This is a genomic window from Kitasatospora sp. NPDC023176 (genome assembly GCF_055560495.1).
This window is the reverse complement of record NZ_JBVHIP010000008.1, coordinates 1-54302: the sequence shown is the minus strand read 5'-3', so window position 1 is coordinate 54302 and position 54302 is coordinate 1. Positions and strand designations below refer to the sequence as shown.

The 54302-nt window shown below is 73.6% G+C and carries 58 protein-coding genes (1 of these 58 running past the window's edge); 31 read left to right on the top strand and 27 right to left on the bottom strand.

Annotated elements, in window-relative coordinates; all coding sequences use genetic code 11:
* On the top strand, window positions 1–244 hold the 3' portion of the coding sequence (locus ACZ3YL_RS14365) for a YchJ family protein (RefSeq protein WP_188304937.1). 188 nt of this gene lie to the left of the window's left edge; 244 of the gene's 432 nt are visible here — the last part of the coding sequence; its start codon lies off the left edge, out of view; it ends in the stop codon at window positions 242–244.
* A 22-nt stretch (window positions 245–266) separates the two neighbouring features.
* Here ACZ3YL_RS14365 and ACZ3YL_RS14360 read toward each other — a convergent pair whose 3' ends face one another.
* On the bottom strand, window positions 267–1151 hold the full coding sequence (locus ACZ3YL_RS14360; protein WP_465657400.1) for a polysaccharide deacetylase family protein: 885 nt from the start codon (window positions 1149–1151) through the stop codon (window positions 267–269).
* A 259-nt stretch (window positions 1152–1410) separates the two neighbouring features.
* Between ACZ3YL_RS14360 and ACZ3YL_RS14355 the strand changes: the two genes are divergently transcribed.
* Window positions 1411–1932 carry a GNAT family N-acetyltransferase gene (locus ACZ3YL_RS14355; protein WP_188304940.1) on the top strand — a complete coding sequence of 174 codons (522 nt, stop codon included), beginning with the start codon at window positions 1411–1413 and terminating at the stop codon, window positions 1930–1932.
* A gap of 21 nt (window positions 1933–1953) precedes the next feature.
* Here the strand turns inward: ACZ3YL_RS14355 and ACZ3YL_RS14350 are convergent, their stop codons facing one another.
* Window positions 1954–2835, bottom strand: a complete 882-nt coding sequence (locus ACZ3YL_RS14350; RefSeq protein ID WP_317621065.1) for a carbohydrate kinase family protein — start codon at window positions 2833–2835, stop codon at window positions 1954–1956.
* 350 nt (window positions 2836–3185) lie between these two features.
* Here ACZ3YL_RS14350 and ACZ3YL_RS14345 point away from each other — a divergent pair, with 350 nt between their 5' ends.
* From ACZ3YL_RS14345 to ACZ3YL_RS14335, 3 genes are all read left to right on the top strand, one after another.
* Window positions 3186–4739 carry a M1 family metallopeptidase gene (locus ACZ3YL_RS14345; RefSeq protein WP_465657397.1) on the top strand — a complete coding sequence of 518 codons (1554 nt, stop codon included), beginning with the start codon at window positions 3186–3188 and terminating at the stop codon, window positions 4737–4739.
* A 120-nt stretch (window positions 4740–4859) separates the two neighbouring features.
* Window positions 4860–5102, top strand: a complete 243-nt coding sequence (locus ACZ3YL_RS14340) for a hypothetical protein (RefSeq protein ID WP_465657395.1) — start codon at window positions 4860–4862, stop codon at window positions 5100–5102.
* Between the two features lie 60 nt (window positions 5103–5162).
* The gene (locus ACZ3YL_RS14335) at window positions 5163–5399 is read left to right on the top strand and encodes a hypothetical protein (protein WP_188304943.1); all 237 of its coding nucleotides are present in this window, start codon (window positions 5163–5165) and stop codon (window positions 5397–5399) included.
* Window positions 5400–5519: 120 nt separating this feature from the next.
* Here ACZ3YL_RS14335 and ACZ3YL_RS14330 read toward each other — a convergent pair whose 3' ends face one another.
* The 4 genes from ACZ3YL_RS14330 to ACZ3YL_RS14315 form a co-directional block, all read right to left on the bottom strand.
* On the bottom strand, window positions 5520–6227 hold the full coding sequence (locus ACZ3YL_RS14330; protein ID WP_465657393.1) for a hypothetical protein: 708 nt from the start codon (window positions 6225–6227) through the stop codon (window positions 5520–5522).
* A gap of 199 nt (window positions 6228–6426) precedes the next feature.
* Window positions 6427–8052 (bottom strand): sigma-70 family RNA polymerase sigma factor, encoded by a 1626-nt coding sequence (locus ACZ3YL_RS14325; RefSeq protein ID WP_465657391.1) that lies wholly within the window; start codon window positions 8050–8052, stop codon window positions 6427–6429.
* A 223-nt stretch (window positions 8053–8275) separates the two neighbouring features.
* Window positions 8276–9244 carry a CAP domain-containing protein gene (locus tag ACZ3YL_RS14320; RefSeq protein WP_465657389.1) on the bottom strand — a complete coding sequence of 323 codons (969 nt, stop codon included), beginning with the start codon at window positions 9242–9244 and terminating at the stop codon, window positions 8276–8278.
* A 149-nt stretch (window positions 9245–9393) separates the two neighbouring features.
* Window positions 9394–9873, bottom strand: coding sequence for a GNAT family N-acetyltransferase (locus ACZ3YL_RS14315; RefSeq protein ID WP_465657388.1), 480 nt, complete (start codon window positions 9871–9873; stop codon window positions 9394–9396).
* Window positions 9874–10089: 216 nt separating this feature from the next.
* Here ACZ3YL_RS14315 and ACZ3YL_RS14310 point away from each other — a divergent pair, with 216 nt between their 5' ends.
* A complete protein-coding gene (locus tag ACZ3YL_RS14310) occupies window positions 10090–10872 on the top strand; it encodes an SMI1/KNR4 family protein (protein ID WP_188306306.1) in 783 nt (260 codons plus the stop codon).
* A gap of 117 nt (window positions 10873–10989) precedes the next feature.
* Here ACZ3YL_RS14310 and ACZ3YL_RS14305 read toward each other — a convergent pair whose 3' ends face one another.
* The 3 genes from ACZ3YL_RS14305 to ACZ3YL_RS14295 all read right to left on the bottom strand — a co-directional run bounded on the left by ACZ3YL_RS14305 (window position 10990) and on the right by ACZ3YL_RS14295 (window position 13645).
* Entirely contained in the window at window positions 10990–12381 is a 1392-nt protein-coding gene (locus ACZ3YL_RS14305) for an MFS transporter (RefSeq protein WP_188306305.1), read from the bottom strand.
* A gap of 7 nt (window positions 12382–12388) precedes the next feature.
* Window positions 12389–13183 (bottom strand): glycerophosphodiester phosphodiesterase, encoded by a 795-nt coding sequence (locus ACZ3YL_RS14300; protein WP_465657386.1) that lies wholly within the window; start codon window positions 13181–13183, stop codon window positions 12389–12391.
* A 150-nt stretch (window positions 13184–13333) separates the two neighbouring features.
* Window positions 13334–13645 carry a hypothetical protein gene (locus ACZ3YL_RS14295; RefSeq protein WP_188306303.1) on the bottom strand — a complete coding sequence of 104 codons (312 nt, stop codon included), beginning with the start codon at window positions 13643–13645 and terminating at the stop codon, window positions 13334–13336.
* A gap of 247 nt (window positions 13646–13892) precedes the next feature.
* Between ACZ3YL_RS14295 and ACZ3YL_RS14290 the strand changes: the two genes are divergently transcribed.
* The 5 genes from ACZ3YL_RS14290 to ACZ3YL_RS14270 all read left to right on the top strand — a co-directional run bounded on the left by ACZ3YL_RS14290 (window position 13893) and on the right by ACZ3YL_RS14270 (window position 17956).
* On the top strand, window positions 13893–15434 hold the full coding sequence (locus tag ACZ3YL_RS14290) for an ATP-dependent DNA ligase (protein ID WP_465657385.1): 1542 nt from the start codon (window positions 13893–13895) through the stop codon (window positions 15432–15434).
* Window positions 15435–15651: 217 nt separating this feature from the next.
* Window positions 15652–15870 carry a ferredoxin gene (locus tag ACZ3YL_RS14285; RefSeq protein WP_188306301.1) on the top strand — a complete coding sequence of 73 codons (219 nt, stop codon included), beginning with the start codon at window positions 15652–15654 and terminating at the stop codon, window positions 15868–15870.
* 92 nt (window positions 15871–15962) lie between these two features.
* The gene (locus tag ACZ3YL_RS14280; protein WP_188306300.1) at window positions 15963–17180 is read left to right on the top strand and encodes a cytochrome P450; all 1218 of its coding nucleotides are present in this window, start codon (window positions 15963–15965) and stop codon (window positions 17178–17180) included.
* Between the two features lie 166 nt (window positions 17181–17346).
* Window positions 17347–17511, top strand: coding sequence for a hypothetical protein (locus ACZ3YL_RS14275; RefSeq protein WP_188306299.1), 165 nt, complete (start codon window positions 17347–17349; stop codon window positions 17509–17511).
* 103 nt (window positions 17512–17614) lie between these two features.
* Window positions 17615–17956, top strand: a complete 342-nt coding sequence (locus ACZ3YL_RS14270) for a hypothetical protein (protein WP_188306298.1) — start codon at window positions 17615–17617, stop codon at window positions 17954–17956.
* Between the two features lie 119 nt (window positions 17957–18075).
* Here the strand turns inward: ACZ3YL_RS14270 and ACZ3YL_RS14265 are convergent, their stop codons facing one another.
* From ACZ3YL_RS14265 to ACZ3YL_RS14255, 3 genes are all read right to left on the bottom strand, one after another.
* Entirely contained in the window at window positions 18076–18360 is a 285-nt protein-coding gene (locus ACZ3YL_RS14265) for a DUF427 domain-containing protein (RefSeq protein ID WP_188304539.1), read from the bottom strand.
* A gap of 69 nt (window positions 18361–18429) precedes the next feature.
* Window positions 18430–18666 (bottom strand): DUF6296 family protein, encoded by a 237-nt coding sequence (locus ACZ3YL_RS14260; protein ID WP_188304540.1) that lies wholly within the window; start codon window positions 18664–18666, stop codon window positions 18430–18432.
* 250 nt (window positions 18667–18916) lie between these two features.
* Window positions 18917–19153, bottom strand: a complete 237-nt coding sequence (locus tag ACZ3YL_RS14255; protein ID WP_188304541.1) for a DUF2277 domain-containing protein — start codon at window positions 19151–19153, stop codon at window positions 18917–18919.
* Window positions 19154–19324: 171 nt separating this feature from the next.
* Between ACZ3YL_RS14255 and ACZ3YL_RS14250 the strand changes: the two genes are divergently transcribed.
* Entirely contained in the window at window positions 19325–20569 is a 1245-nt protein-coding gene (locus ACZ3YL_RS14250) for an MFS transporter (protein ID WP_465657381.1), read from the top strand.
* 61 nt (window positions 20570–20630) lie between these two features.
* On the opposite strand, the gene ACZ3YL_RS14245 is transcribed toward ACZ3YL_RS14250, so the two are convergent.
* Window positions 20631–21197, bottom strand: a complete 567-nt coding sequence (locus ACZ3YL_RS14245) for a DJ-1/PfpI family protein (protein WP_188304543.1) — start codon at window positions 21195–21197, stop codon at window positions 20631–20633.
* A gap of 376 nt (window positions 21198–21573) precedes the next feature.
* Here ACZ3YL_RS14245 and ACZ3YL_RS14240 point away from each other — a divergent pair, with 376 nt between their 5' ends.
* Complete coding sequence (locus tag ACZ3YL_RS14240) at window positions 21574–22116, top strand: RBBP9/YdeN family alpha/beta hydrolase (protein ID WP_188304544.1); 543 nt, start codon at window positions 21574–21576, stop codon at window positions 22114–22116.
* Window positions 22117–22135: 19 nt separating this feature from the next.
* Window positions 22136–22744: a hypothetical protein gene (locus tag ACZ3YL_RS14235; protein ID WP_465657378.1), complete on the top strand. Its 609-nt coding sequence runs from the start codon at window positions 22136–22138 to the stop codon at window positions 22742–22744.
* Between the two features lie 131 nt (window positions 22745–22875).
* Here ACZ3YL_RS14235 and ACZ3YL_RS14230 read toward each other — a convergent pair whose 3' ends face one another.
* Together ACZ3YL_RS14230 and ACZ3YL_RS14225 are read right to left on the bottom strand one after the other, a co-directional pair.
* Window positions 22876–25191, bottom strand: coding sequence for a transglycosylase domain-containing protein (locus ACZ3YL_RS14230; RefSeq protein ID WP_465657376.1), 2316 nt, complete (start codon window positions 25189–25191; stop codon window positions 22876–22878).
* 168 nt (window positions 25192–25359) lie between these two features.
* Complete coding sequence (locus tag ACZ3YL_RS14225; RefSeq protein ID WP_465657374.1) at window positions 25360–26862, bottom strand: alpha/beta hydrolase; 1503 nt, start codon at window positions 26860–26862, stop codon at window positions 25360–25362.
* A 258-nt stretch (window positions 26863–27120) separates the two neighbouring features.
* Between ACZ3YL_RS14225 and ACZ3YL_RS14220 the strand changes: the two genes are divergently transcribed.
* Complete coding sequence (locus tag ACZ3YL_RS14220) at window positions 27121–28377, top strand: YibE/F family protein (protein ID WP_317621026.1); 1257 nt, start codon at window positions 27121–27123, stop codon at window positions 28375–28377.
* 8 nt (window positions 28378–28385) lie between these two features.
* Here the strand turns inward: ACZ3YL_RS14220 and ACZ3YL_RS14215 are convergent, their stop codons facing one another.
* Entirely contained in the window at window positions 28386–28811 is a 426-nt protein-coding gene (locus tag ACZ3YL_RS14215; protein WP_465657371.1) for an acyl-CoA thioesterase, read from the bottom strand.
* 46 nt (window positions 28812–28857) lie between these two features.
* The gene (map, locus tag ACZ3YL_RS14210; RefSeq protein WP_188304550.1) at window positions 28858–29625 is read right to left on the bottom strand and encodes a type I methionyl aminopeptidase; all 768 of its coding nucleotides are present in this window, start codon (window positions 29623–29625) and stop codon (window positions 28858–28860) included.
* Between the two features lie 209 nt (window positions 29626–29834).
* Here map and ACZ3YL_RS14205 point away from each other — a divergent pair, with 209 nt between their 5' ends.
* Both ACZ3YL_RS14205 and ACZ3YL_RS14200 read left to right on the top strand, forming a co-directional pair.
* Window positions 29835–30317, top strand: a complete 483-nt coding sequence (locus ACZ3YL_RS14205) for an LppU/SCO3897 family protein (RefSeq protein WP_465657369.1) — start codon at window positions 29835–29837, stop codon at window positions 30315–30317.
* Between the two features lie 36 nt (window positions 30318–30353).
* Complete coding sequence (locus ACZ3YL_RS14200; RefSeq protein ID WP_188304552.1) at window positions 30354–30623, top strand: helix-turn-helix domain-containing protein; 270 nt, start codon at window positions 30354–30356, stop codon at window positions 30621–30623.
* A 64-nt stretch (window positions 30624–30687) separates the two neighbouring features.
* Here the strand turns inward: ACZ3YL_RS14200 and ACZ3YL_RS14195 are convergent, their stop codons facing one another.
* The 3 genes from ACZ3YL_RS14195 to ACZ3YL_RS14185 all read right to left on the bottom strand — a co-directional run bounded on the left by ACZ3YL_RS14195 (window position 30688) and on the right by ACZ3YL_RS14185 (window position 33974).
* Entirely contained in the window at window positions 30688–32082 is a 1395-nt protein-coding gene (locus ACZ3YL_RS14195) for an ABC transporter substrate-binding protein (protein ID WP_188304553.1), read from the bottom strand.
* 66 nt (window positions 32083–32148) lie between these two features.
* Window positions 32149–33057, bottom strand: a complete 909-nt coding sequence (locus tag ACZ3YL_RS14190; protein WP_188304554.1) for a carbohydrate ABC transporter permease — start codon at window positions 33055–33057, stop codon at window positions 32149–32151.
* Entirely contained in the window at window positions 33054–33974 is a 921-nt protein-coding gene (locus ACZ3YL_RS14185; RefSeq protein WP_465657365.1) for a carbohydrate ABC transporter permease, read from the bottom strand. Before ACZ3YL_RS14185 ends, ACZ3YL_RS14190 begins: the two co-directional genes overlap by 4 nt.
* Before the next feature lie 214 nt (window positions 33975–34188).
* Here ACZ3YL_RS14185 and ACZ3YL_RS14180 point away from each other — a divergent pair, with 214 nt between their 5' ends.
* Entirely contained in the window at window positions 34189–34875 is a 687-nt protein-coding gene (locus ACZ3YL_RS14180; protein WP_317621027.1) for an SMI1/KNR4 family protein, read from the top strand.
* A gap of 10 nt (window positions 34876–34885) precedes the next feature.
* Here ACZ3YL_RS14180 and ACZ3YL_RS14175 read toward each other — a convergent pair whose 3' ends face one another.
* The 3 genes from ACZ3YL_RS14175 to ACZ3YL_RS14165 all read right to left on the bottom strand — a co-directional run bounded on the left by ACZ3YL_RS14175 (window position 34886) and on the right by ACZ3YL_RS14165 (window position 37769).
* Complete coding sequence (locus ACZ3YL_RS14175; RefSeq protein WP_188304556.1) at window positions 34886–35647, bottom strand: SDR family NAD(P)-dependent oxidoreductase; 762 nt, start codon at window positions 35645–35647, stop codon at window positions 34886–34888.
* Window positions 35644–37107, bottom strand: a complete 1464-nt coding sequence (locus ACZ3YL_RS14170) for an MFS transporter (protein WP_465657361.1) — start codon at window positions 37105–37107, stop codon at window positions 35644–35646. The genes ACZ3YL_RS14175 and ACZ3YL_RS14170 overlap by 4 nt, the downstream gene beginning before the upstream one ends.
* Window positions 37108–37190: 83 nt before the next feature.
* On the bottom strand, window positions 37191–37769 hold the full coding sequence (locus tag ACZ3YL_RS14165; protein ID WP_188307367.1) for a TetR/AcrR family transcriptional regulator: 579 nt from the start codon (window positions 37767–37769) through the stop codon (window positions 37191–37193).
* Between the two features lie 148 nt (window positions 37770–37917).
* Between ACZ3YL_RS14165 and ACZ3YL_RS14160 the strand changes: the two genes are divergently transcribed.
* Window positions 37918–38385 carry a DoxX family protein gene (locus ACZ3YL_RS14160; protein ID WP_188307366.1) on the top strand — a complete coding sequence of 156 codons (468 nt, stop codon included), beginning with the start codon at window positions 37918–37920 and terminating at the stop codon, window positions 38383–38385.
* Between the two features lie 44 nt (window positions 38386–38429).
* On the opposite strand, the gene ACZ3YL_RS14155 is transcribed toward ACZ3YL_RS14160, so the two are convergent.
* Together ACZ3YL_RS14155 and ACZ3YL_RS14150 are read right to left on the bottom strand one after the other, a co-directional pair.
* Window positions 38430–38726, bottom strand: coding sequence for an MTH1187 family thiamine-binding protein (locus ACZ3YL_RS14155; protein ID WP_188307365.1), 297 nt, complete (start codon window positions 38724–38726; stop codon window positions 38430–38432).
* 66 nt (window positions 38727–38792) lie between these two features.
* On the bottom strand, window positions 38793–38969 hold the full coding sequence (locus ACZ3YL_RS14150) for a hypothetical protein (RefSeq protein ID WP_465657357.1): 177 nt from the start codon (window positions 38967–38969) through the stop codon (window positions 38793–38795).
* Between the two features lie 412 nt (window positions 38970–39381).
* Between ACZ3YL_RS14150 and gcl the strand changes: the two genes are divergently transcribed.
* Both gcl and ACZ3YL_RS14140 read left to right on the top strand, forming a co-directional pair.
* A complete protein-coding gene (gcl, locus tag ACZ3YL_RS14145; protein ID WP_465657355.1) occupies window positions 39382–41163 on the top strand; it encodes a glyoxylate carboligase in 1782 nt (593 codons plus the stop codon).
* Window positions 41164–41310: 147 nt separating this feature from the next.
* Complete coding sequence (locus ACZ3YL_RS14140; RefSeq protein WP_465657353.1) at window positions 41311–41799, top strand: glutathione peroxidase; 489 nt, start codon at window positions 41311–41313, stop codon at window positions 41797–41799.
* Between the two features lie 37 nt (window positions 41800–41836).
* On the opposite strand, the gene ACZ3YL_RS14135 is transcribed toward ACZ3YL_RS14140, so the two are convergent.
* Window positions 41837–42757: a LysR family transcriptional regulator gene (locus ACZ3YL_RS14135; RefSeq protein WP_465657350.1), complete on the bottom strand. Its 921-nt coding sequence runs from the start codon at window positions 42755–42757 to the stop codon at window positions 41837–41839.
* A gap of 96 nt (window positions 42758–42853) precedes the next feature.
* Between ACZ3YL_RS14135 and ACZ3YL_RS14130 the strand changes: the two genes are divergently transcribed.
* The 6 genes from ACZ3YL_RS14130 to ACZ3YL_RS14105 all read left to right on the top strand — a co-directional run bounded on the left by ACZ3YL_RS14130 (window position 42854) and on the right by ACZ3YL_RS14105 (window position 48172).
* The gene (locus ACZ3YL_RS14130) at window positions 42854–43558 is read left to right on the top strand and encodes a succinate dehydrogenase cytochrome b subunit (RefSeq protein ID WP_188307462.1); all 705 of its coding nucleotides are present in this window, start codon (window positions 42854–42856) and stop codon (window positions 43556–43558) included.
* A gap of 86 nt (window positions 43559–43644) precedes the next feature.
* Window positions 43645–45588 carry a fumarate reductase/succinate dehydrogenase flavoprotein subunit gene (locus tag ACZ3YL_RS14125; RefSeq protein ID WP_465657591.1) on the top strand — a complete coding sequence of 648 codons (1944 nt, stop codon included), beginning with the start codon at window positions 43645–43647 and terminating at the stop codon, window positions 45586–45588.
* Window positions 45585–46322: a succinate dehydrogenase/fumarate reductase iron-sulfur subunit gene (locus ACZ3YL_RS14120; protein WP_188307463.1), complete on the top strand. Its 738-nt coding sequence runs from the start codon at window positions 45585–45587 to the stop codon at window positions 46320–46322. Before ACZ3YL_RS14125 ends, ACZ3YL_RS14120 begins: the two co-directional genes overlap by 4 nt.
* Window positions 46323–46676: 354 nt before the next feature.
* The gene (locus ACZ3YL_RS14115; protein ID WP_465657346.1) at window positions 46677–46988 is read left to right on the top strand and encodes a hypothetical protein; all 312 of its coding nucleotides are present in this window, start codon (window positions 46677–46679) and stop codon (window positions 46986–46988) included.
* Between the two features lie 249 nt (window positions 46989–47237).
* Window positions 47238–47810: a DUF6232 family protein gene (locus tag ACZ3YL_RS14110; RefSeq protein ID WP_188307541.1), complete on the top strand. Its 573-nt coding sequence runs from the start codon at window positions 47238–47240 to the stop codon at window positions 47808–47810.
* Window positions 47807–48172, top strand: a complete 366-nt coding sequence (locus ACZ3YL_RS14105) for a hypothetical protein (protein WP_465657344.1) — start codon at window positions 47807–47809, stop codon at window positions 48170–48172. The genes ACZ3YL_RS14110 and ACZ3YL_RS14105 overlap by 4 nt, the downstream gene beginning before the upstream one ends.
* 113 nt (window positions 48173–48285) lie before the next feature.
* On the opposite strand, the gene ACZ3YL_RS14100 is transcribed toward ACZ3YL_RS14105, so the two are convergent.
* Window positions 48286–49224: a DUF2797 domain-containing protein gene (locus tag ACZ3YL_RS14100; RefSeq protein ID WP_465657341.1), complete on the bottom strand. Its 939-nt coding sequence runs from the start codon at window positions 49222–49224 to the stop codon at window positions 48286–48288.
* Window positions 49225–49406: 182 nt separating this feature from the next.
* Between ACZ3YL_RS14100 and ACZ3YL_RS14095 the strand changes: the two genes are divergently transcribed.
* From ACZ3YL_RS14095 to ACZ3YL_RS14080, 4 genes are all read left to right on the top strand, one after another.
* The gene (locus ACZ3YL_RS14095; protein ID WP_188307538.1) at window positions 49407–50636 is read left to right on the top strand and encodes an epoxide hydrolase family protein; all 1230 of its coding nucleotides are present in this window, start codon (window positions 49407–49409) and stop codon (window positions 50634–50636) included.
* A gap of 21 nt (window positions 50637–50657) precedes the next feature.
* Entirely contained in the window at window positions 50658–51335 is a 678-nt protein-coding gene (locus ACZ3YL_RS14090; protein WP_465657340.1) for a maleylpyruvate isomerase N-terminal domain-containing protein, read from the top strand.
* A gap of 310 nt (window positions 51336–51645) precedes the next feature.
* Window positions 51646–53811, top strand: coding sequence for a restriction endonuclease (locus ACZ3YL_RS14085; protein ID WP_465657338.1), 2166 nt, complete (start codon window positions 51646–51648; stop codon window positions 53809–53811).
* Between the two features lie 287 nt (window positions 53812–54098).
* Window positions 54099–54302: ATP-binding cassette domain-containing protein (locus ACZ3YL_RS14080; protein ID WP_465657337.1), on the top strand; the 204-nt coding region annotated here is incomplete at its 3' end.

The window sequence follows — 54302 nt, the reverse complement described above, 5'->3', positions numbered from 1 at the left end:
CTACCTGCTGCGCACCTGGCACCCGGACACCCGGCCCGCCGAGGTGGACTTCGACCCGGCGCTGCGCTGGACCCGGCTGGAGGTGGTCTCCACCAGCGAGGGCGGCGCCTTCCACGCCGAGGGCACGGTCGCCTTCCGGGCGCACTGGACCGAGGGCGGCGAGCAGGGCGTGCTCAGCGAGCACAGCCGGTTCGTGCGGCACGAGGGCGCCTGGGTGTACCTGGACGCCCTCTCGCTCGGCTGAGGCTCCGCCGGACGGGTGCCGGCTACAGGTAGTCGTCCAGGCGGCCCAGCGAGAAGCCGGCCGCGGTGACGTCGTTGAGCACCTTGCGCAGCAGGTCCGGCATGGTGGCCTTCCAGTCGGAGAGGCCCCGGAAGTGGGTGAGGATGATGTCGCCCGGGTGCAGCTTCCGGTCGTCGTAGCGCCACTCCATGTGGTCCGGGAAGGCCTCCTCGTTCCACAGCGGCACCGCCTGGACACCGCAGGAGGCGGCCGCCCGCAGGGTGTCGTCGTTGTACTCGCCGTACGGGGGCCGGAAGAGCCGGGGGCGGACCCCGATCTGCTGTTCCAGCTGGTCCTGCTGGTTGCAGATCTCCTGGCGCTGGGTCTCGTAGTCGAGGACCTTGAGGTTGCGGTGGTTGATGGTGTGGTTGTTGATCTCCACGCCCTGCTTGTGCAGGTCCCGGAAGTAGCCGTAGTTGTCGCGGACGAGGTAGTCGGAGAGGAAGGCGCTGAACGGGATGCCCAGTTCCTCGGCCATCCGGGAGAACTCCGGGTCCTTCTCGAAGCCGTCGTCGATGGTCAGGAAGACCACCTTGTCCTCGGTCGGCACCCGGAACACCACGGGCGGGCGGCCGTCCTTCAGCTTGACGCCCTGGACCGGGGTGAGCGCGACCCTGGCCGCCGGGCGGGGCGGGGCCTTCAGCGGCGGGTGGTCCAGGCCCCAGCGCTGGGCGGTCTCCAGGGCGGCACGGGCCACGCTCTCCTGGCGGGCCGCGGCCTCGCCGCTGGTCTCCTCCTCCCGCCGGGCCAGCCCGGGGAGCAGCGCCGGTGCGGGCTGGGCGGCCTCCTGCGGTGCGGCGGCCCCGGCGGCTCCGGCGGCCGGGGCGGGCTTGGGCTGGGCGGCGGGACCGGCGCAGCCGGTGACCACGGCGGTGAGGCAGACGGTGGCCAGCAGCCCGGTGCGTAGGCCGCTCCGCTTCTGGCCTCTCCTCAGATCCCCATTATTGCGACAAACTGATGGTCCGTTCATAGCTGCTACTGCTCCCCCACCGGGTGCCCCCGCCAACCCCCCGTCACCCGCCCGGGGCAACGGCACGCCGCCCGCCTTGCCGTTCCTTTGCCGAATCCTCCGCAACCGGTACGAAAACCCTTTGCGGCCACGGCGCCCGGAAATGGATCATGCGCGCATGACCGACCCCTGGACCATCACCACGGCCGACGTGACCGCCCCCGAGGCCACCGAGCTGCTGCGCGAGTACTACTACGACGTGGCCAACCGCTACTACCGCCTCCACCTGGGCCGGGAGGGCACCCCGGAGGAACTGGAGTCCGGCCTCGCCGACTCCCCCAGCGACGACCTGGCCGCCCCCACCGGCCTCTTCCTGCTCGGCCGCCACGAGGGTGCCGCCCAGTCCTGCGCCGGCCTGCGGCGCCACGACGCCACCACCGTCGAGCTCACCCGGGTCTACGTCCGCCCGGGCGTGCGCGGCACCGGCGGCGGCGTCCGACTGCTCGCCGCCGTCGACGAGGCCGCCCGCACCCTGGGCGCCGAGCGGATCGTCCTCGACACCCGTCTCGACCTGGTCGAGGCCCGCGCCCTCTACCTGCGCAACGGCTACCGGGAGATCCCGGCGTACGGCGACACCGGGCCCTACTCCGAGGTCTGGTACGGCAAGGACCTCACCGAGGCTTCCGAGCAAGGGAGTTGAGCGGAATCCTACGGTCCCGTACTACCCCAGGGCCGCGGCCAGGTCGGCGGCCGAGGGCGGGTTGGCGCCGGGCCGGGAGACGGTGAGGGCGGCGGCGGTGACGGCCCGGACCAGGCAGTCGGCGAGGTCGGCCCCGGAGGTACGGGCGTGCAGGAAGGCGGCCATGAAGGAGTCGCCGGCACCGACGGTGTCCGCGACCGCCACCGGGACGGCCGCCGCCCGCTCGCGGCGCCCCTCGGCGGTGAGCGCGAAGGCGCCCTCCGCACCGAGGGTGACGGCGACCACCGCGGGACCGAGGGCCAGCCAGCGCTCGGCGACCGCCTCGGCGGGCTCGCCCGGGTAGAGCCAGTCGAGGTCCTCGTCGCTCGCCTTGACCAGATCACTCAGCGCCACGCAGCGCTCCACCCGGCGGACGGCGGCCGCCCGTTCGCCCATCAGCGCGGGGCGCACGTTCGGGTCGTAGCTGACCTGGGCCCGGTCGCGCCAGCGCTCCACCAGGGCGAGCACCGCGGCGGCACCCGGTTCGGTGACCGCGGCGATCGAGCCGAGGTGGATCGCGGCGGGGGCGGCGGGGAGTTCGGTCGGCGGCAGCGTCCAGCCGATGTCGAAGGTGTACTCGGCCCGCCCCTGCCCGTCCAGCCGCACCACCGCCGAGGGCGTCCGCGCCACCTCCGCGGCCCGGACCACCACGCCGGCCGACTCCAGGTGCGCCCGGATCAGCCGCCCGTTGGCGTCCGGCCCCAGCTCGGTGAGCAGCACCGCCGGGTGGCCCAGCCGGGCCAGCCCGTACGCCAGGTTGGCCGGGCTGCCGCCGGGGTGGACCTGATCGGGGGCGCCGTCCGTGCGGACGATGTCCGCGACGCACTCGCCGATCACCAGGAGGTGCGAAGCGGGGCTGGTCACTCGGCGGCTCCTGGCATCCTGCGGGCGGGAGTTCGAAGGCGGACCCCAGCCTACGGGGTGCGCCCGGGAGCCGTCAGGACACATGAGTACGGCCGCCGGACCTGGCCAGGTTCTCCGACGGCCGTGACCTCGTCCGTCAGGGGACGAAGCACTACGAACACTAGGCCCGTCCCGGGGGCGCCGCCAGCACCGTGGGCCGTCCGGGGGACGTCGCCGTGTCGCCCCCGGGTCGTCCCCGGTTCGGGTTCTTTCCCGGCTGCCGGAGCTGACGGTCCACTAGCATCCGTGCCCGGTGCCTCGCGCACGCACCGCCCGTCGTCCTGCCCGGCTCCCGGTTTCCGGCTCCCGAAGTGGTGATCACCCTGCTCAGGCCCCGTACCGCCCTCGCCCCGGCGCTCCTGCTCAGCGCGGCGCTGCTGTCCGCCAGTGCCCCGCCGGCCACCGCCGTGGACGGGCTGGGGGATCCGGTCTTCCCCTCGCTCGGCAACACCGGGTACCACGCCCTGGCCTACGACCTGTCCTTCGACTACCGGGCCGACACCCGGACCGTGGACGCCACCGCGGTGATCACCACCCGGCTCGACCGGACCCTCGCCCACCTGTCGCTGGACGCGCTCGGGCTGAACCTGCGCGCCGTCCGGGTCGACGGGCGTCCGGCCCGGTTCGCCACCCACGACGAGAAGCTGACCGTCACCCCGGCGCACCCGCTGCGCCGCGGCGCCACCGCCCAGCTGACCGTCGAGTACTCCGCCGACCCGCGCGCCGCCCTGCCGCACACCGGCTGGGTGCCGACCCCGGACGGCTTCGCGGTGGCCGGCCAGCCCGCCAGTGCGCACACCGTCTTCCCCTGCGACGACCACCCCGGTGACAAGGCCCGCTTCACCATCGCGGTCACCGCGCCGGACGCGCTGCGGGGCGTCGCCAACGGGGAGCTGACCCGGACCGAGCCGCTCGGCGACGGCCGCACCACCCGGCGGTACGTCTCCCGCGAGCCGATGGCCACCGAACTCGTCCAGGTGTCCGTCGGCGACTACACCGTCCGCGAGCGCCCCGGCCCGCACGGGCTGCCGCTGCGCGACGTCGTCCCGACCGCGCGGCTCGCCGACCTGACCCCGGCCCTCGACCTCACCGCCGACCAACTGGCCTGGGCCGAAAAGCACTTGGGGCCTTTCCCGTTCGAGTCCTACGGCATCCTGCCGGCCGACACCGACGATCCGGCGGCCTTCGGCTTCACCGGGCTGGAGACCCAGACCCTCACCCTCTACAAGCCGGACTTCCTGCGCCGGCCCGAGCCGGCCATCGGCTCGCACATGATGCACGAGCTGGTGCACTCCTGGTTCGGCGACAGCGTCACCCCCGCCACCTGGGCCGACCTGTGGCTCAACGAGGGCCACGCCGACTTCTACGGCCTCACCTACCGCTACGAGCGCGGCTGGCCCGACGCCTGGGGCGACACCACCCTGGTCGCCCGGATGCGCCGGCTCTACGGCCTCGGCGACCAGTGGCGGCACGACTCCGGCCCGGTCGCCGCCCCCACCGCCGCCACCCTCTTCGACGACCAGCGCTACACCGGCGGCGCCCTGGTGCTGTACGCCCTGCGGGAGGAGGTCGGCCAGGAGACCTTCGACCGGATCGAGCGCACCTTCCTGCGCGAGCACCGGTACGGCAACGCCGGCACCCGGGACTACGTGCGCACCGCCTCCGAGGTGTCGGGCCGGGACCTGAGCGGCTTCCTGGACGACTGGCTGTACGGGCAGCGCACCCCGCCGATGCCGGGGCACCCGGACTGGACGGTGACACCGGCGACCGCCACGCCGCCCGCCGCACCGGCCGCCGGCGCCCGGACCGCCGGTTCCGGCGTACCCGGAGCGCCCGGAGTGCGGGAGGGCTCGGGGACGATCTGACGCGCTTCGCGGGCTCTGATCGGCTTTCGGACGCTCTGCCGCCATTCGCCCGCCGGATCGCGCCGCATTGCGCGTCCGGGCGCCCCCGTGCGCCCCTGGCCGCCCGGGGTCGGGCGGGCCATGGTGGTGCTCACGGCCCGCGTGCCGCCCGGCCTAGCCCCGGCCGGCCCGCGGGCCGTCCAGCTTCTCCCGCCGCAGTGCACGGCCTGCGAGAACATCCGCGCGGAGCTCGTCGGCCGCCGGTACGTCGATCCCAGGAGCGCCGCGACGGTCGAGCTGACGGCCTGCGCGCGGGAGCCCTCGGAGCGGACGCTGTGGCAGGTCCGGCAGGTGCTGGACTCGTTCCGCACGGCGGGCCGCTGAGCCGGTACGTCGTCGCGGTGGCGCCCGTAACCCTTCCGGCGCACGGTCGTTGGACCGGCCATGAAGAAGCGCAGCATGCTCGCCGTCGCCTCGCTCGCCGTCGGCGTGGTGGCCTCCCTGGCCGCTCCCAGTGCCCACGCCAGTGCGATCGGCGGTCAGGAGGGGCTACCCGGTCCGCTGACCGGCGCGCCGGGCGCGGTGCCCGGGCAGGTCGGGGACGCGGGCGGCGTGGTCGGGCAGGCCACCGGGTACGTGACCGGCTCGGCGGACGGCCTGGTGCCGGTCACGCCCGCGTAGCCCCGCGCTTGCCAGGACGCGCTTGCCAGAGCGCGCTTTCCAGCACCTCGCGTTCGGAGCGGGCCCGGGAAGGGGATGGGTGCGGCCGTCGTTCGGCTCCCCCGCCCGGGCCCGGGCTGGTCAGCCGCGGACGAGGAACCAGCCGCCGAGGCCACTGCAGCCGGTGTTGTTGTAGGCACCGAGGTGGAAGCCGGCCGGAACGGGCTGGTACGGGCAGACCACCAGTCCGGGTCGGGCCACCACCTGGAACCAGGAGCCGATACCACCGCAGCCGGGCACCTGGTGGCCGGTGTTGACGTAGCCGGGCGGGATCGGCGAGCCCGCGCAGGTCCAGATGCCGTCCCTGGCGAGCTGCATGAACCAGGCGTCGATGTTGGCGCAGCCCGCACCGTTGCCGAGGTGCTGGGTGAGCACGTACCCGGGCGGGATGGGCGAGGTGCCGCAGGTCCACAGGCCGTCCACGGGCAGCCGCATGTACCAGGAGTCGTAGCCGTCGCAGCCGGTGGGGGTGTGGCCGGAGAGCACGTACCCGGCCGGGATCGGCGAGGTGGCGCAGGTCCAGATGCCGTCGCGCGCGGGCTGCTGGTACCACATGCCGGCGCCGTTGCAGCCGTTGTTGGTGTGGTTGGTCAGGACGTAGCCCGGGGTCACGGGTGCGCCCCGGCAGATCCAGCCGGGCGCGGCGGCGGCGGTTCCGGCGGCGGTTCCGGCGGCGGTTCCGGTGAGGACGGCGGCCAGCAGGGCCACCACTCCCACCGCGGCGGCGAGTCGGCCCCGGAGGGCGGCGAACGACGAACGGTCCAGCAGTCGGTGACGCAGTCTGTTCACTTCACACCAGTCCAATCGACAGGTCTGTCCGGCCCCGCACGAACGGCCGTGCGGGCACCGGGCGTTGGAGCCGGTGTGACCCTAGCAAGAATTGGAACGATCCAATGTGGCTAGCATGACCACATCAAAAGTTGGCCGGAAACACCCGCCCGACGCCGCCGGGGCCCGTCAGCCCCGGCGGTCGGCGCGGTGGGACCGGTCAGGACAGTGGGGCGCCGAGGTCCTGGGTCCACAGGGTGCCCGCCGGACTGGAAGCGACGCCGACGCCGATGTCCTTGAAGCCGCAGTCGAGCATGTTGGACTGGTGGATGCCGCCGTCCATCCAGTGGGCGAGGACGCTCGCCGCCGTGGTCGGGCCCCGGTCGAGGTTCTCGCCCCACTGGGACCAGCGGTAGCCGGCCGCGGTGATCCGGGCGTCGGCGCGGACGCCGTCGGGGTTGACGTGGTCGAAGAAGCCGCGGGCGGCCATGTCGTCGGCGTGCTTCTGGGCCGAGCCGTGCAGCCGGGGGTCGATCCGCAATGGGGCGCAACCCACCTTGGCGCGTTCGGCGTTGACCAGGTCCACCAGCTGCCGTTCCGGGTTCGGCTGCGGGGCGGCGGGGGTCGGCCGGGCCACGGTCGGCGAGGGCGTCGGCGTCGCGGTCGGGGTGTCGGTGGGGGTCGGCGTCGGGGTGGGTGTGGCGATGGCCGACGGGGTCCCGAGGAGGGCCGCCGGGGTGTCCAGTGCGGCGGCCGGGGCGGTGGGCTCGGGGGCCGTCGCGCTCGGCGGCTCGCTGGGGTGCGTCCAGACCAGGGCCAGTGTGGTGACGGCCACCGCCGCGGCCGCGCCGCCCGCCAGGACGGCCTTACGGGCGGCGGTGCCGGCCCAACCGCCGTGCGCACCACCGCCGGTGGCCGCACCCGAGCCCGAGCCCGAGCCCGAGCCGGCACCTGCGCCGGAACCCGTGCCCGCCGCGCCCGTGCCGGCCACGCCCGCGCCGCTGCCGGCGGCGGCCGAGTGCGTGGCGGCGGTGGCGGCCGCCGTGTGCTGGAAGTGCAGCAGCGCGGGCGAGGCCGACGGGATCGGGACCATGGCGAGGCCGGCCAGGAGCCCCTCGGCGGGGAAGAGGTCCCGGCCGAGGCCGTCGCAGTTGACGCAGCCGCGGATGTGCCGGGCGATCCGCTTGCGCCAGACCGAGTTCGGGGTGCCGTCGAACCCGGCGGTGACCTCGGCGAGTTCGGGGCAGCGCGGGTAGGCGCCGAGGGCACGGACGACGACCCGGCCCGCCTCCAGCTGCTTCTTCATCCGCTGGACCCGGACGGCGGTGTGCTGCGCGGTCAGGTCGAGGGCCTCGGCGAGTTCGGCGCGGGTGAGTTCGCCGCCGGCCTCCAGCCACCACAGGGCGAGCAGCTCGCGGTCGTCCGGATCCAGCCAGCGGGTGGCTTCGGCCACCTCGCGCCGCTGGCCGGACAGGCCCAGGCGCAGGATGGTGAGGTCGGTGAAGTCGGCCCGGGGGTCGGGGACCTCCCAGCTCTCGTCCAGGCCCCCGACGGTGGGCTGCTGCTGCCCGGCGGCGTGACGGCGGCGGACCTGGTTCATGGTGATGGCGACCAGCCAGGACCGGAAGGACTCCGGGTCACGGAGCCCGTCCAGGCCGTCGAGGGCGCGGATCATGGTCTCCTGGGCGACGTCGTCCACGTCGGCGTGGCCGCGCAGGGCGCGGCCGGCCACGTTGTAGACGAGCGGCAGCCAGGCGGCGACCAAGGCCTCCTGGGCCTGCCGGTCACCTGCCTGCGCCGCGAGCACCAGGGTCGCCCCGGTCCTGTTCTGCACATCAGCGTTCATGGTCCGCACTCCGTCTTGCCGTGTTTCCGTCCGCCGCTGCCTCCTCGGAGACCCGTGGGGAGTGATCAGATAACAACAATGTGCGCGGAATCGGAAAATCGGACTGGCCTGTGGCCGGGGGTACCGGCCACAGGCGGGGCGCGAAGGCATGGGCGAGAAGGCGTGGGCGAGGAGGTGGGGGCGCGAAGGCGTGGGCGAGGAGGCGAGGCGGGGGCGGGCCCGATCAGGCCGGGGCGGCGAACACCTGGGTCCACCACGGACCGTCGGCACCCGTCCGCACGCCCACCCCGAGCTGCTTGAACGCGCAGTTCAGGATGTTGGCGCGGTGGCCCGGGCTGTTCATCCAGGACTCCATCACCGCCGCCGGGTCCTTCTGCCCCCGGGCGATGTTCTCGCCCCAGGTGCTCCAGCTGTAGCCGACCGCCTCGATCCGGTGGTCGGCGTGGTAGCCCTCCGGGCTGGCGTGGTCGAAGTAGTTGCGGTCGGCCATGTCGTCGCTGTGCGACTGGGCCGCACTGGCCAGCCGGGGCTCGGCGCTGACCGGGCCGCAACCGGCCTTGGCGCGCTCGGCGTTGACCAGGTCCACGACCTGCTGGGCGTACGAGGCGTTCGGTCCGCCGCCCGCCGGTGCCGCGGCGGCCCGCTGGGCGGCGACCGCGGCGCCGGTGGCAGTCGAGCGGGCGGCCGTCGGGCTCGGCTTCGCGGTGGCGGTGGGCCGGACCGTCACGGTCGCCGTCGCGGTGGGCTGGGCCGTCGGGGAGGCGGTGGCGGTCGCGGTGGCGGTCGCGCTCGGGGTGGCCGCCGGGTCCGTCGCCGTCGGGCTGCCCGAGCCGGGCACCGCGCCCACGGGGCCCGCTCCCCCGGCGCCCGGCACCTGGATGCCGTCGTGGGTGCCGAGTTCGGCGGCGATCAGCTGGTCGGCCGCGGTCGACTGCCCGGCCAGGTCGCGGTCGGCCTGCTTGCCGCCGTACGCCGCGTACCCGGCCCCGGCCAGCGCGGCGATCAGCCCCGTCCCGGCCACGGCGGCGACGACCGCGGTCACCGGCACGAAGGCGCCGCGGCGGCGCCCCCGACGGCCACGGCCGGCATGCCGGTCGGCCGCCCGCCGCGCGGCCCGGCCACCCGGGCGGCCGTGACCACTGCTCCCGCTGTCGCTCACCGGGATGACGGTCGTCCTGTCGTCGCTGTTCACGTCGCCACTGCTTTCTGTCCAGGTCGGCTGGTCGGGTGCCGACACCTGGGAGACCCCCTGGCGAAGCGTCGATAACAGAAAGTCCGAACGAATGTCCGGCGACTTGGTCACGCGACCCGATCGCCCGTCCGAGTCCTGCCCGGGCGGGCTCAGTGAGCTGTGCTCTCCGGGGCCATGTCGTACGTGACGAACATCGTCCGGGTGGCGACCTGGTCGTACTTGCCGCGCGCCCGGTGGTTGTCGTCCGCCGTGATCCAGCGCACCGTGCTCCACCCGCGCTCGGCGGCGATCTCCCGCAGCCGGGCCAGCAGCTGGTCCACCGCCCCGCTGCCGCGCACCTCGGGCGCCACGAACAGGTCGTCCAGGAACCCGCCGACCGCGCCGTGCAGCGGCCGGGAGAACGGCCGGAAGTGCGCGAACCCGACCGGCGTCCCGTCGGCGTCCCGGGCCAGCAGCGCCTCCAGCTCGTGCGCCGGGTCGTTCAGCCAGGACCACACCAGCTCGGCCTTCTCCTCCGGCATCGGCACCCGGTAGAACTCGCAGTAGCCGCGGAACAGTTCGCGCCAGCGCGGGTAGTCCCCGGCCTCCGGCACATCGATGCTCCAACGGTTCGCGGTGGCGCTGCTCAACTCGGTCTCCTCGCTCGGTCGGACGGGCCCGCCCAGCATGACGCCCCGTCGGCCGCCCGCCGAACGACACCGCGGCCAACAACCACCCGCCCCACACTCCACTCCGGCGGTGGCTCCTCGGCCCCGGCCCACCCGGGAGGGTGAAGCGCTTTCCCCCGCCGGGGCCCATCGCCTACGGTGGGTCACCCCGATGGCACGGAGCGGAGGTTCCCTGCGGTGGACGAGCCGACGACGCAGTACCAGAGCTACACCTGGGAGGACGAGAACGGGGGCCGGTACATCGTCCTCTACCCGGGCAACGAGGAGGCCGACGAGGAGGGCAAGGCGCGGCTGCGCGCGATGGGCGCCCGGGAGATGGCGGCCCTCCGGGCCGAGGAGGAAGCGGAGCAGCAGGAGACGGAGCGGGAGGAGGCGCAGCAGGACGGGGCGCCACCCCGCGCGGACCGCACCCGGGGCGGCCGGCGGCGCCGGTCCATCACCATCGACATCACCAAGCCCACGCCGCTGCCCGGTCCGCAGCTCGACCCGGAGTGGCTCCGGACCTGGTGCGAGGAGACCGAGACGGCCCTCGCCGGGTTCACCCGCTCCTTCGCCGAGCGGTACGGCTTCCCGCCCGGCGAGAACGCGCTGGCCCCCGCGACGCCCCACAGCCGCCGGGCGGCGGACGCCCTCGCGGAGCTGCTGCCGCTCCCCGCCGACCTGGCCACGCTCCACCAGGCGCTCGCCGGGGCGTCCCTGCCGGACGTCGACAACGGGTACTTCATCCACGCTCCGGAGACGGTCGCGGCGCAGCTGCGCGAGTACGGCGTGCCCGCCGTCGACGGCGAGCGGCTGCCGCTGGTCTTCGGCAGTGACGGCGGGGGCCACCTGTTCGCGACCGGACACACCGGACGGGTCTGGAGGTCGGCCACGGCGTCCGTGGACGGCGACTTCGAGCTCGTCGCCGAGACGCTGGAGGACTTCCTTCGGAGGATCGGCCGGCTGATCGCCGGCCGCTGAACCCGTTCCGGGCGTTCCGGCTCCCGGTGCCTGCTCCTGGTGCCCGGCTCCCGGTGCCCTCGTCCAGGCACCGGGAGCGGCGGGCTCGCAGCCGCTCGGGCTCCCAGCTGCTCGGGCTCAGAGCCGCTCGGGCACCGGGTTGCCGACCGCCTCGATCGCGCGGCGCACCGGGACCTTCACCAGCACGGCGAAGCCGATCACGAAGAAGACCAGCAGCGAGATGATCGCCGAGCGGTAGCTGCCGGTGATCTGGTAGGCGAGGCCGAAGACCAGCGGGCCCATCCAGCTGGTGCCGCGGTCGCTGACCTTGTAGAGGCTGAAGTACTCGGCTTCCTTGCCCGCCGGGATCAGGTGCGAGAACAGCGAGCGGGAGAGCGCCTGGCTGCCGCCCAGCACCAGGCCGATCATGCAGGCCAGGACGTAGAACCAGGCGGGCTGGTGGGCGGGCATGAAGTAGCCGAGGGCCAGGGTGACCACCCAGCCGACCAGCGAGCCCAGGATCGTCCTCTTGGCGCCGAAACGGCGGGCGACCCGGCCCAGCAGCAGCGCGCCGCCGATCGCCACCACCTGGACCATCAGCACGGCGGTGACCAGCGAGGACTGCTCCATGCCGAGCTCCTCGCTGCCGTACAGCGAGGCCTGCGAGACGACGGTCTGGATGCCGTCGTTGTAGCAGAGGAAGGCCGCCAGGTAGAGCAGCGTCAGCGGGTGCTTGCGCATCCCCTTGAGGGTGCGGCCCAGTTCGCGCAGGCTGCCGGCCGTGGGCTGGTCCGGCGCGGCCGCGGCGCGCTCGCGGGCGACACCGGCCCGGGACGGCAGCCGCAGCATCGGGACGATCGTGAACAGCGCCCACCACAGGCCGGCCGAGGCCAGGCAGATCCGCACGGCGGTGCCGGAGGACAGGCCGAGCGCGTCGTGGCCCTGGAACAGCGCCAGGTTGGCGATCAGCAGCAGGCCGCCGCCCGCGTAGCCGTACGCCCAGCCCTTGGAGGAGACCGCGTCCCGCTCGTCGGGGGTGGCCAGGCCCGGGAGGTAGGCGTAGGAGAGCGCCACGGACACCGCGTAGGAGAGGTTGGCGACCACCAGCAGCGCGCCACCGAGCAGGTAGCGGTCGCCGTGGAGGAAGAACATCCCCATCGTGGCGAGCGCGCCGACGTACGCGAAGCCGCACATCAGCTCCTTGTGCCGGCCGGTGCGGTCGGCGACCGTGCCGGTCAGCAGCATCACCGCGACCGAGATCAGCACGGAGAAGGAGACGGTGTACGGGAAGAACGATCCGGCGCGGATCGACAGGCCCAGCGGGTGCACGTCACCGGACGCGTCGGCGGCGTTCTTGGCCACCTCCGTCAGGTACGGCCCGAGGAAGACCGTCAGGACGGTGGCCGAGAAGGCCGCGTTGGCCCAGTCGTTGATGTACCAGCCGAACTGCATCCGGCGCAGGTCCCGGCCGTCGCCGGCGGCTGCCGGGGGCGACGAGACGTCATCCGGCAAGTGGTCCGTGGTGCTCATGGGGCTCCTATATCACCGTGCTGGAGCCGGTGCTGCCGTCCGTCCAGCAGCCGCGCTCGCCGAGGACGTCCCGCAGGACGTCGATGCGATCCGCCATGATGCCATCCGCACCCAGGTCCAGGAGAGCCCTGATCCGTGTGGGATCGTCCACAGTCCAGACGTGGACCTGCAGGCCGAGGCGGTGCGCGGCCCGTACGAAGGCCCGGTCGACCACCGGGATCCCCCGGTGCCGCTCCGGCACCTGGGCGCAGATCCCGGCGAACCTCGCTCCGCGCTTCGGCAGCAGCGGGCCCGCCAGGGAGCGCAGCCGCAGCCGGGCCACCTCGCGCGGGCCCAGCGAGGTGGCCAGCCGGGGGCCGGCCGCGGCGCGCACGGCGGCGAGCCGGCTGTCCGAGAAGCCGCCCACGCAGACCCGGTCCCAGGCGTTCGTCCGGCGGATCGTCTCCACCAGCGGGCCGACGGCGGGCGCCGCCTTCACGTCCACGTTGAACCGGGCCCCGGGGAACGCCCCGAGCAGGTCCTCCAGCAGCGGCACCGGCTCGCTGCCCCCGATCCGGGCCCGCCGTACCTCCGCCCAGGGCAGCTCGGCCACCGCCCCGGCGCGGTCGGTCACCCGGTCCAGCCGGGAATCGTGGAAGGCCACCAGCACGCCGTCGGCGGTGGCGTGCACGTCCGTCTCCAGGTACCGGTAGCCGAGCGCCACGGCAGCCTCGAACGCGGCCAGCGAGTTCTCCGGGTGACCGAGCTCACCGCCCCGGTGCGCGAAGGCCAGCGGCCCCGGGTGGTCGAGGAAGGGGTGCATGTCGTGCTCCGAGCTGCTGGGGAGGAACGCGGGCGCGGCCCGGTCCGACGGACCCTCGGACCGCGCGCGTTACAGTATTACGCACCCTGTCAAGCAGTAACGTCGGCGGCCGTCCGCTCCGTTCCGGCCCCTCGCTGGGGCTGGGCGGACTCACCGGGTCGCGGGGTTCCCGGGCGGCTCCGCCGACCCGTCGGTGCGGCGCAGGTCGTAGAGATAGGACCGGCCGGCCTTCCAGCTGCGCCACGGACCCAGCGGCGGGAACCCGTCCTGGCCCGAACGACCGTGCAGTGGCCAGCCGTTGGCCGTCCCGCCGGCACCGACGGTGCACCAGCCGCGCCCGGGCAGCCAGCGGCACCACACGTCGAGGTCCAGGCGCCGGAAGGCCGGCCGCCCGTTGAACTCGCCGTCCGGGCGGTAGCGGTAGACCAGGCCGTCCACCCGGCGCACGAACTCGATCGACACCGCGCCTCCCCCTCGTCGGATCGACCACCGGACGGGAGAGGCTACTTCAGCGGCCCGCCGGGGCCCGGGGGCGTGTCCAGCGGCCGGCTGCCGGCATCCCCGAAGACCGCGCCGGATCCCCGCCGGCAGGCGCGCGGGCGGGCGGGCGGGACGGTGGGAGGCGGGGCACCGGACCGCAGCGGTGCCGGGCGTGGGGGTGCGGGGGTGGGGGCGGGCGTTGATGCTGGGTGGGTGGAGGTGTGGGCAGATGGGGTTGTGGCGGCTGGCGGAGGCGTCCCGGGAGGTGGCGGCGGAGCCCGGGCGGCGGGCGAAGGTCGGGTTGTTGGCCCGGTGTCTGCGGGAGTTGGGGCCCGAGGAGGGGGCGGCGGCGGTGGTGCTGCTGTCCGGTGAGGCGCAGCGGTTGCGGACCGGGGTCGGATGGGCGGCCCTGCGGGACCTGCCGGCGCCGGCGGCCGCGCCCTCGTTGGGGGTGCGGGAGGTGGAGCGGGAGCTGGAGCGGATCGCCGGGGTGCACGGGGCGGGTGCGCAGGCGGAGCGGCGGCGGTTGCTGGCGGGCCTGTTCGGGCGGGCGACCGAGGTGGAGCAGGGGTTCCTGCGGGCGGTGCTGGTCGGGGACCTGCGGCAGGGGGCCCTGGACGCACTGGTCGGCGACGCGGTGGCGCAGGCGGCCGGGGTGCCGGTGGCGGCGGTGCGGCGGGCGTTGATGTTCCGGGGGTCGGCGCGGGCGGTGGCGGAGGCCGCGCTGGGCGGCGGGGCGGCGGCGCTGGCGGGGTTCCGGCTGGAGGTGGGGCGGGCGGTGCGGCCGATGCTGGCGGCCTCGGCGCCGGACGTGGCCTCGGCGTTGGAGCGCACCGGTGCGGCGGCGGTGGAGTGGAAGCTGGACGGGATCCGGGTGCAGGTGCACCGGGACGGCGGGGAGGTGGCGGTGTTCACCCGCGGTCTGGACGAGATCTCCGCGCGCGTCCCCGAGGTGGTGGAGGCGGCGCTGGCGCTGCCGTTGCGCTCGGCGGTGCTGGACGGCGAGGCCATCGCGCTCGGTCCGCAGGGCCGGCCGCGCCCGTTCCAGGTGACCGCGGCGCGCACCGCGTCCCGGCGGGAGACGGATCGGCTGCGGGCCGAAGTGCCGCTCAGCGTCTACTTCTTCGACCTGCTGCACCGGGACGGCGAGGACCTGGTGGACCGGCCTGGCCGGGAGCGCTGGGCGGCACTGGACGAGGCGGTGCCGACGGGGTCACGGGTGGCCCGTACCGAGACCGGGGACGGGGCGGAGGCCTTGGCGTTCTTCCGCGAGGCGCTGGCGCTGGGCCACGAGGGCGTGCTGGTGAAGGACCCGGCGGCCGGCTACGCGGCCGGGCGGCGCGGGGCGGGCTGGATCAAGGTGAAGCCCCGGCACACCCTGGACCTGGTGGTGCTGGCCGCCGAGTGGGGCAGCGGGCGGCGGCAGGGATTCCTGAGCAATCTGCACCTCGGGGCCCGGGCGGCGGGCGAGCCGGGCCTGGGGCCGTGGGTGATGCTCGGCAAGACCTTCAAGGGGCTGACCGACGAGACGCTCGCCTGGCAGACCGCCGAGCTGCTCGCCCGGGAGGTCGACCGGGACGCCCGGACGGTGCTGGTCCGGCCGGAACTGGTCGTCGAGGTCGCCTTCGACGGCCTCCAGCGCAGCCCCCGCTACCCCGCCGGGCTGGCCCTGCGGTTCGCCCGGGTGGTGCGCTACCGGCCGGACAAGAGTGCCGCCGAGGCCGACACGGTGGCCTCCGTACGGGAGTTGGCCACCGCCGAAGGCCTCTGAGGCTGCCCGCGCGGCCGTGTCCGCCGACCCGTCCGGCGACGTACCGTCGACTGAAACGCGGTGCGCCGCAACGGCGTTCACCCACGGGGCCCGAATCAGCCATTCTCGATCCGGCCACCGTACCCCTCCGTGGACGGACCAGTGACGGCTAGGTTGACCGTGACAACGAGAGGCGGCCGCCGGGCAGCCGGCGGCGCCCTGGCGAAAGGTGCCCGACATGCAGGTGAGCGTCGACCGGGACCGTTGCTGCAGCTCCGGCATGTGCGTGATGAACGCCCCCGCGGTCTTCGACCAGGACGACCGGGACAGCCTGGTGAGGCTCCGTCAGACCTCTTTGCTGCCCGAGCAGTTCGACGACGTCAGACTCGCCGCCGAGCTCTGCCCGGGCCGGGCGATCACCGTCACCGGGGACGAGCCCGCGCAGACCGGGGCCTGACGGACCCCAGCCGCCGGCCCCGCAGGCCGCCGGGCCCCTTCCCGGGCCCCGAAGCCCCACCAGAACACCCGCGACGTGAGGAGAGCCCCGCCGTGACCACCGCGCCCACCGAACCCACCGCCCCCGTCCTCGCACTGCCGGCCCCGCACTCCGGCGGCTGCCCGTTCGGCCCGCCGCCCGCGTACTCCGAGGCCGCCGCCACCGCGCCGATGACCAGGGCCGAGCTGCCCGACGGCGACGCGTGCTGGCTGGTCACCGGCTTCGCCGAGGTCCGCACCGTGCTGTCCGACCGCCGGTTCAGCGCCGACATACGCCACCCGGCCTTCCCGCTGCTGGTCGCCGGCGCTCGCGAGGAGCTGATCACCGACAATCCGCCCTTCCTGCGGCTCGACGACCCCGAGCACGCCCGCCAGCGCCGCATGGTCACCGGGGAATTCCTGGTCAAGCGGGTGGAGGCGCTGCGCCCGGAGATCCAGCGGATCGTGGACGAGGCACTGGACCGGATGACCGCGGGCCGGACCACGGCCGACCTGGTCGCCGACTTCGCGCTGCCGGTGCCCTCGCTGGTGATCTGCCTGCTGCTCGGCGTGCCGTACGAGGACCACGACCGCTTCCAGAGCCTGAGCCGCACGATGCTCAGCCGGGAGAGCACCGTGGAGCAGCTCCGGGAGGCCCAGGAGGAGGTCCAGGACTACCTGCGCAACCTGGCGGCCCGCAAGCGCGCACAGCCGGAGGACGACATCCTCAGCCGGCTCGCGGCGCGGGACGACCTGACCCCGGACGACGTGGCCGGCACGGGCGTGCTGCTGCTGATCGCCGGGCACGAGACGACCGCGAACATGATCTCGCTGTCGACCGCGCTGCTGCTGGAGCAGCCGGAGCAGATCGCCAGGCTGGCCGACCCGGCCGCGCTGCCCGGCGCGGTGGAGGAGCTGCTGCGCCTGCTGACCATCGTGCACACCGGCCTGCCCCGGGTGGCGCTGGAGGACGTGGAGCTGGGCGGGGTGACGGTCCGGGCCGGGGAGGGCGTCATCGCGATGCTCTCCACCGCCAACCGGGACGAGTCGGTCTTCGGCGGCGCCGACCACCGGGCGACGGACGAGCTGGACGTGACCCGGGACGCCCGACGCCACCTCGCCTTCGGCTTCGGCGTCCACCAGTGCCTGGGCCAGCCGCTGGCCCGCGCCGAGCTCCAGATCGCCCTGGAGACGCTCTTCCGCCGGCTGCCGGGGCTGCGGCTGACCGGCGAGCGCGAGTTCCGCACCGAGTCGTTCATCTACGGGATGCGGTCACTGCCCGTGACGTGGTGAGCGGAGCGGTCCGCACTCCGGAAGGGTCGGCGGAGCGGTCGGCGGGTCACCCGGCTGGCCCCGGCGCCGGGGCGGGGGCAGGCTGGAGGGGCGAAGGACGGACCCGGCCCGGCCGCGCCCGCGGTCCGGGGCGCGCCGGGACCGGCCGAGGAGACGGGAGCCCGCGATGACCGACATGAGCGCACGCTCCGAGGTGAGCACCGACCGCGAGGAGGACGTCCGCGCCGCGGATCCGGAGGAGGGCATCACCTCGATGCAGAACCTGCACGCCCAGGACACCTCCCAGGCGGAGGGCGACTCCATGCTGGACGAACCCGACGCGAACAGCTGACCACCCGCCACACCGATCCGACCGCCCGGCGGAACCGGGCGGTCCTTGCGACCGCAGGTGTCGCTGCCCGGGTGGCGGCTCACCGGCGGGGGAGGATAGGCGCATGACCGAACGCGATCAAACCGACCGCCAGACCCGGCCGCCCGCGGACCCGCGCACCTCGTGGGCGACCTGGACCACCCAGTCCATCATCAGCGGCCCCGGCGGGGTCACCACCGCCGAGGTCGGACCGATCTCCGGCGACCTCACCCTGCACACCACGTGGGTGGACGGCGAGGCGCGGCTGACCGTCCAGTACACCGGCGCGCTGGACTGGTACACGGTCTCCGGCAGTCCGGTGGCCGCCGCGGACGAGAGCACCGCGCGGGCCATCCACCAGGCGATGGTGAACGGCGTCAAGACGGGGCGCGGGGCCGTCGCCCCGCCCCCGGCCCTCGGCGGCTGAACCCGCCGATCCGCGGATTGCCCGGCCCCCTGCGCCCGGCCGGTCGCGACCGGCCGGGCGCGGCCAGGCGCGGGCGGGAGCGGCCAGGCGCGGGCGGGCTACTCGGCGTTCTCCGCGCCCTACTCGGTGATCTCCACGCCCCGCCAGAAGGCCACCCGGCCCCGCACCTGCTCGGCCTCGGGCTTCGGATCGGCGTAGTACCAGGCGGCGTCCGGGTTGGTGTGCCCGGCCACCTCCAGGGTGTGGTAGTTGGCCGTGCCCTTCCAGCCGCACACCGTGGTGGTGTCGGAGGGCCGCAGGAACTCGGCCCGGACCGACTCGGCCGGAAAGTAGTGGTTGCCCTCGACGACGACGGTGTCCGCGCTCTCCGCGACGACCGTTCCCTGCCAACTCGCTGTGGTCATGGAGCGATTGTGCCCCACCGACCGGTCCGCGGCCGGTGCTTCGAGGGGAAACCGGATCTCACCGCGGGCTCACGGCAGCGGGTGGGCGTGCACCGGCAGGTGCGGACTCTGGTGGCCGCCGCTGGCCAGCATCCGGACCTCGCCCGCGTCGCTGATCTCGGCCCGGACGATCCCGCTGGCGTCCTCGTACACGGGGTGCCCGCCCGGGCCCTTGGCACTGGTCCGGGTGACCACGACCACGTCCTGTGGGGCCTGGGTACCGGGCGTGCCGGGGAAGGTGAGGGCGTAACGGTTGGCGGGGTTCATCACCGGCTCCTGCTTCTCGGCGGCACGTTCTAGGGCGTGTCTTGTGGATCTTGTCGGATAGGCCGCGGCGTTGGGGTGCGTGCATCGCAAGGCGGAGGTGGGGGCACCTCCCGGCCGGAGGCTGGGGGCGGAGCCACTGCGGTGGGGGCACCTCCCGGCCGCCAGGCTGGGGGCCATTGGCGACCGACGACAACGCGGCGAGGTGCGTGCCCCAACGCCGCGGACCCGGCAGTGATCCGCAAGACACGCCCTACGCCGTGACCTCGGCGGCCCGGGCGTGTGAGCCGCGGACCTCCAGTTCGTCGAGCAGGCGGGCGGTGGCCTCGGCGACCGCGTCCACCGCCCGGTCGAAGGCCTCGCGGTTGTGCGCCGCCGGGGCGCGGAAACCGGACACCTTGCGGACGTACTGCAGCGCGGCGGCGCGGAAGTCCTCCTCGTCCGCGTCGGGCGTCACGGGGGGTCGCAGCGTCTTGATGTTGCGGCACATGCCCCCAGTCTCGCGCGCCGCGGCCGACGAGGCGAGCCCCTTCCGGCGCGGGACCCCGATTCGTCACACGGGCCTCACGGGGACGTCATCCGGCCCGATTAGGATTCCCGACGAACGAATCACCCCGCAGCGCGCCCTCCCGGGCGCGGGCATCACCCCGGAGCCACCCCCTTGCCTCTCGCGCTGTTCGCGCTGGCCGTCACCGCTTTCGCCATCGGCACCACCGAGTTCGCCGCCATGGGGCTGCTCCCCCAGGTCGCCGACAGTCTGCACGTCTCCATCCCGCAGGCCGGCTGGCTGATCTCCGCGTACGCGCTGGGGGTGGTGATCGGCGCGCCGCTGCTCACCGCGCTCGCCGCCGGGAAGCCCCGCAAGACGGTGCTGGTGGCGCTGGCCGCACTGTTCGCGACCGGCAACCTGCTGTGCGCGCTGGCGCCCGACTTCTGGACGCTGGCCGCCGCCCGGCTGATCACCGGGCTGCCGCACGGCGCCTTCTTCGGCGCCGGGGCGGTGGCCGCCGCCGAACTGGTGGCCCCGGACCGGCGGGCCCGGGCGGTGGCCGTGATGTTCTCCGGGCTGACCGTCGCCAACATCGTCGGCGTCCCGGCCGCCACCCTGCTCGGCCAGCACCTGGGCTGGCGGGCGACCATGCTGGTGGTGGTGCTGATCGCCGCCGCCGGGACGCTCGCCATCGCCCGGCTGGTGCCGGCCCTCCCCTCCCCCGCCCAGTCCGGGCTCCGGCACGAGCTGCGGGCCTTCCGCAGCGGGCAGCTGTGGCTGGCGCTGGCCACCGTGGTGGTCGGCTGCGGCGGCATGTTCGCCTGCTACAGCTACATCGCGCCGCTGCTCACCGAGGTCTCCGGGTACGCGACCGGCTCGGTGACCGGGGTGCTGGCGCTGTTCGGGGTCGGGATGACGATCGGCAACGTGCTCGGCGGGTTCACCGCCGACCGGGCGCTGCGCCCGACGGTCTGCGTGTCCTTCCTGCTGCTCTCCGCGACGCTGGCGCTGTTCGCGGTGACCGCGCACGCCCGCTGGTCGGCGGCCGTCACGGTGGTGCTGATCGGGCTGTTCGGCTTCGCGATCGTCCCGGCGGTGCAGACCCTGGTGCTGCAGAAGGCACGCAGCGCGCCGACCCTGGCCTCGGCGACGGTGCAGGGCGCCTTCAACCTGGCCAACGCCCAGGGCGCGTACTTCGGCGGGCTGGCGCTGGACGCCGGGCTCGGCTGGACCTCGCCGACCCTGGTGGGCGCGGGCCTGGCCGCCTCCGGCGCCGTGGTCGCCCTGCTGGCCTGGGCGGCCGACCGGCGCCCGCCCGCCCCGGTGCCGGTGGAACCGGCCGCGGAGCGGGCGGACACGCGCCTGACGACGGCGCTCCAGGGCCTGTCGTCGAACGCCCCGCAGGCGGGAGTCTGACGACAGGCGCCAGGTCAGGACGCCTGGAGGCGCAGCTCGGTGAGCGCGGCCGGGCGGGAGGTCAGGCCAGCGGGGCCTTGGTGCGCAGCACCTCGATGAACGCCCGCAGCCACGCCGGGTGGTCGGGCCAGGCGCGGGCCGAGACCACCACGCCGTCCACCACCGCCTCGCCCTCGACGAACTCGGCGCCCGCCGCCTTGATGTCGGGGGCGAGCGCGGGGTAGGCGGAGGTGCGGCGGCCGTCGAGCACCCCGGCGGCGGCGGTGATCAGCGGGCCGTGGCAGATCTGCGCGACCGGCTTGTCGCCCGCGAAGAAGTGCCGGGCGATCCGCTGGACGTCCGGGTCGTTGCGCAGGTACTCGGGGGCCCGGCCGCCGGGGATGACCAGGGCCACGTAGTCGGCCGGGTCGACGTCGGCCAGGGCGATGTCGGCGGGCCAGGTGTAGCCGGGCTTCTCCGTGTAGGTGTCATAGCCGTCCACGAAGTCGTGCACCACGAACTGCAGGCGCTTCTTGGTCGGGGCGGCGATGTCGACCTGGTAGCCCTCCTCGCGCAACCGCTGGTACGGGTAGAACACCTCCAGTGACTCGGCGGCGTCCCCGGTGACGAGCAGGATCTTCGCTGTCATCCCCGACATCCCTCCATGTGATCGATCATCAGTTCCGGTACGGGCCCGGGGCGGTGGCGGCCGGGCGACGGCCCGGTCCAACCTCCCGTACCGGCCGTGCCGTTGGCAACTGGGCGCACCGGGCGTACGGCAGCGCACGATCCGGCTCGCGCGCCGGTCGGAAACCGTGCGCGCCGGGACCGGGGCGGGGTACGGCGCCCGGCTGCGGAGCCCTCGCGACCGAGGCCTAGACTCTCGTGCTGCCCACCCACCGACCGTCCACGTCCCGTCCACCAACCGTCCACCGACCGCCGCCACACTCCAGTCGCACCGCCGCCGCACCGCCGCCGCACCGCAGTCGCCGCACTGCCGGTCCAACCCGCCTCCGGAGGAGCCCATGCCCGACCACGCCACCTACCTCGTCCTCCCCGGCTACCAGAACTCGGGCCCCGAGCACTGGCAGACCCGATGGGAGGCCGCCGAGCCGACGGCCTTCCGCCGGGTCGAGCAGGCGGACTGGGACCACCCGGAGCAGCGGGACTGGGTGGCCCGGGTGGACGCGGCGGTGGCCGCCGCCGCGGGGCCGGTGGTGCTGGTCGCGCACAGCCTGGGCTGCGTCACGGCGGCCCGGTGGGTGGCCGGCGCCCCGGCCGAGCGGACCGCGGCCGTGCGGGGCGCGCTGCTGGTCGCCCCGCCCGACATCGACACCGCCGAGGTGCCGGAGCTGCTGGGCTTCCGGCCGGTGGCGCTGGAGCCGTTCCCGTTCCCGACCGTGGTGGTCTCCTCCACCGACGACCCGTGGGTGAGCCCCGGGCGGGCCCGGGAGTTCGCCCGGGCCTGGGGCGCCCGCTACGTCGAGCCGGGAGCGTACGGGCACCTCAACTCGGACTCCGGGCTGGGCGACTGGCCGGAGGGCCGGAAACTCCTTGCGGAGCTGTGACCGGATGACCGGGGGGACGATGAACGAGCGCGGGAACCACCGGCCGCGACGGAGCCGGCGCACCCTGATCCGGGTGCTGCTGGCCGCCGGGGCGGCGGCCGTCCTGCTGTACACCGAGGGCCAGTGGGAGAGCCGCTCGGGCGGCCTGATGCTGGTCGCCGATCTGCTGAACCGGCCGGAGCTGCTGCTCGGCGGCGCGCTGGCCGCGCTGATCGCGGCCGCCTGGCTGAGCGACCGCCGCACCGCCGTACGGGCCGCCACCCGGGCGGTCACGGTGACGGCCGGGGTCGTGTTCCTGCTCGGCGTGCTGGCCGCGCACAAGGTGTCGGCGGCCGAGACCCGCAGCCGGGAGGAGGCCCCGGCCGGTGCGCAGCGGTCCCTGGTGGTGGTGCACCGCTCGTACGACTCCGGGCCGCAGACCGGTGAGCACTGGCAGGTGCTGCTGGAGAGCGGCCAGGGCTGGTCGGCCCGGCGCTGGCTGCTCGCGGACGTCGGCGGCGGGCCGGACGACGCCCGGCTGGTGGCGGCGGAGTGGACCGGGCGGACCCAGATCACCGTGGTCACCGACTCCTACCGGCGGGTGTTCAACCTCGACCAGGACAGCGGCGAGCCGGTCGAGGGGCGGTAGTCCGACGGGTCACGGCCGAGGGCGTGGCAGATCAGCGCCGGCAGGGCCGCGTTGCCCGCCTCCCGTCCGCCGACGGGCCGCGGCCCCGCCTGAGTACGGGTGCTCGGGCGGGGCCGCGGGCGTCAGTGGTCTCACTGCCCGCCGCCGTCCGGCGGGGTGGTGGCCGGGGCCGAGCGGCCGGTCTGCCCACCGGTCTGCCCGCCGGTGGCGGGGCCGGTGCCGTGCGGCCGGCCGGTGCTCCCCGGGCTCGGCGACCCGGTGCAGCCGGTCGGAGCCGGCGAGCCGGCGGTGGTGCCGCAGCCGGGGTTCGGCGTGACCGGGTCCGGGATGTAGACGGTGGTGAAGTCCTTCTCCGGCATGGTCCGGACGGCGGCGCTCATGGCCTGCTGCCAGATCGGCCCGGGGCCGGTCGCCCCGAACACCTCGGGCTGGTACTGGCCGCCGATCCGGATGTTGCGCATCGGCACCTTGGTGCCCGGGCTGCCCAGCCAGACCGAGGCGGCCAGGTTGCCGGTGTAGCCGGTGAACCAGGCGGACTTCTTCTCGTCCGTGGTGCCGGTCTTGCCCGCGATCTGGCGGTCGTCGTCCAGCCGGAGGTCCCGGGCGGTGCCGCCCTTCTCGGTCACCCCGAGCAGCACGCTGTTGATCACGTCGGCGGTGTCCGTGGACATCACCTGGTTGCAGCGGACCGGCGGCACCGGAACGTCCTTGCCGTCCACCGTGGTGATCCGGTTGATCGCCAGCGGCGCGCAGTAGCTGCCCCGGGCGGCGAAGGTCGCGTAGACGTTGGCCATGGTCAGCGGGCTGACCTCCTGGGTGCCGAGGCCGAGGGCCGGCACCTCCTGAAGCGGGTCGCCGCTCGCCTTGCCGCTCACGCCCAGCTTGTCGGCCATCTGCTTGACGGCACAGAGCCCGATCTCCTGCTCCATCTGCACGAAGTAGGTGTTGACGGAGAGCGCCATCGCCTGCTTGAGCGAGTACGGGCCCTTCTCGCTCGGGCTCTCGTTGGGGATGACCCCGTCCTTCGTGCCCTTCTTGAGGTTCTTCCAGGTGCCGTCGCAGGTCTTCGTCGTCGGCCAGTCCATCCGGTTCGGCGAGTCGTACTGCTGGGTGGGCGGCAGCCCGGCCTCCAGGGCGGCGGCGGCCACGATCGGCTTGAAGTTGGAGCCGGGCTGGAAGCCGATGCCGCCGCCCATCGCCGCGTCCACGTTGAGGTTGACGACGGTCTGGTTCTTCTCCTTGGCCAGGCCGTACGGGCGGGTCTGGGCCATCGCCAGGATCTTGCCGCTGCCGGGCTCGACCATCGTCATCGCCGCCGAGACCGGGTCGGTGACGTACACCTTGGTGGAGACGGCGTTCTGGGCGGCGGCCTGCTTGTCCGGGTCCAGGGTGGTGTAGATGTTCAACCCGCCGGTGTCCCACAGCTTCTTGCGCTCGGCGGCGCTCTTGCCGAAGGCCGGGTCCTGCTTGACCACGTGCCGCACGTAGTCGCAGAAGAAGCCCATGCCGGCCTGGGCGGTGATGCAACCGTTCTGCGGGTCCCGGTAGTTCAGGCCGAGCGGGGCGGCCTTCGCCTCCTTCGCCTGGTCGGCGGTGATGTGCTTGTTCTCCAGCATCTTGTCGATGACGGTGTCCCGGCGCTTCTGGGCCGCCACCGGGTGCAGCTTCGGGTCGTACTGGGACGGGTTCTGCACCAGCCCGGCGAGCGTCGCCGCCTCGGGCAGGGTGAGGTCCTTGGCGTCCTTGCCGAAGTAGCGCTGGGAGGCGGCCTGGATGCCGTACGCCTGGTGACCGTAGAAGGTGATGTTCAGGTAGTTGGTGAGGATCTGCTCCTTCGGCAGGTCCTCCTCCAGCTTGATGGCGTACCGCAGTTCCTGGATCTTGCGGCCGAGGGTCTTGCGCTGGGCCTCGCGCACCGCCACCGGATCGTCCCCGGCCAGTTCGACGTTGACGTTCTTCACGTACTGCTGGGTGAGGGTGGAGGCGCCCTGCACGGCGGCGCCGCTCTCCGCGTTCTTGGTGATCGCCCGCAGCACGCCCTTGAGGTCGACCGCGCCGTGCTCGTAGAACCGGGCGTCCTCGATGTCCACCTGGGCCCGGCGGATCAGCGGCGACATCTGCTCGGCGGCCAGCACCGTGCGGTCGCGCTCGTAGACCTTGGCGATCAGGCCGCCCTTGGCGTCGTAGATCTGGGTGGCCTGGGTGAGCGGCGGGGTCTTGAAGTCGTCGGGGATGCTCTCGAAGCTCTCGGCACCGTTCTTCGCGCCCAGCCCGACCGCGCCCGCCGCCGGGAGGATCAGGCCCGCCAGCAGGACGCCGCCCAGCACGCTGGAGCCGAGGAAGGTGGCCGCATGGCGCAGGATTCCGAGCGGGGTCTGACGGCGCCTCGGGCGCGGTACCCAGGTGTCGCCCGGGTCCGGGGCAGGTATGCGGCTCTTCGGTGACATAGTTCGAACATTACGGCCGTGAATCCCCACCGTGGGGGGCCTGTTGGCGAACTATTGTCACAAAATCGCGACAGGTTCGACTCATATCCGAGGGTCGAATAGGGGTTCACCCGGAAGCAAGGACCGTTCGTTCACGGTCCGTTGCCTCCGCGTGCCGTGCCCCCGTCCTCAGCTCGCCGGGGTCGCCGCGTTCGGGGCCGCCGGGCAGAACACGTCCTCGGCGGGGCGACGTCCCGTCACCAGGAAGTCCGTCACCACCGCGTCGCCGCAGGCGTTCCGGTGCGCCCGGTAGACGCCGTGGCCGCCGGCGTCCACGGAGACCATCCGGGCGCGGTCGCCGAAGGCCGCGCGGAGCTTGAGCGCACCCTTGTACGGGGTGGCCGGGTCGCGCAGGTTCTGCGCCAGCAGGACGTTCGCCGGGCCGCGGCCGGTCACCCGCACCGGCGGCTCGGCGGGCGCGGACGGCCAGAAGGCGCAGGGCATCACGTTCACCGGCAGGCCCGCGGTGAGCGGACGGGCGGCCCGTTCGGCGGCGACGTCCTTGGCGTAGCCCGCCGGGTCGGTCGGCCAACTGACGTCGTTGCAGAGGGTGCCGATGGAGGCCGCGACGCTGTTCTGCACCACCTGCTCCGGCGGCAGCACCGGGTCGGGCAGCGGCCGGCGGCCGAGACCGGCCAGCATCAGCTGCGCCAGGGCGGGGAACCTGGCGTCCGCGTCCAGGCTCTGCAGCATGGTCTCGCGCAGCACGTTGCCGTTCAGCTCGGCCGGACTGGCACCCGGCCAGGGCAGCGGCGAGTGGTCCAGCCGGGCGGCGAGGTCCAGGAAGAGCGGGCGGACCTCCTCGGGGGTGTCGGCGACCCGGTCCGGATTGCCGGGCGCCGAGGCCCACGCGGCGAAGTCCGGGAACCGGTCCTCGACCCCCTGGCCGTAGGCGGCGAGCCAGCCGCGGCCGACCCGCGACGGGTCCGGGTCGTCGTTGCTGTCCAGCAGGATCCGGTCGGTGCGCTGGGGGAACATCGTCGCGTAGACGGCGCCCGCGTAGGTGCCGTACGAGGTGCCCCAGGCGGACAGTGTGCGCTCGCCGAGGGCCTGGCGGATGCGGTCGATGTCGCGGGCCTCGTTCGCGGTGGAGAGGCTGCGCAGCACCGGGCCGCCGTTGCGGGCGCAGGCCTCGGCGACCCGGCGCTCGGTGGCGAGGTTCTCGTCGATCGAGCCGTCGGCGGCGGGCCAGGGGTGCAGCTTGGACAGGGCCAGGTCGGAGCTGTCCAGCCCGCAGCTGACCGGGGTGGAGCGGCCGACCCCTCGGGGGTCGAAGCCGACCAGGTCGAAGCGGTCCCGCACGGACTGCGGGAGCTGTTCGGCCGCGCTCGCCGGGAGGCCGAGCCCGGAGCCGCCGGGCCCGCCGGGGACGGTCAGCAGGACGCCGTGGCGCAGACCGGGTTTCGCGGTGGCGATCCGGGAGACGGCGACCGTGATCTGACGGCCGCCCGGGTCGTTGTAGTCCAAGGGGACGGTCAGGTCGGCGCACTGGAGGCGCGGGTCGCTCTGGCCCTGACAGGTCGACCAGTTGAGGCCGCCCCGGCCGGCCCGCTCCGGCTCGGCGGCGGCGGGCAGAGCGGTGAGGGCGGTGACGGCCAGGGTGGCGAGGGTGATTCCGGTGAGCTTTGTCATGCCCAAGAGTCTGCTGGGGCGGTGCACTTGGACCCATGCGGGCAGCAGGCCGGTCCGCGGTGGGGCAATCCCCCGGCGCCCGGGTGCACCCTGCGCCCGGGTGCGGCGCGCCCGGGTGCGGCGCGCCCACGGTTCCCGCCCTGCGGAGGAACGGGCGGTCGGGCGCCGATGATTTCGGGTGCTGTTCCAGCTGTTCGTTCGCGTGCTGCTGCGCGTGTCGATCCGCTTGCCGTGCGGAAGGACTGAGGAGGCGTGAGGGTGGAAGCAGGGACTCTGCACGACGGGCACGACCACGGCGGAGGTGCGCCCGCGGGGCACTCGCACGCCCACGGGCCGGCCGCGCCGGTCTCCGCGCACCTGCGCAAGGTGATCGCGGCCGTGCTGATCCCGTTCGCGGTGGCCGTCGCCGTCGGCCTGGTGGTGCTCTGGCCGGGCGGGGTCCCGGCACACCAGCACACCGGGGTCGGCTTCGACCAGCAGATCCGGCACGGCCGGGTCACCGCCGTCAGGGAGTTGCCCTGCGCCGACCTCAACTCCGCCGACCAGGGCGCCTGTCGGCAGGACGCCGTGGAGGTCACCGACGGGCCGGACCGGGGCCGGACGTTCACCGTGGTCGTCCACCCGTCCGAGCCCCGGCAGTACGAGGTCGGCGAGCAGGTCGTCCTGACGTACGCGCCGGACGCCCCGGCGGACCTCCGGTACAGCGTGGTGGACGTGGACCGCAACCTGCCGATGGGCGTGCTGGCCGGGCTGTTCGCCGTCGTCGTGGTGGCGATCGGGCGCTGGCGCGGGGTGGCCGCGCTGATCGCGCTGGCGATCAGCTTCGCCGTGCTGTCGCTGTTCATCCTGCCCGCCATCCTGCGCGGTGCGGACCCGCTGCTGGTGGCGATCGTCGGCGCCAGCGCGATCATGCTGATCGCCCTCTACCTGTGCCACGGACTGTCCGCCCGGACGTCCGTGGCGGTGCTCGGCACACTGGCGTCCCTGGTGCTGACCGGGGTGCTCAGCCTGGTCTTCGCCTCCTGGGCGCACCTGACCGGCGACACCTCCGAGGAGACCGGGCTGGTGCACGACCTCTACCCCGGCATCGAGATCCGCGGCCTGCTGCTGGCCGGGTTCGTGATCGGCTCGCTCGGCGTGCTCTTCGACGTGACGGTCACCCAGACCTCGGCGATCTGGGAACTGCGCGAGGCCGACCCGACGATGGGCGCCGGCCGGCTGTACCGGACCGGCATGCGGATCGGCCGCGACCACATCGCCTCGACCGTCAACACCCTGGTGCTCGCGTACGCGGGTGCCGCGCTGCCGCTGCTGCTGCTGTTCTCCATCGCGCACCGGACGGTGGTCTCGGTGGCCACCAGCGAGCTGGTGGCCGAGGAGATCGCCCGCACCCTGGTCGGCAGCATCGGACTGGTCGCCGCCGTGCCGGTCACCACCGGCCTCGCCGCCCTGATCGCCGCCGCCGACCACCACCGGCCCGCGGCCGTGATCGGCGGGCAGCACCGGCACGCGTAGGCGGTGGGTCAGAGCCCGAGCAGCCCCGGGTCCGAGGCGAGGGCGCGCAGTGGTTCGCGCGGGTCGGCGACCAGCCGGCGCGCCGCCAGGTCGAGGATGCCGCCCACTCCGGTGATCTCCGCGGCCAGCACGCCGTCCTCGCGGGTCAGCCGCTGCACCACCCGGAAGGTCTTGCCCTCCCGCCAGCCGAACGCGCAGCTGACCTCCACCGTGTCCCCGGCGCGCAGCTCCCGCAGGTACTTGACCGTGGTCTCCAGCACCACCGGGCCCACGCCCTTGGCGACCAGTTCGGCCTGGCGGATCCCGGCCGCCTGGAGGTACTCCCAGCGGGCGTGCTCGGCGTACTGCAGGTAGACGGCCTGGTTCAGGTGGCCCTGGGTGTCGGTCTCGTACCCGCGTACGGTGACCCGCGTGGTGAAGTCCTGATCGGTCATGCCCGCACGGTACTCCGGCCGGTCGGCGGCCACCGCGTAACGTCCGTCACGGCAGGGTGAGGATCAGCGGGCCGTCCTCGGTGACGGCGACCGTGTGCTCGACGTGGGCGGCGCGGCTGCCGTCGGTGGTGCGCAGCGTCCAGCCGTCCGGGTCGGTGGCGTAGTCGTCGCGGCCGCCGGCCGTCAGCATCGGCTCGATGGCCAGCACCAGGCCCGGGCGCAGCGGGTAACCCCGGCCCGGGCGGCCCTCGTTGGGCACGTGCGGGTCCTCGTGCATCCGGCGGCCGATGCCGTGCCCGCCGTAGCCGTCGAGCAGCCCGTAGCGTCCGGCCCGGGCCGCCGTGCCGACGGCGTGGGCGATGTCGCCGATCCGGTTGCCGACCACGGCGGCGGCGATCCCGGCCTCCAGGGCCCGCCGGGTGGCGGCGATCAGTTCGGTGTCCTCGGGGCGGGCGGTGCCGACGGTGAAGCTGACGGCGGAGTCGCCGCACCAGCCGTCCAGGACGGCGCCGCAGTCGATGCTCACCAGGTCGCCGTCGCGCAGCCGGTAGCCGTTCGGGATGCCGTGCACGACGGCGTCGTTGACGGAGGCGCAGATGACGGCGGGGAACGGCACGGGCGCGAACTCCGGCCGGTACCCGAGGAACGGCGAGGTCGCCCCGGCCGCCGCGAGCACGCCCCGCGCCACCTCGTCGAGCTCCAGCAGGCCGACGCCCGCCGCGGCCTCCCGCTGCACGGCCGCCAGCGCGTTGGCGACCACCCGCCCGGCCTCGCGCATCGCGGCGAGGGCGGTGTCCGACTTGAGTTCGACCATGATGAGCCACTCCCTGGATCCAATTCTTATACCGGTATTTGTATCACGGTCGAGCGCCGGGACACCATCCGGCGGTACACGAAGGGCCGATGCGCGACCGCCGACACCTCCAAAGGGCCTCGGACCAGCGGAAATGCGAATGCTCGCCCGGTTCCCGATCCGCTAGCGTTCGGCCGCACCATCCGATGATCTGATCACTAGGAACCCACGTGACGACCCCGCCGCTCCCCGCCGTCGACGACACCCCGCAGCCGGCCGAGCCGCTCACCCCGGAGTCCCCGCACCACGAACTCCCCGCCCCCGCCGACCCCTCACGACTGCGCCGCCTGGGCAAGCGGGTCGGGGGCCCACTCCTCCTGGTCGTGCTGCTCACCGGCGCCATGGTCGCCGTCGGCAACGCCGGCAAGTCCGAGCCCGCGGCCGCGACGGTCGGCGACTGCGTGCACGACCTCGGCGGCGGCTCCAAGCCGAACATGGAGCTCGTGGACTGCACCAAGCCCAACGCCGACTTCAAGATCACCAAGGTCACCCACGACGGCAGCGACCCGCACCCCTGCGAGTCGGAGCCGGAGAACGTCTTCGGCTCCTACTCCGAGGAACGCCAGGCCACGATCTTCACCCTCTGCCTGTCCCTGAACGCCGGCCGGCCGGGCGGCTTGGCCCCCCTCCCCAACTGGCCCGAGGACCACTGACCCGCCCACCCGGCGCAAGGGCCTAGACTCGACGGCATGGTGAGGACTCCGCTGACCCCGTGGGAGCGCGAGCGTGGGGAGCGCTTCGGGGCGCTGCTGCGCGAGGCGCGTGGTGAACGCAGCATGGTCGAGGTGGCGGCGGTGGCCGGGGTCTCGGCGGAGACGCTGCGGAAGATCGAGACGGGTCGGGCGCCGACACCGTCGTTCTTCACCATCGCGGCGCTGGCGTTCGCGCTCGACCTCTCCCTGGACCAGCTGGCCGGCGCGTGCGCGCTGCCCGAGGACGGCGAGGCGCTCTCGGCCTGACGGCGACGGCCCGCCCGGCGCGTGCTGCGCCGGGCGGGCCGTCGTCCGTGAAGGGGTGGCCGGGTCAGCCGACCGAGCTGTTGTAGCTCTCGATCGCGGGCTGGAGCTCCTTGGCCGCGTCGGCCAGGGCCTGCTGGGCGGTCTTGCCGCCCGCGATGGTCTGCTCGATGGCGGTCTCCACGCCCTTGCGGGCCTGCGGCATCACGCCGAGCAGGCAGCCGGCCGTGGCCGGGGTGGGCTTGGTGGCCTTCAGCTGGTCGATGGCCGTCTGGAACTGCGGGTATGTGCCCACCCACTCCTTGTCCTTGGGGTCGTCCAGGGACTTCGCGTTGACCGGGAAGTAGCCGGTACCGGTGTGCCAGACGGCCTGCTGCTCGGGGCCGGTGAGGAACTTCTCGAACTCCCAGGCCGCGCGCTTCTCGGCGTCCGAGTGCCCGGGGCCGCTGATCCACAGCGAGGCGCCGCCGATGACCGGGCCACCCTGGTCGGCGGCGGTGACCTTGGGGAAGGCCGCGGTACCGACGCCGAACTTGGCGGCCTCGGTGTAGCCGCGCAGCACGCCGGTGGACTCCAGGTGCATCGCGACCGTGCCGGCCTTGAAGGCGGCCTGGGCGTCGTCGGTGACCCGGCCGGTGTTGGCCGCGTAGCCGCCCTTGACCAGGTCGGCCCACCACTGGACGATCTGCGCGCCCTGGGCGGAGTCGAACACGACCTTGCCCGCCTTGTCGCTGCGACCGTTGTCCTTGTCGCAGTACATGGTGCCGGACTCGGCGAGCAGCTCCTCCACGAACCAGCCGTAGATGGCGGCGCCGAATCCGTAGCGGACGGTCTTGCCGTCGGCGTCCTTCTTGGTCAGCTTCTTGGCCGTGTCGGCCAGCTCGTTGAGGTCCTTGGGCGGCTGCGCCGGGTCGAGGCCGGCCTCCTTGAAGGCGTCGGTGTTCAGGTAGAGCAGCGGCATCGAGGAGTTGAACGGCATCGAGACCAGCTTGCCGTTGGCCGAGTAGTAGTTGCGGATGTTGGGGTCGAGGTCGGCCAGCGAGTAGCCGTCCTTGTCGGCGAAGGCCTGGGCCGGGACGGTCTGCTTGGAGTCGATCATGAAGCGGGTGCCGATGTCGTAGACCTGCACCAGGGCGGGGGTGCCCTTCTGCTGCACCGCGGCCTTGTACTTGGTGACCAGCTCGTCGTACTTGCCCTGGAACTGCGCCTTGACCTCGATCTTGCCCTGGTGGGCCGCGTTGAAGTCCTTGACCAGCCCGTTCAGCACGTCCGCGTTCTTGCCGGTCATCGAGTGCCAGAACTCGACGGTGGTGACGCCGGAGGCCTGGTCGAGCGCCTGGGCGCCGGGCGCGCCGGCGTCGGCGGAGCCGCCCGAGCCGGAGCCGGACCCACTGGATCCGCAGGCGGTCAGGGACAGGCCGGCCACCAGCAGGGCCGCGAGCGCGCGTGCACTCTTCTTCACGAGGGTTCTCTTTCTTTCCGGTGGGGAGCGGAGCGGGGACGTACGGCCGGCAGGACGGGCACCGGCTCAGCGGACGGCGCCCGCGGTCAGGCCGCGGACGATGAAGCGCTGGCCGAAGACCACCAGGGCGAGGGTGGGCAGCAGCGAGAGCACCACGCCGGCCAGGATCAGGCCCGGGTCGGCCATCTCGGAGTCGCGCAGCGAGGTGAGACCGATCTGCAGGGTCTGCATGTCGGCGGTGCGGGTGATGATGAGCGGCCAGAAGTACTGGTTCCAGGCCGACAGGAAGACGTAGATCGACAGCGCGGCCAGGGCCGGCTTGTTGAGCGGGACGACGATCCGCCACAGGAAGCGCCAGTGGCCCGCGCCGTCGATCCGGGCCGCGTCGCGCAGTTCGCCCGGCAGCTGCCGGAAGGCCTGGCGCAGCATGAAGGTGCCGAAGCCGGAGGCCAGGAACGGCAGGACGAGGCCGAAGTAGGTGTTGCCCAGCCCCCAGTCCGACAGCGTCAGGTAGTTGGGGATGATGATCGCCTCCCACGGGACCATCAGCGTGGCCAGGAACACCGCGAACACCACGGCCCGCGCCTTCAGCGGCAGGAAGACGAAGGCGTACGCCGCCAGGATCGAGGTGACCAGCTGGGCGACGGTGATGGCGGTCGCCGTGATCGCCGAGTTGGCGTACTGCCGGAACAGCGGGATGGTGTCCACCGCACCGGAGAAGTTCCGCCCGGTGACCGAGTGCGGCACCAACGCGGGCGGGTAGGAGGCGAGTTCGGACGGATCCATGAAGGCGCCGACGACCGCGTAGTACACCGGGAAGGCCACGGTGACCACGGCGACGGCGAGCAGCAGGTAGACGGCGGCGCGGCCCAGCAGGTCACGCGGGGAGCGCCCGGCGAGGGCCCGGGGGCGCGGGCGGGCGGCGTCGGCCTCGGGGCGGGCGTCGGCCGTGCTGGTCGTGCTGGTCGTGCTCATGCGTAGTGCACCTTCCGCTCCAGGACGCCGAACTGGACGGCCGTGCAGGCGAGGACGACCACCAGCAGCACCACGGCCTGGGCGCTCGCCGTGCCGAAGTCGCTGGAGCCGTAGGCGAAGGCCTTCTCGTAGACGGAGTAGACCAGGGTCCGGGTGGAGCCGTCCGGCCCGCCCTTGGTGAGGATGTGGATCTGGCCGAAACTCTGCAGTGCGTGGACGGTGGAGACCACGGTCAGGAAGAACAGGTTCGGGCCGAGCATCGGGACGGTGATCGAGCGGGCCAGCCGCAGTCCGGAGGCGCCGTCGATCCGGGCCGCCTCGACGACCTCGCCGGGGATCGAGCCGATGCCCGCCGAGAGCACCAGCACGTTGTAGCCGAGGTTCATCCAGACCGTGGTCAGGGCCACCGAGAGCAGCGCGTACCGGGAGTCGGTGAGCCAGCCGACCGGGCCGAGGCCGACGTGCGACAGCAGGCCGTTGAGCACCCCGCTGGCCGGGTTGAAGAACACCGCGAAGACCACCGAGGCGCTGGCCACCGAGAAGGCGAAGGGCAGCGCGAAGGCGGAGCGCAGCAGCCGTACGCCCCGGATCCGGTTCTCCAGGAGCAGCACCAGCACCAGCGCGCCGAGCACCCCGGGCACCACGGTGAGCAGGGTGAACAGCGCGGTGGTGACCAGCGTCCGGCCGAAGTCGGCCGAGGACAGCAGGTCGGTGTAGTGCTTGAACCCGACGTAGCGGGAGGGCGCGCCGAAGAGGTCGTTGGCGTGCCCGCTCAGGTAGACCGTCCGTCCCAGCGGATAGCCGATGAACAGGACGAAGACCACCAGGGAGGGCAGCAGGAAGGCCCAGGCGAGGCCGTGCTCACCCCAGCGGCTTCGACGGCCCGGGAGGGGCGCGGGGTGCGGTGCGGTCGGCATTGCTCGCGCGTCCGCCTTTCGTGAGTTGGTTCCGGCCGAAACCGTGTCCTGCCCGAACGACGGCGCGGGAACCCCGCGGTGATCAACCGGTGTCCTCGGGATTACGCGTTCGCGTCAGATTTCGGCCGGTCGTGCGCGCAACAGCCGTTCCCACCACGGCGGGCTGCCGTTCCCACCACGGCGGGCTGTCAGCGGGGTGTCATACCGTGCGCGGGTGAACGACACCGATTTCGACCTGCGGGCCGCGATGGCCGCAACGCCGGGTGGCCGCGACGGCGCCTGGGCACTCGTCCGGGGCTTCGCCGCACACTGGGGCGAGCCGCTGGGACCATTGGACGGCTTCACCGACGCCGAACTGGACGCGGCGGAGGAGCGGCTGGGGCTGCGGCTGCCGGCGGCCCTGCGCGAGGCGTACCGGCTGTTCGGGCGCCGGGCCGACCTCACCAGCTCCCAGGACGTGCTGCTGACGCCGGACGAGCTCCACGTGCTGGACGGCGCGTTGGTGTACCGGGCGGAGAACCAGGGCTGCGCCCACTGGGGCGTACTGCTGGACGACCTGGCACAGCCGGACCCGCCGACGGTGGCCCGGCCGGACCTCGCGGACACCTCGCAGGAGCGGTGGGAGCCCTGGGAGGAGCGCTTCTCGACGGCGGCGGCGGTGATGGCGATGAGCGAGAAGCTGCTGGAGGACGACGAGTTGAGCGACTTCCTCGAATCTCAAGCCGAACTGCCGGACGAATTCAGCGAGTTGCCGGCCCTCGGCCGGGAGTGCCGCTGGTACCAGGGCCCGGACGTCCTGGTCATGGCGGTCGGCGACGCCTGGACCGCGGTCCGGGCACGGACCCCGGAGGCGCTTGACGCGCTCTACGGAGCCGTGCCCGGAGACTGGTTGAACGGCTGAGCCGCGCCGGTCAGGCGGTGACGCCGCCGTCCAGCACCAGGTCCGCGCCGACGGTGTAGCCCGCCTCCGGCGAGGCCAGGTACAGCACGGCGGCGGCGATCTCCGCGACCGCGCCGGAGCGGCCGACCGGCACCTCGGACTTCATCCGCTCGCTCTTCTCGGCGTCGCTCTCGCCGGGCCGGGTCGACATCGGGGTGTCCACCGGGCCGGGGCTGACGGTGTTGATCCGCACGCCCTCGCCGATGTGGTCCCGGGCGGCGGAGCGGGTGAGCGCGGTGACGGCGGCCTTGCTGGCGTTGTAGGCGCCGACGCCCTCGACCCGCTTGTGGACGCCCAGGTTGGACGAGACGTTGACGATGGCGCCGCCGCCGTGGGCCCGCATGTGGCCGATCTGGTGCTTCATCGCCAGCAGGGTGCCAGTCACGTTGATCTCGAAGACCCGCCGGAACTCGTCCTCGTCGATCTCGGCGACCGGCCCGGCCGCGCCGAACACCCCGGCGTTGTTGACGGCGACGTCCAGTCCGCCGAAGTGCTCGACGGTCTCCCGGACCAGCCGGGCGGCGTCCGCGCTGTTCGTCACGTCGCCGGTCAGCGCGACGGCCTTGCCGCCCGCCTGCTCGATCAGTTCGACGGTCTCGGCCAGCGGGCCGGCGCCGCGCCCGGCGACCGCGACCCGGGCGCCCTCCTGGGCAAAGGCGAGCGCGATGCCCCGCCCGATGCCGCTGCCGCCGCCGGTGACCAGGACGGACTTGTCGGCGAAACGCGTGCTCATGTGGTGAACTCCTTGATCCGGGTGGTGTGTTCGGGTGCGTTGGGGATGGTCTTGGTGGTGTCGGCCGTGGTGTCGGCCGTGGTGTCGGCCGTGGTGCCGGTCCGGGGCAGCAGGGCGACCGCGAGGGCGGTCAGCGCCAGTCCGGCGGCGGCCGCGGCGAAGGCCGTCGCGTAGCCGCCGACCACGGTCGGGCGGGTGGCGGCGAGGGCCATCAGGGCGGCCAGCCCGGCGGTGGGGCCGAGTTCCATGGCGGTGTTGAAGACACCCGCGGCCAGGCCGGTCCGTTCCGGTGCCACACCGCCGGTGGCGAGCACGGCCGCCCCGGCGAAGGACGCGGCGGCTCCGGCGGGCAGCAGGAGCAGTCCGGGCAGCAGCCCGGTGGGGTAGCCGCTGCCGGGGTCGAGCCCGGCCAGCAGGGCGAGTCCGACGCCTTCCAGGGCGAGGCCGGCGGCGGTGACCGGGACCGGCCCGTAGCGGGCGATCAGCGGCCCGGCGGCCCGGCCGGCCAGCACCAGGGCGACGGCGTACGGCAGGAAGGCGGCGGAGGTGTCGGCCGCGCTCCAGCCGCGCAGTTGCTGGAGGTAGAGCGAGAGCAGGACGAAGGCCAGTGCGGTGCCGGCGGAGGTCGCCATCACGGCGGCCAGCGCGGTGGCCCGGCGCCGGTCGGCGAGGAAGCCGGGTGGCAGCAGCGGGTCGGCGGCGCGGCGTTCCGCGCGGCGTTCGGCGCCGGCGAAGGCGAGCAGCAGGAGCAGTCCGGCGGCCAGCGGCCCGAGCACCCCGGCGGTGTGCCAGCCGTGGTCGGTGGACGCCACCAGGGCGTAACTCGCCGCGCAGAGACCGGTGGTGGCGAGGGCGGCGCCGCGCAGGTCCAGCGCCGGGCGGCGGCCGGCGGGCACCGGGGCGGGCAGTGCGCCGGAGCGGGCGAGGCCGGCCAGGGCGACCAGCACGGGCACCGCGAACAGCCAGCGCCAGGAGACCACGGCGGTGACCGGGCCCGACACCACGCTGCCGACCGTCGCGCCGATCACCGAGAGGCCGCCCCAGCCGGCCATCGCCCGCCGGTAGGCGGCGGGTTCGGGGTACAGCCGGCGGACCACCGCGACCGCGCCCGGGGCGGCGAGCGCCGCGCCGGCGCCCTGGACGAAGCGGCCGGCCAGCAGGACGGCGTAGCCGGGTGCGAGGGCGCAGGCCACCGAGGCGGCGGCGAGCAGGGCCAGGCCCCACCGGAGCGTCCGGCGGCCACCGTAACGGTCGGTCAGCCGCCCGCCGAGCAGTAACAGGGCGGCGAAGGAGAGCCCGTACGCGGCGCTGAGCAGCAGCACCTCGGACGGACCGAGCCCGAGCTCCCGGGCGACCAGGGGCAGCGGCACGGTGAGGATCATGATGGTGAAGATCAGGGCGGCCTGGACGACGCCGAGCAGCGCGAAGCTCGACCGGGCCGTCGGCGCGGCGACACTCATGGAAAACTCCCCCCTACCAAATTTTCAAGACCGTTCGGTCCAGAATAAGCCCACCAAAAGACACCGGCCGGGCCGGCCGGAGCTCAGTCCAGCAGGGCCAGCGCCTGTTCGGCGGCGTCCCGCACCCGGGGTGCGCCGTCGGCGGTCTTGCCCACCACCCGGATCCCCTGCAGCAGCACCACCAGCATCCGGGCCAGCGCCCGCGGCTCCCGCCCCGCGGGCAGTTCGCCCTGGGCGTCGGCGCGCAGCAGGGCGGCGGTCAGCGAGGTCTCCAGGTGGTCGTAGCTGGCCTCCACCCGGCGGGCCGCCGCCGCGTCGTGCGGGGCGAGTTCGACGGCCGTGTTGGTGATGAAGCAGCCGCGCTTGCGGTCTTCGCCCTCCATCAGCGCATACCGGCGCACCAGGGCGCGGACGGCCGGCAGCACCGGGCCGGGCTGGGACAGCTCGGCCAGCAGGCCCGGATCGTGCTGCTCGTTGTAGCGCTCCAGCGCACGCAGGTAGAGCTCGTGCTTGCTGCCGAAGGTGGCGTAGATGCTGGCCCGGGCGATACCCAGCCCCTCGACCAGGTCGGCCATCGAGGTGGCCTCGTAGCCGCGCCGCCAGAACAGTTCGAGAGCTGCCTGGAGCGCCGCATCCGGGTCGAATTCCTTGGTTCGCGCCATGACGAGAACGCTAGCCCTTTCCAGACCGATCAGTCAAGAAAGCGCGTGAAGTGGTCCAGACCGATCCCTGACGGAGCATTGCCAAGTGGACTAGACCAAGGCTAGCCTTACCGCCCCATCCCTCCTCCCCCACAGGAGGCGTACCGGCATGCCCGCACATCTGACCCCCACCCCCCGCCAGGCCGTCGAGGCCGCCCGCCCGCTCGTACTGACGGCCTTCCGGATCGTCGTCGGCCTGCTCTTCGCCTGCCACGGCGCCGCCGCGCTCTTCGGCGTCCTCGGCGGCACCAGGGGCGGCGGCACCATCCCGCTCGGCCAGTGGCCGGGCTGGTGGGCCGCACTCATCCAACTCGTCGGCGGCGCCCTGGTGCTGCTCGGCATCGGCACCAGGACGGCCGCCCTGCTCTGCTCCGGCTCGATGGCCTACGCCTACTTCACCGTCCACCAGGAACACGCCCTGCTGCCGCTGCAGAACGGCGGCGAGCCCTCGGTGCTGTTCTGCTGGGCCTTCCTGGCCATCGCGGTGCTCGGCGCCGGCCCGTACTCCCTGGACCGGCTGCTCGCCACCCGCCACCCGGCGGCCGAGCCCAGCCCCCAGCCGACCTCCACGGGCTGAACCTCGCGGGCCGAACCTCGCGAGCTGGACCTCGCGGGCCGAGCTCAGCCCTCCGCGAGGTACCGCTCGACCGTGGCGACCTTGGCGGTGAGGCCGTCGGTGACCCCGGCCCGGTCGTCGATCTTGATGACCGTGCTCACCCGGTCGCTGTGCGCCTTCACCGCCTCGATCGCCGCCCTGATCACCGGCATCACCTCGTCCCACTCCCCCTCGATGCTGGTGAACATGGCATCCGTCCGGTTCGGCAGCCCGCTGGCCCGGACCACCCGGACGGCCGCGGCCACCGCCTCCCCCACGTCCTCGCCGATCCCCAGCGGGGTCACCGAAAAGGCTGCGATCATGACTCTGCACTCCTTGACACCCGACGACACCGGTCGCGGCCCGGACCACTCCGGGCCGCGACCAGGCTAGGGCCCGGGAACGCCCTCCCGTCGGACGACCGTCGGGAGCGGCGGTTCGACGGCGAGCGGGGCGCGGGCGCGGGCGCGGTGGTGGGCGCGGGCGCGGTGGTGGGCGGCCCAGGAGGCGAGCGCCAGGGTGCGGGCGTGGTCCAGGTGGTGCAGGGCGGACCAGTCCGGCTCCACCGCCCGGTCGCCGCGCAGCCGTTCCAGGGCGTCCAGCAGGCGGGGCGGGTCAGCGCGACCTCCCCGACCGCGAGCTGGAGGTGCGAGGCCCGCCAGGCGGACTCGACCAGGGCCAGGCCGGCGCCGATCGGCGCCCCCTCGAACAAGGTCCACGGGCCCTGCACACCGGGTGCGCTCCGTCGGCCCGGAGCCTTCGGTTCCCCGGGTGCACCTGCGCGAACGTGGTTCTGGTGCGCGAGGCCCGGCGGGTCGGGGGACCGTCCAGCGCCTTCCACATTCTGTTGAATCACCTCTTGACTCCCCGCCGGGCCCGACCCTACCGTGCTTCCACATACAGAAACCCTTCTTCCGTATGGTGGAAATCAGGAGATGAGCCCTCCGACCCACTGCGGGCCGACGCAGGAGAGAACCGATGCCTCGTATGACAGCCGCCCGCGCGGCCGTGGAGATCCTCAAGCTCGAAGGCGTCGACGTCGCCTTCGGCGTGCCGGGCGCCGCCATCAACCCCTTCTACGCCGCCCTCCAGGCCTCCGGCGGGATCAGGCACACCCTGGCCCGGCACGTCGAGGGCGCCTCCCACATGGCCGAGGGCTACACCCGGGCCAAGGCCGGCAACATCGGCGTGTGCATCGGCACCTCCGGCCCGGCCGGCACCGACATGATCACCGGCCTGTACTCGGCGATCGCCGACTCCGTCCCGATCCTGTGCATCACCGGCCAGGCCCCGGTCGCCCGCCTCCACAAGGAGGACTTCCAGGCCGTCGACATCGCCTCGATCGCCAAGCCGGTCACCAAGGCCGCCACCACCGTCCTGGAGGCCGCGCAGGTCCCCGGCGTCTTCCAGCAGGCCTTCCACCTGATGCGCTCCGGCCGCCCCGGCCCGGTGCTGATCGACCTGCCGATCGACGTCCAGCTGACCGAGATCGACTTCGACCCGGAGGCCTACCAGCCGCTGCCGGTCTACAAGCCGGCCGCCAACCGGATCCAGATCGAGAAGGCCATCGCGCTGCTCCAGGAGTCCGAGCGCCCGCTGATCGTGGCCGGCGGCGGCGTCATCAACGCCGACGCGGCCGACCTGCTGCTGGAGTTCGCCGAGCTGACCGGCGTCCCGGTCGTCCCGACCCTGATGGGCTGGGGCATCGTCCCGGACGACCACGAGCTGAACGCCGGCATGGTCGGCCTGCAGACCTCGCACCGCTACGGCAACGAGAACTTCCTCGCCTCCGACTTCGTCCTCGGCATCGGCAACCGCTGGGCCAACCGCCACACCGGCGGCCTGGACGTCTACACCGCGGGCCGCACCTTCGTCCACGTCGACGTCGAGCCCACCCAGATCGGCAGGATCTTCGCCCCCACCCTCGGCATCGCCTCCGACGCCAAGGCCGCGCTGGAGCTGTTCGTCGAGGTCGCCAAGGAGCTCAAGGCCGCCGGCACCCTCAAGGACCGCGGCGCCTGGGCCGCCTCCACCCAGGAGCGCAAGGCCCGGCTGCAGCGCCGCACCCACTTCGACGACGTGCCGCTCAAGCCGCAGCGCGTCTACGAGGAGATGAACCGCGCCTTCGGCCCGGAGACCCGCTACGTCACCACCATCGGCCTGTCCCAGATCGCCGGCGCCCAGATGCTGCACGTCTACCGGCCGCGGCACTGGATCAACTGCGGCCAGGCCGGCCCGCTGGGCTGGACCATCCCGGCCGCGCTGGGCGTCGCCACCGCCGACCCCGAGGGCCAGATCGTCGCGCTCTCCGGCGACTACGACTTCCAGTTCATGATCGAGGAGCTGGCGGTCGGCGCCCAGCACCGGATCCCGTACGTCCACGTGCTGGTGAACAACTCCTACCTGGGCCTGATCCGCCAGGCGCAGCGCAACTTCGACATCGACTTCCAGGTCAAGCTGGAGTTCGAGAACATCAACGCGCCGGAGCTGGGCGTCTACGGCGTGGACCACGTCAAGGTCGCCGAGGGCCTGGGCTGCAAGGCGATCCGGGTCACCGAGCCGGAGGGCCTGCTGCCGGCCTTCGAGGAGGCCAAGAAGCTGGCCGCCGAGTTCCGCGTCCCGGTCGTGGTCGAGGCGATCCTGGAGCGGGTCACCAACATCTCGATGAGCGGCAGCGACATCGACAAGGTCAACGAGTTCGAGGAACTGGCCACCCTCCCCGAGCACGCGCCGACCGCGATCAAGCCGCTGGCGCTCTGAGAACACCGCCCGGCGGGGGCGTACGAGCCGCTCCGTACGCCCCTGCCAGGCGGAACACCGGCGGGGCCGGCGCGGTTGACCCGTCCGGGGCCGCTACCGTGTGCCCGGGCGACACCCCGCTGCCAACCTGCCGAAAGGACCACCACCGTGAGCCTGTACGAGATCCCGCTGCGCACCCTCGCCGGCGAGCCCGCCTCGCTGGCCGACCACAAGGGCAAGGCGCTGCTGATCGTCAACGTCGCGTCCAAGTGCGGGCTGACCCCGCAGTACACCGGCCTGGAGAACCTCCAGAAGCGCTACGCCGAGCGCGGGTTCACCGTGCTGGGCTTCCCGTGCAACCAGTTCGCCGGGCAGGAGCCGGGCAGCGCCGAGGACATCCAGAGCTTCTGCTCGACCACGTACGGCGTGACGTTCCCGCTGTTCGAGAAGATCGACGTCAACGGTGACGACCGGCACCCGCTGTACCAGCAGCTGACCGAGGTCGCCGACGCCGAGGGCGAGGCCGGTGACATCAGCTGGAACTTCGAGAAGTTCCTGATCTCGCCGGACGGCACCGTGGCCGCCCGGATCCGGCCCCGGGTCGAGCCCGAGTCGGCCGAGCTGACCGCCGCGATCGAGGCCATGCTGCCGGCCTGACGCCCCCGCCGTGACGGCGGCGGGCCGCCCGCCGCCTTCACAGCAACAGCCTTGTGCCGGGCGGGAGTTCACCCGCCCGGGCGGCGTCGCGCAGATGCGCCAGCAGGGTGCCGCGCAGCGCCTCGGCGGCGCGGGTCGGCGGAACCTCGTGGCCGTGGGCGACGGCGATGGTGCGGCCCAGCCCCGGCCCGGCGAACGGGGTGACGGACAGCCCCGAGCGCGCCGCGACCATCCCGGGCACCACCGCCGGGCCCAGCCCGGCCCGGACGAAGCCCAGCACCGCGTCCATCTCGCCGCCCTCGACGGCGAACTCCGGCTCGAACCCGGCCGCCCGGCAGGCCGCCAGGGCCGCCTCCCGGACGTCGTAGCCCTCCCGGAACATCACCAGCGGCCGCCCCCGCAGCTCCGCCACCCGCACCGGGCGCCGGGCCGGCCCGGCGGCCGAGACCAACACCAGCTCCTCGTGCAGCAGTTCGGTGACGGCCAGGGCCGGCGCGGCCTCCCCGCTGGGCGGGGTGATGATCAGCGCGAGGTCCAGCTCCCCCGCCGCCAGCCAGCGCACCAGATCGCGCGAGCCGCCCTCCCGCACCCCCAGCGCGACGCCCGGGTAGCGGTCCCGGAACACCCGCAGCACGTCCGGCACCAGGCTGGTGCACAGGCTCGGCGGCGCGCCCAGCCGCACCCGGCCGCGGCGCAGCTGCACCGTCTCCTGGACGGCGAGGCGGGCACTCTCGGTGTCCGCGAGGATCCGCCGGGCCAGCGGCAGCAGGGCGTCCCCGGCGTCGGTGAGGGCGATGTTGCCCCGGGTGCGGTGGAACAGTTCGGCCCCCAACTCCCGTTCCAGTGACCGGATCTGCTGGGAGAGCGAGGGCTGGGCGACATGCTCGGCGTCGGCGGCCCGGGTGAAGTGCCGGGTCTCGGCGACGGCCAGGAAGTAGCGGAGTTGCTGGAGCTGCACGCAACCAGGTTAAGCCGCGACGATAGGCCCTGACTATCGTCACCAGCCGCAGCATGTCTTGGACGCACCCTTGTGGCCGTCCCTACCGTTGCTGGCATGACAACCGCGACTCGGACGGGCCGGCATCCGTCCACCTTGGCGACCCTGTGGCGGTCGACCGTCGGCAAGAAGGCGGTCATGGCCGTCACCGGACTGGTCATGCTGCTGTACCTGGTCGCGCACATGCTGGGGAACCTCAAGGTCTTCTTCGGCCCCGACGACATCAACGGCTACGCCGCCTGGCTGCGCACCCTCGGCCAGCCCTTCCTCGGCCACGAGTGGTTCCTGTGGATCGCCCGGGTCGTCCTGCTGGCCTCCGTCGTCCTGCACGGCGTGTCCGCGTACCAGCTCAGCCGCCGCGACCTCGCCGCCCGCCCCAGCAAGTACGTGCACCAGCGCCGCCGCGCGAGCTACGCGACCCGCACCATGCGCTGGGGCGGGGTGATCCTGGCGCTGTTCCTGGTCTGGCACATCCTCGACCTCACCACGCTCACCGTGAACCCGGTCGCCGAGCACGGCCACGTCTACCAGAACGTGGTCGGCACCTTCGGCCGCTGGTACAGCGACGTGATCTACATCGTCGCGATGCTGGCCGTCGGCCTGCACATCCGGCACGGCTTCTGGAGCGCCGCGCAGACCCTCGGCGCCAACAACGCCCGCCGCGACAAGGCACTCAAGCTGACGGCCAACGGCCTGGCGCTGGTGCTGACCGCCGGCTTCCTGTCCGTCCCCGTGGCCGTGATGTTCGGAGTCGTGAAGTGAACAGTCGTGAAGCGAGCGGTCATGAAGCGAACAGTCGTGAAGCGAGCGGTCATGAAGCGAACAGCGGTGACGTGAGCAGGGCTGAGATGAGCTACCTGGACTACGCCCTCGGCGAGCCGATCGCCGACACCAAGGCCCCCACCGGACCGATCGAACAGCGCTGGGACCAGCGGCGGTTCGACGCCAAGCTGGTCAACCCGGCCAACCGGCGCAAGCACACCGTGATCGTGGTCGGCACCGGCCTGGCCGGCGGCGCCGCCGGCGCCACCCTCGCCGAACAGGGCTACCACGTCGTCCAGTTCTGCTTCCAGGACTCCCCGCGGCGCGCCCACTCGATCGCCGCCCAGGGCGGCATCAACGCGGCCAAGAACTACCGCAACGACGGCGACTCGGTCCGCCGGCTGTTCTACGACACCGTCAAGGGCGGCGACTTCCGCGCCCGCGAGTCCAATGTGCACCGGCTCGCCCAGGTCTCGGTGGAGATCATCGACCAGTGCGTGGCCCAGGGCGTGCCGTTCGCCCGCGAGTACGGCGGCCTGCTGGACACCCGCTCCTTCGGCGGCGTGCAGGTCTCCCGCACCTTCTACGCCCGCGGCCAGACCGGCCAGCAGCTGCTGCTCGGCGCCTACCAGGCGCTCTCCCGGCAGATCGCGGCCGGCAACGTGGAGATGCACCCGCGCACCGAGATGCTCGACCTGCTGGTGGTCGACGGCCGGGCCCGCGGCATCGTCGCCCGCGACCTGGTCACCGGGAAGATCACCAGCCACACCGCGGACGCCGTCGTCCTCGCCACCGGCGGCTACGGCAACGTCTTCTACCTCTCCACCAACGCCAAGAACTCCAACGCCACCGCGATCTGGCGGGCCCACCGGCGCGGCGCCTACTTCGCCAACCCCTGCTTCACCCAGATCCACCCCACCTGCATCCCGCGCTCCGGCGACCACCAGTCCAAGCTCACCCTGATGAGCGAGTCGCTGCGCAACGACGGCCGGATCTGGGTGCCCAAGGCCGCGGGCGACACCCGCCCGCCCGGGCAGATCCCGGAGGAGGAGCGGGACTACTACCTGGAGCGGATCTACCCCTCCTTCGGCAACCTGGTGCCCCGTGACATCGCCTCCCGGGCCGCCAAGAACGTCTGCGACGAGGGCCGCGGCGTCGGCCCCGGCGGCCAGGGCGTGTACCTGGACTTCGCCGACGCCATCCGCCGGATGGGCCGGGACGCCGTCGAGGCCAAGTACGGCAACCTCTTCGACATGTACGAGCGGATCACCGCCGAGGACCCGTACCGGGTGCCGATGCGGATCTACCCGGCGATCCACTACACCATGGGCGGGCTCTGGGTCGACTACGACCTGCAGACCAGCGTCCCCGGCCTGTTCGCGGTCGGCGAGGCCAACTTCTCCGACCACGGCGCCAACCGGCTCGGCGCCAGCGCGCTGATGCAGGGCCTCGCCGACGGCTACTTCGTCCTGCCGCCCACCCTCAACGACTACCTGGCCCGCAACCCGGTGACCGCCGTGCCCGCCGACCACCCGGTGCTCACCGAGGTCGAGGCGGAGGTCGAGGACCGGCTCAACCTGATCCTCTCCGTCGACGGCGACCGCACCCCCGACTCCTTCCACCGCGAACTCGGCGAACTCCTCTGGGAGGAGTGCGGGATGGCCCGCGACGAGGCCGGGCTCAGGCGGGCCCTGGCGCGGATCCCGCAGCTGCGCGAGGAGTTCTGGCGCCGGATCAAGGTGCCCGGCACCGGCCAGGAGCTCAACCAGTCGCTGGAGAAGGCCAACCGGCTGGTCGACTACTTCGAACTGGCCGAGCTGATGTGCCTGGACGCCCTGCACCGCGCCGAGTCCTGCGGCGGCCACTTCCGCACCGAGAGCCAGACCCCCGACGGCGAGGCCGCCCGGCGCGACGAGGAGTACTCCTACGCCGCCGCCTGGGAGTTCACCGCCACCGGCCGGGCGCCCGTCCTCCACCGCGAGGACCTCGAGTTCGAGCACGTCCACCCCACCCAGCGGAGCTACGCATGAACCTCACCCTGCGCATCTGGCGCCAGGCGGGCCCGGACGCACCCGGCTCGATGACCACCTACCAGGTCGGCGGCATCAGCCCGGACATGTCCTTCCTGGAGATGCTCGACACCCTCAACGAGGAACTGATCACCCGCGGCGACCAGCCGGTCGCCTTCGACCACGACTGCCGCGAGGGCATCTGCGGCGCCTGCGGCATGGTCATCAACGGCCAGGCGCACGGCCCCGAGCGCACCACCACCTGCCAGCTGCACATGCGGCACTTCCAGGACGGCGACACCATCGACGTCGAACCGTGGCGGGCCGCGGCCTTCCCGGTGGTCAAGGACCTGGTGGTGGACCGCTCGGCCTTCGACCGGATCATCGGCTCCGGCGGCTACATCACCGCCCCCACCGGCAGCGCCCCCGAAGCCCACGCCACGGCCGTCCCCAAGGAGGCCGCCGACACCGCCTTCGAGCACGCCGAGTGCATCGGCTGCGGCGCCTGCGTGGCCGCCTGCCCGAACGGCTCGGCGATGCTGTTCACGTCCGCCAAGGTGGTGCACCTCAACGTGCTGCCGCAGGGCGCGCCGGAGCGCTCCGCCCGGGTCCGGAACATGGTCTCGGCGATGGACGCCGAGGGCTTCGGCGGCTGCACCAACACCGGCGAGTGCGCCACCGCCTGCCCCAAGGGCATCCCGCTGCCCAGCATCGCGGCGATGAACCGGGAGTTCCTGCGGGCCGCCCGCGGCTGAGCCTCCACCCCCTGATCCGTCGGCCCCTCGCGCTGGTGCTCATCGCGAGGGGCCGACGCCGTTCCCCGTTCGCCGTCGCCCCGGGGCGCGCGGGCCCGACTCGCGCTCCCCGTACGGGTGGTGGATCGCCGCGCGCGGTGCTTCCTGACGGAAAATCGCGCTACGGTGGTGCTCCGCCACGGAAGGACGGCATATGCCCGAGGTTCAGTCCTGCTCCGGCTGCGGCGGGTCCGGGGGGACCCAGAAGACCGAGGCAACGGTCGAACTGGACGAGGAAGGAAGCATGGTGCCCAGCGTTCACACCTTCTGGTCACCCTGCGGTCGGTGCCACGGATCCGGGACGGTGATCGTCGGATGAGGTTGGTCTTCGAGTGCGTCGAGTGCGGTGGGCACTACCTGCCGCCGGAGGGCATGGTCTATCCGGACGGCCCGGCCTCGCCGCTCTGGTGCTCCCCCTGTCAGACGTCCAAGCACACGGCGGGCCTGCGGGAGGACCCGCTGCTCGCCCGGGTCGCCCTGGCCGCCGCCCGGGCCGCGCTGGCCAGGCGCGCCGCCGAGGCCGTCGAGCCGGCCCCCGCCGGACGCGGCGACGTCCGCCCGTCCCGTCCACCGCTGTCCCGGCGGGCCCGCTCCGGGCCGGGCGGGGTGCGCGGCAGGCTGGACTGAGCCCGTTGCTCGACGGCTTCGTCAAGCACGTCTTCCGACAAAGCACTTGTGCGCGCCAGGAGCGTGCTGGTTAATTGTCGTCGCTCACTTGACAGCCTTGGGGGAACGCTCATGCAACCGACCGGACCGGCCGAACCTCCGGGGGCCCGGCAGACCGGCCCCTCTCCGCTCCCGTTCGTCCCGCCGCCGGCACCGCCGGCCGCGGACGCGACGGCGCCCGGGGCATCCGCCACGCCGGGACCGCCGCCGATGCCCGGGTACGACCCCTCCGCCACCCGGGTCGCCGTCACCAACCGCATCCTGTGGATCGGGACGGCGGCGTACCCGCTGGCCACCATCGCCCGGGTCAGCATCACGATCATCCTGCCCGACGTCCTCGGCGCGATCCGGCGGTTCCTCAAGTTCATCGGGATCGTCATCCCGGCCGCACTGGTCATCGCCGGGCTCGATGCCCTCGCCAACTCCTCCCGTTCCTCGGGCTTCGGCAGCAGCAGCGACAAGAGCACCTCCACGGGCACGATCGTGGTGGTGACCCTGGTCCTGGTGGTGTGCTACTTCCTGTTCGCCACCCTGCCGGTGCTGCTCCAGCAGCGGCTGCACGCGCTGACCGTCGACACGGCGGGCCCGCCGACCGCACTGCTGGCCTGGAAGGACCCGAAGTACGCGTACGAGCTCCAGGCCAGGATCACCCACGCGATCGAGAACCCGAAGACCGAGTTCCAGCAGTTCGTCAGCAACGTCGTGGTGGACCTGCGGCGCTACCAGTTCGGCGACAACGTCAACATCTACGGCGGCCAGGGCAACACGGGGGTCATCAAATGAACGGCAGCGGAGCGCAGTTCCAGTTCGGCGACAACGTCACCATGCACGGCGGGCAGGGCAACGTCGGCATCCAGCACAACCACGGGCCGGCCGGCGACCAGGCGCTGGCGCCGGAGCTCGCCGCGATGTTCGCCCGGCTCGCCGCCGTGGTGGCCGAGTTGGCCCGGGACGCACGGGTGCCCGAGGAGGACCGGCAGAGCCTGGAGGAGACCCTGCCGGTGCTCCGCGAGCCGGCCGGCCAGGAGCGGCGCAGCCGGCGCAACACGCTCCACCTGCTCGCCGGGCTGACCCGGGAGCTGGGCGAGGCGGCCGCGCCCGCGCTGGGGCTGGTGACCCAGTTGCTCGCGATGATCAACAGCTGACGGGGGTCGGTCCCTGGTCCCGCCCCGCTCCCGGGTCAGGACCCGGGACCGGTCGCGGGTCAGGCCCGGCCCTGCGGTTTCCGTACGCGACCGTGGTCGGCGGCCGCCTGCCGTCAGAACAACGCCTCCTGGGTGTCCGGCTCCGGCGGGCGGACCCGCTCCTGCAAGGTCAGCCCCTCGGACGCCCGGCCGGCCACCGGCGAGAGCGTCCAGCCGGTCAGCCGCCGGGTGTCCAGCAGCAGCGGGCCGGAGCCGTCCGGCTGGTCCAGGAACAGGTGCCGGCCCACCGGCGGGCGCAGCGTGCCCGCGATCACCGCGCCCGCGGCCAGGCCGGCGATCTCCCGGTAGGCCTCGGGGGCCCCGCCGGCCAGGCCGTAACGCTCCACGTGGTCCACCACCGGGCGGTCGGCGAGCAGCTCCACCGCGTGGCCGTCCAGCAGCCGGTGCGCCTGGGCCCGGGCCTCGGTGAGCACCGTGCGACGGTACGGCGCGTCCCCGTGCGCCCACCAGTGGTCCGTCTTCAGCCGGGACTTGTACCGCTCGCGGGCCATCCCCGAGGCGGCGACGGTGAGTTCGGCGCGGCGCACCGCGGGCAGGCCGCCACGCGCGGTGAACGCGTAGGCCAGCGCGCCCTGTTCGAGCAGCCGGCTGTCGCCGCGCTGCTCGGCGGTCAGGCCGACCTTCAGCAGGCCCTCGCCGAACCAGGCCAGGTAGAGCAGATAGGTGCGGCCGTCGTCGAGGATCTGGTCCCGGGCGAGCGCCAGACCGCGGTCCACACTCTGGCAGGCCGGGCACTGGGTGGCGCTGCCGTCCGGGTCGACCACCGCGTGGTGCGGGCAGGGCGTGCGCTCCGTCGCCCCCGCCAGCCAGGCCCCGACGCAGCGGCGCGGGCCGCCGAGCAGCCAGCCGACCTCCGTACCCGGCGCGACGGCGCGCTCGTGCACCTGCGTGCCGCGCACGGCGCCGAGCAGCGCGCGGCCGTCGTGCCAGCTCAGGCCGGTGGAGACCCAGCCGGCGGGCCGGTCCGGGTGCTGGGGTGCGGGGATCGTCACGGGCGTCCCTCCCTGGGGGTCTACCTGGGCGTCTTCCTGGGGGTCTTCCAGGGTGTCCTCGATCAGGCGAGGCTACCCGGTCGCACTGACAACCCCGTCCCACCGGCCGGATCGACGAGCGAGGTGGATAGGTTGCTCACACCCGATGAGCCCGCTGAGACAAGCCCGGCAAGGAGCCCCGGATGGCCACCGCACCCTTCCCGCTCTCCCCCACCCCGATCCACCTGCCCGACGCCGTCCTCGACGACCTGCGCGAACGCCTCGCCCGCACCCGCGCCCCGCTCGGCGAGCCCGACGACTGGTCCTACGGCGTGCCGCGCGGCTACCTCGCCGACCTGCTCGCGTACTGGCGCGACGACTACGACTGGCGCCGCGCCGAGGCCGCGATCAACACCCACGAGAACTACGTGGCGACGGTCGACGGCACCCCCGTGCACTTCCTGCGCCGGGCCGGTGTCGGCCCGCGGCCCGTCCCGCTGATCCTCACCCACGGCTGGCCGTGGACCTTCTGGCACTGGTCCAAGGTGATCGGCCCGCTCGCCGACCCGGGCGCCCACGGCGGCGACCCGGCCGACGCCTTCGAGGTGATCGTCCCGTCCCTGCCCGGCTTCGGCTTCCCCGGCCCGCTCACCGGCTTCCCGGACGTCAACTTCTGGAAGGTCGCCGACCTCTGGCACACCCTGATGACCGAGACCCTCGGGTACGAGCGGTACGCCGCCGGCGGCTGCGACATCGGCGGGATCGTCTCCAGCCAGCTCGGCCACAAGTACGCCGACCGGCTGTACGGCATCCACATCGGCTCCGGGCTGCCGCTCGACTTCTTCAACGGCCCCCGCGCCTGGGACTTCGCCCGGAACCGGCCCCTCACCGACGACCAGCCCGCCGACGTCCGCGCCCGCGTCATCGAACTGGACCACCGCTCGGCCGCCCACCTCGCCGTGCACACCCTCGACGGAGCCACCCTGGCCCACGGACTGAGCGACTCACCCGCCGGACTGCTCGCCTGGCTGCTGGAACGCTGGAACGCCTGGAGCGACAACGGCGGCGACCTCGAATCCGTCTTCACCAAGGACGACCTGCTCACCCACGCCACCATCTACTGGGCCAACAACTCCATCGGCACCTCGATCCGCTACTACGCCAACGCCAACCGCCACCCCTGGGCCCCCGCCCACGACCGCACCCCGGTCGTGCAGGCCCCGGTCGGCCTCACCTTCGTCACCTACGAGAACCCGCCCGGCGTCCACACCGCCGACGAGCGCGTCCGGGCGTTCGAGACCGGCCCGCAGGCCGCGTGGTTCAACCACGTCAACGTCAACGCCCATGACCACGGTGGCCACTTCATCCCCTGGGAGAACCCCGACGCCTGGATCGACGACCTGCGCCGCACCTTCCGCGGCCGCCGGCCGTGAGCCGCTGTTAGCCTCCGATCCATGATCGACGCACCGACCCCGGTCCCACCGACCCCGATCTCGCCGCTCCGGATCTCACCGACCCCGGACGACCTCGCGCTCGCCCTGCGCCTCGCCCTCGACACCCTGGCGGGCGCCCCGGCGGACGCGGACTGGTCACGGCCCGCCGGCACCCTCGACTGGAGCTGCTGGGAGACCGTCGAGCACCTCGCCGACGACCTCCTCGCCTACGCCGCCCAGCTCGGCCCGGCGCGGCCGCCGCGCGAGCGGTACGTGCCCTTCGTGGCGACCCGCCGCGGCCCCGGCGCCCCGAACAACTTCGTCCGCGCCGAGCCCGCCGACGGAGTACCGGGGCTGCTCGAAGTGCTGGACGCCAGTGGCGGGTTGATGGTCGCCATCGCCCGGGTCAGCCCGCCGGAGGCCCGCGCCCACCACCCCTGGGGTCTGGCCGACCCGAGCGGCTTCGTGGCCATGAGCCTGGCCGAGACCCTCGTCCACCTCCACGACGTCACCCAGGGCCTCGGCCTCCCCTGGGCTCCACCCGCCGACCTCTGCGCGCACACCCTGACCCGCCTCTTCCCCGACGTCCCCCGCACCGCCGCCCCCTGGCCCACCCTCCTCTGGGCCACCGGCCGCACCACCCTCCCCGGCGTCCCCCTCCGCACCGACTGGCGCTGGCACGCCGACGTCCGGGCTTAGCGCGCCGCCGCCGGTCGGCCGTCAGGCCGTCAGACCGACCGACGGGCCGGCGGGCCAAGAGCCAAGGGCCCGCCCTCGAACTCTCGCCGTCCGCCCGGAGGCCGGGCGAGCCGACGGGCCGTCACCGCCGCCCGGCCGCAGGCCCTGCCGCCGGGCGGCGGCGGCGCAGGTCGCGGGCGCTTGGCCGGGCGGGGCGTCCACGTTCTATTGTGGCGGGCGCGGTCGGCGGTGTCGCCGGGAGGTGGCGCGGGGTGGCCGGGTCGGTGCGAGTGCGAAGGGGTGGCTGGTGGCGGGGCGGCGGAACACTGGGGTGCTGACGGTCTGGGCGGAGGCGCAGCGGCAGCAGCAGCGCCGGGAGGAGGCCCGTTGGCGCGCCGAGGCGGCGGAGTTGCGCCGGCACGAGCGGGCCCAGCGGGACGCGCAGCGGGCGGCGGCCCGGGACGAGCGGGAGGCGCAGCGCGCGTACCAGCAGTCGCGGGAGGCGGAGGCGGCCGCGCGGACGGCCGAACTGGTCGCCCGGGTGGAGGAGTTGCGCGGGCTGCTGGCGGCCGGGCTGGCCGCGCCGGCGTTCGGGCCGCAGGCGCTGCTGGCGCCGCGCCCGGTGCCGCCCTTCGATCCGGGGCCGCTGGGTGCGCCGGTGGCGATGCCGGACCAGACGTCCGCCGCCTACTTCGTGCCGCCGCCGGATGCGGCGCAGGCCCGCAACGGCGGGGTGCGCCGGCAGTACGAGCAGTACCTGGCGCAGGCCCGGGCCCGGTTCGAACAGGACTGGTACGCCGCGCAGGCGCGGGAGGCTGACCGGCAGCGCCGGCTGGCCGCGTACCACCAGGAGTACCTGGTCTGGGCGGAGGGCTTCCGCCGTCAGGAGGCGGAACGCGGGGCCGGTACCGAGGAGTTGCTGCGGCGGCTGCGGGCGGGTGAGCCGGAGGCGGTGCAGGAGTACTTCACGGCGGGTCTGTACGCGTCGGCGGCCTGGCCGGAGGGTTTCCCGCACCGGCTGGTGGCGGCCTGGGAGGCGTCGAGCCGTCAGCTGGTGGTGAACTGGGAACTGCCGGGCCCGGATGTGGTGCCGGCGGCCGGCCGGGTGCGGTACGTGAAGGCGGACGACCGCGAGGCCGAGGTGGCCCGTCCCGCGACCGAGCGCAAGGCGCTGTACCGGGAGGTGCTGGCGCAGGCCGCGCTGCGGGTGGCGGTGGAGCTGTTCCGGGCGGACCGGGACGGGATGCTGGACTCGGTGGTGCTGAACGGCTTCGTGCTGGGCATCGACCCGGCGACCGGCCGGGAGGCGGAGCGCTTCCTGTCGACGCTGACGGTGACCCGGGCCGAGTTCTCCGGGCTGGCCCTGGACCGGGTGGCGCCGGTGGAGTGCTTCCAGGGCCTGGGCGGCAAGTTGTCGGCGCGGCCGGAACGGCTGGACGAGGTGAAGCCGCACCGGCTGCCGGAGTCGGTCGGCGGGAGCCTGGCCGGGCACTTCGGCGAGGACGAGCCGGACCTCTTCGAGATGGACCCGCTGGAGTTCGAGGACCTGATCGCCGAGCTGTTCCGGCTGCGCGGCTTCCGGGTGATGACCACGGCCCGCAGCGGCGACGTCGGGGTGGACGTGGTCGCCGAGGACCTGGACCCGGTCACCGGCGGCAAGATCGTGATCCAGGCCAAGCGGTACCGGAAGACCGTCTCGCCGACGGCCGTACGCGACCTGGAGTCCACCGTCCGCCACCACGGCGCCATCAAGGGCATCCTGGTCACCACGGCGGGCTTCGGCAAGGGCTCGTACAGCTACATCGAGGGCAAGCCGCTGACCCTGGTGAGCGGGCCGGAGCTGGTGGAACTGCTGGCCGAGCAGGGGCTGCGCGGCCGGCTCGGCGGCGGGAGCAGCGGAAGCAGCAGCAGTGGGAGCAGCGGCACCGGCAGCGCTGCGAACAGCACGGCCGGCGCCGCCCCGGGCGCCGGGCCCGTCGCCCCGCAGAGCAGCGTGACGGTCAGCTGGCAGAGCCGCACGGCCGGCGGGGACCCGGTGGAGCTGGACGTCAGCGCGTTCCTGTGCGCCCGGGGCCGGGTGGTGAGCGACGAGCACTTCGTGTTCTTCAACAACCCGCAGGACCCGGACGGCGCCGTCCGGCTGCACCCGACCCACTCGGTGCCGGGCGAGCCGGCCCGTGCGGCGCGGCTGAGCCTGGACCTGCACCGGCTGCCGGCCGCCGTGGACGAGGTGGTGCTGGCGGTGTCCACCGAGGAGGAGGAGCCTCCGGCGCTGCCGCTGGGCTACGTGTACGGGCTGGCCGTCGCCGCCGAGTACGGGCCGGGCGCGAACGGGCCGGCGAAGTGGCCGGGTGCCAACGGCGGTATCCCGGACTCGGCGATGCTGCTGGGGAGCTTCCGACGGACGGACGCCGGCTGGCAGTTCGCGCCCTCGGCACGGGCGGTGACGAACGGTCTGGCCGGGCTGGCGACGGCCTTCGGCGTCGCGGTGGAGTGACCGCGTGACGTGACCCGTGACCTGTCCGCGTGAAGCGAGAGCGTGAAGCGAGGGCGTGAAGCGAGGGCGTGACCTGTCCGCGTGAAGCGAGGGCGTGATGTGACCCGTGGAGTCACGCCACCGGGGACCTCGGTCCTCCGGGCAACTGGTCATACCTGAGGAGGAGATCGCCCCCGCCGCCCCGCCGGGTCGGCGGGGGCCGACCGTCCGCTCGGCATACGCATCGGGCCCGAACGGCTTGGGAGGATGGATCGGTAGGACAATCCGATTCATTCCCAGGAGTCTTCGTGACCTTCCCCGCAACCGCCGTCCGTACCGGCCTGGCGGCCGCCCGCGCCACCGGCCTCAACAAGGTCTACGGGGAGGGGGAAACCCGGGTCGTCGCCCTGGACAACATCAGTGTCACCTTCCCCCAGGGCGAGTTCACCGCCATCATGGGCCCCTCCGGCTCCGGCAAGTCCACCCTCATGCACTGCATGGCCGGCCTCGAC

Excerpts from the sequence above, each read along its gene's own strand:
- ACZ3YL_RS14355 (WP_188304940.1), top strand. The coding sequence starts at position 1,411 with ATGACCGACCCCTGGACCATCACCACGGCCGACGTGACCGCCCCCGAG.
- ACZ3YL_RS14340 (WP_465657395.1), top strand. The coding sequence starts at position 4,860 with ATGGTGGTGCTCACGGCCCGCGTGCCGCCCGGCCTAGCCCCGGCCGGC.
- ACZ3YL_RS14335 (WP_188304943.1), top strand. The coding sequence starts at position 5,163 with ATGAAGAAGCGCAGCATGCTCGCCGTCGCCTCGCTCGCCGTCGGCGTG.
- ACZ3YL_RS14325 (WP_465657391.1), bottom strand. The coding sequence starts at position 8,052 with ATGAACGCTGATGTGCAGAACAGGACCGGGGCGACCCTGGTGCTCGCG.
- ACZ3YL_RS14305 (WP_188306305.1), bottom strand. The coding sequence starts at position 12,381 with ATGAGCACCACGGACCACTTGCCGGATGACGTCTCGTCGCCCCCGGCA.
- ACZ3YL_RS14300 (WP_465657386.1), bottom strand. The coding sequence starts at position 13,183 with ATGCACCCCTTCCTCGACCACCCGGGGCCGCTGGCCTTCGCGCACCGG.
- ACZ3YL_RS14290 (WP_465657385.1), top strand. The coding sequence starts at position 13,893 with ATGGGGTTGTGGCGGCTGGCGGAGGCGTCCCGGGAGGTGGCGGCGGAG.
- ACZ3YL_RS14285 (WP_188306301.1), top strand. The coding sequence starts at position 15,652 with ATGCAGGTGAGCGTCGACCGGGACCGTTGCTGCAGCTCCGGCATGTGC.
- ACZ3YL_RS14275 (WP_188306299.1), top strand. The coding sequence starts at position 17,347 with ATGACCGACATGAGCGCACGCTCCGAGGTGAGCACCGACCGCGAGGAG.
- ACZ3YL_RS14270 (WP_188306298.1), top strand. The coding sequence starts at position 17,615 with ATGACCGAACGCGATCAAACCGACCGCCAGACCCGGCCGCCCGCGGAC.
- ACZ3YL_RS14265 (WP_188304539.1), bottom strand. The coding sequence starts at position 18,360 with ATGACCACAGCGAGTTGGCAGGGAACGGTCGTCGCGGAGAGCGCGGAC.
- ACZ3YL_RS14260 (WP_188304540.1), bottom strand. The coding sequence starts at position 18,666 with ATGAACCCCGCCAACCGTTACGCCCTCACCTTCCCCGGCACGCCCGGT.
- ACZ3YL_RS14255 (WP_188304541.1), bottom strand. The coding sequence starts at position 19,153 with ATGTGCCGCAACATCAAGACGCTGCGACCCCCCGTGACGCCCGACGCG.
- ACZ3YL_RS14245 (WP_188304543.1), bottom strand. The coding sequence starts at position 21,197 with ATGACAGCGAAGATCCTGCTCGTCACCGGGGACGCCGCCGAGTCACTG.
- ACZ3YL_RS14240 (WP_188304544.1), top strand. The coding sequence starts at position 21,574 with ATGCCCGACCACGCCACCTACCTCGTCCTCCCCGGCTACCAGAACTCG.
- ACZ3YL_RS14235 (WP_465657378.1), top strand. The coding sequence starts at position 22,136 with ATGAACGAGCGCGGGAACCACCGGCCGCGACGGAGCCGGCGCACCCTG.
- ACZ3YL_RS14230 (WP_465657376.1), bottom strand. The coding sequence starts at position 25,191 with ATGTCACCGAAGAGCCGCATACCTGCCCCGGACCCGGGCGACACCTGG.
- ACZ3YL_RS14225 (WP_465657374.1), bottom strand. The coding sequence starts at position 26,862 with ATGACAAAGCTCACCGGAATCACCCTCGCCACCCTGGCCGTCACCGCC.
- ACZ3YL_RS14215 (WP_465657371.1), bottom strand. The coding sequence starts at position 28,811 with ATGACCGATCAGGACTTCACCACGCGGGTCACCGTACGCGGGTACGAG.
- map (WP_188304550.1), bottom strand. The coding sequence starts at position 29,625 with ATGGTCGAACTCAAGTCGGACACCGCCCTCGCCGCGATGCGCGAGGCC.
- ACZ3YL_RS14200 (WP_188304552.1), top strand. The coding sequence starts at position 30,354 with ATGGTGAGGACTCCGCTGACCCCGTGGGAGCGCGAGCGTGGGGAGCGC.
- ACZ3YL_RS14190 (WP_188304554.1), bottom strand. The coding sequence starts at position 33,057 with ATGAGCACGACCAGCACGACCAGCACGGCCGACGCCCGCCCCGAGGCC.
- ACZ3YL_RS14185 (WP_465657365.1), bottom strand. The coding sequence starts at position 33,974 with ATGCCGACCGCACCGCACCCCGCGCCCCTCCCGGGCCGTCGAAGCCGC.
- ACZ3YL_RS14175 (WP_188304556.1), bottom strand. The coding sequence starts at position 35,647 with ATGAGCACGCGTTTCGCCGACAAGTCCGTCCTGGTCACCGGCGGCGGC.
- ACZ3YL_RS14170 (WP_465657361.1), bottom strand. The coding sequence starts at position 37,107 with ATGAGTGTCGCCGCGCCGACGGCCCGGTCGAGCTTCGCGCTGCTCGGC.
- ACZ3YL_RS14165 (WP_188307367.1), bottom strand. The coding sequence starts at position 37,769 with ATGGCGCGAACCAAGGAATTCGACCCGGATGCGGCGCTCCAGGCAGCT.
- ACZ3YL_RS14160 (WP_188307366.1), top strand. The coding sequence starts at position 37,918 with ATGCCCGCACATCTGACCCCCACCCCCCGCCAGGCCGTCGAGGCCGCC.
- ACZ3YL_RS14155 (WP_188307365.1), bottom strand. The coding sequence starts at position 38,726 with ATGATCGCAGCCTTTTCGGTGACCCCGCTGGGGATCGGCGAGGACGTG.
- gcl (WP_465657355.1), top strand. The coding sequence starts at position 39,382 with ATGCCTCGTATGACAGCCGCCCGCGCGGCCGTGGAGATCCTCAAGCTC.
- ACZ3YL_RS14130 (WP_188307462.1), top strand. The coding sequence starts at position 42,854 with ATGACAACCGCGACTCGGACGGGCCGGCATCCGTCCACCTTGGCGACC.
- ACZ3YL_RS14125 (WP_465657591.1), top strand. The coding sequence starts at position 43,645 with ATGAGCTACCTGGACTACGCCCTCGGCGAGCCGATCGCCGACACCAAG.
- ACZ3YL_RS14120 (WP_188307463.1), top strand. The coding sequence starts at position 45,585 with ATGAACCTCACCCTGCGCATCTGGCGCCAGGCGGGCCCGGACGCACCC.
- ACZ3YL_RS14115 (WP_465657346.1), top strand. The coding sequence starts at position 46,677 with ATGAGGTTGGTCTTCGAGTGCGTCGAGTGCGGTGGGCACTACCTGCCG.
- ACZ3YL_RS14110 (WP_188307541.1), top strand. The coding sequence starts at position 47,238 with ATGCCCGGGTACGACCCCTCCGCCACCCGGGTCGCCGTCACCAACCGC.
- ACZ3YL_RS14105 (WP_465657344.1), top strand. The coding sequence starts at position 47,807 with ATGAACGGCAGCGGAGCGCAGTTCCAGTTCGGCGACAACGTCACCATG.
- ACZ3YL_RS14095 (WP_188307538.1), top strand. The coding sequence starts at position 49,407 with ATGGCCACCGCACCCTTCCCGCTCTCCCCCACCCCGATCCACCTGCCC.
- ACZ3YL_RS14090 (WP_465657340.1), top strand. The coding sequence starts at position 50,658 with ATGATCGACGCACCGACCCCGGTCCCACCGACCCCGATCTCGCCGCTC.